Below are 57,671 nucleotides of genomic sequence, written 5' to 3' on the forward strand. Positions count from 1 at the left end.
GTTTGTGAGCCGTTGGTACAGGCTCTGGCGTCCGTTCGGATTGCCCGACGGCGCGTCGTCTTCGAGCGTCGCTACGGAACCGCGTGCTTCCTCAGGTTGCGTCGCCAACGACGGCCACGTGGGGATGCTGCCGGCGGCCGGTGCACCCGAAGCGGCCGCGCTGGACGCCTGAGTTCCCGGCCAGTTCGACGCCGGTGCGACGTCCCAGCTGGAGCTTGGGTTCTCGTCGGCGTTGGTTGGGTGACCGTACGATGCGGCGGGGGTCGGCTCCGGGACCTGTGCCGCGGCCGGCTCATAGTCCGGGGTGTCCGTTGCTGGAACGACGGCTTCTGCAGCTGCCTGCGGTTGCTTGCCGACGTTGGATTCCGTGCCAACCACCCATGTGCCCGGAGCTTGTTCCACAGCGCGGGACCACGGGTCATCCGAGGGGGCGTGTGCCGTGGTGGCAAGAGGCGCGGCGCTGCGTCCGGGCGCGGATACTGGTGCCGGTGCCGGTGTTGCAGGGGTCGCCGGGGCTGCCTGTGGGTTGCTCCGGGGTCCTTCCTGGCGGCTGTAGGGGGGCTCCCAATCAGCCGGCGGCTCTTCGTCCAGGGGAGGGGCATCTTCGTCCAGGGGCGGGCCCCAGTCGTCGTCAGGGTAGGAGTACTCGCCTGCGGAGGAGGCGACGGTCTCGACGACCGCGGGCACTGCCGGGGCAGGAGCGGGGGCCGGGCTCGGAGCGGGGCCCTGGGGCGGGGTGGCTGCCTGGGCGGGCACCGCAGGGGCAGAAACTGATGCTGCTGCCGGGATGGGGGTCGCCGGTGGCTGGGGCTTCTCTGCCGGAGCCACGTCAGCTCCACGGGATGGCGCCGAGGACGCAGTTGTGCCCGCCTGAGGGCTTGCCGATGGAACGGTCGCCGAGGCAGGGCCGGCTGGTGCGAGGCCCCATGCCGAGTCGACCGAAGACGCCGGTGTCGGTGCCGTCGTCGACGCGGCCGGTGACTGCATGGCCGCAGCGGGTCCGCCCGCCGGTGTAGTCGTGCCTGCCGGTGCCGGGGCGCCCATTGGCGTTGAAGCAGCCGGACTCTCCCGGCTAGTAGGCGCTTTTGGGTTTGGCTCAGAGCTCGCTGAGCTGTTGCCGCCTGCCACTGCGACGATCTGGCAGTCGATGCCGATGGTCTTGTGGATTGCCTGGCGAAGGTTCTCGGAATGGTCAGCGCGTCCAAAGGCGCCAGCAAGGCCGCCGGTGGTGAATGCGAGGGTCAGTACCTGACCGTCGAACTGGGCAACTTGGGCGTTGGGCTCAACGAGGGCCCACGTGCTGCGCTTGATCTTGGTCAGCGTTTGGAGCACATCCGGCCATGCCCGGCGAAGGGCCTCGACATCCCCGCTGCCTCCGGCACTCGGAGCCGGTGCTGCCTGAGCCGGTGCTGCCTGAGACGGTGCTGCCGGGGGCGTTGCTTGGGATGGCTGTGCCTGCGGCGCTGCGGACGCAGGCGCTTGGACAGGCTCAGGCTGCGGGGTTTGTGCCGGGCTGGGAGCAGCCGCAGCACTCGGAGCAGCCCCAGCACTCGGAGCAGCCGGGGCCGGCGGAGCCTGGGCTGCGCGACCGGAGGCCGGACGTTCCTCCACGGGCCAATCGTTGGTGGACACCCTCGGTGCCGAGATGGCATCGCGCGGACCAGCTGCAGTGGATGGTTCCGGAACGGCAGGGACTGAAGCCGCAGGGACCGAAGCCGCAGGGACTGAAGCCGCAGGGGCCTGCTCCACTGCTGCGGGCTCAGTTGCAGGTGCGGGAGAAGTCGTGGGGGCCGGGGCCGACTGTGTAACGGGCGCGGCCGGAGGCGAAACAGCCGAAGCAGCCGCAGCTATAGGCGTGCCTGCAGCAACAGCCGGTGTTCCGCCGTCGCCGGTGTAATTCAGGCGGCGTTCCACGCGGTCGATGCGCGCCGCGATGCCGCGCTCGGTCTGTTCAGCGCTGGGCAGCAGGATGCGCGCGCACAGCAGCTCAAGGTGGAGCCGGGGCGAGGTGGCGCCCGTCATTTCCGTGAGCGCGGTGTTGGTGACATCCGCCGCCCGGGACAGCTCGGCTGCGCCCAGGTTGGTTGCCTGGTTCCGCATACGGGCTATCTGGTCTGCGGGCATGCCCCGGAGGATGGCTTGGGCGCTTTCCGGCATCGCCTGCACGATGATGAGGTCTCGGAAGCGTTCCAGCAGGTCCTCAACGAAGCGCCGGGGATCGTGGCCCGTCTGGATAACACGGTCCACGGCGCGGAAAACTGTGGCGGCGTCGGCGGCAGCAACGGCGTCGACGATGTCATCCAGCAATGAAGCGTGGGTGTAGCCGAGCAGCGCCACTGCGAGCTCGTAGTCCAGGCCATTGGGTCCGGCGCCTGCCATGAGCTGGTCCAGGACGGACAGGGTGTCGCGAACGGAACCACCACCGGCACGAATAACCAGTGACAGCACACCGGGTGCCACCGGAACGTTCTCCTGATGGCAGAGCAGCTCGAGGTACTGCATGAGCGGCTCGGGCGGCACCAACCGGAAGGGGTAGTGGTGCGTGCGTGAGCGGATGGTGCCGATGACCTTGTCAGGCTCCGTGGTGGCAAAGATGAACTTGATGTGTTCCGGCGGCTCTTCGACGATCTTCAGGAGCGCGTTAAAGCCGGCCGAGGTGACCATGTGGGCTTCGTCAATGATGAAGATCTTGTAGCGGTCCCGTACCGGGGCGAAGGTTGCGCGCTCGCGGAGATCGCGGGCGTCGTCCACGCCGCCGTGGCTGGCTGCGTCGATCTCAATGACATCCAGGGAGCCGGAGCCGCCGCGGGCGAGTTCGATGCAGCTGGGGCACTTGCCGCATGGTGTGTCAGTGGGGCCCTCGGCGCAGTTCAGGCACCGTGCAAGGATGCGCGCCGACGTGGTCTTGCCGCAGCCGCGGGGACCGGAGAAGAGGTAGGCGTGGTTCACGCGGTTCTTCCGGAGCGCCGTCATCAGGGGCTCTGTGACGTGTTCCTGCCCGATAACGTCCGCGAAAGAGTCCGGGCGATACCTTCGATACAGGGCAGTCGTAACAGTCACAAGTGAAACCTACCTATAGGGACTGACAGTTAAAGTAAGTGACCCCTCATGCACCCGCCAGAGCCCATCTACCCTTGCTACCTTCCGGTCCTGGGGGAGTTCAACAGGATGACGCCACATGAGGGGCCGTCGATAAGCTTACCCGAACTTGGTGCGGGGTTCGAATCGGTGCGGACGGCTGTGGATAACGCTCGACGGCGGGTGGTTGGGTCACCTTCCTGTCGGAGCCAGGTGGTAAACCCGTAGTCAACGACGACGGTTAGCGGGGAGGTTTGCGGCTGTGGGGTGCCATGGGTAACGGCGATTGGTTGGATGTGGCCGACGCCTCCAACGAGATTCACAAGGACGTGCTGGCGGCGGTTCGAGCATTGGTGGCGGTGGGTTGGAGGCTGCGCAGGCAAGGGCACAAGTTTTATTTGTATTGTCCCTGCGGGCCGGAGGGTGCGCAGTTGAGGGTGGATGGCACGCCCAGGAATGCTACACAGCGGGCGAAAATCCTGCTGCGTGATGCCCGGCGATGTCCTGGGCAGCACGATCTGCTGAGAGGGAGGAGTTAGTTGTTGTCACTTGTCAACAACCGGAGATATCCTGAGGTCATGAGCATCGAGCAAACATTCGAAGTGAGGCTAAGGCTCGAGGAACTTCCGGACGAGATCGAAGACCTGTTGGTGGCGGAACTTGGCGGCATTGTTTCCCGCTTTGCAGGCGTTCCGTATGTGACCTTGCTTCAAGCAGCGCCCAACGGCCGGAAGGCTGCCCTGCGCCTTGTTGCCCGTGTGGTGGAACTGGGTGGCAAAGTCCGATCCGTCGATTTCGACTATGTCACTCGAAGCGAGATCGCAGAGCGGTTGGGGGCGACGAGGCAGGCCGTGACCCATTGGACAGCAGGACTGCGCCAGGCCGGCTTCCCCTTTCCCCGCCCGGCGATCCAAGCGGGGGTCTTTTTGTGGTGTTGGTCCGATGTTGTGGACTGGGCTGTGGCCTCGAATCACCCCGTTGACGAGGATGTCAGCCTCTTGTCGGCTGATGAGATCGCAGTCGTCAATGGTGAGTTGGCCGCTGGGCGACTGCCCATCTTCGCCTAGTGGATTCCCCGAATCACCGCCAGCCGTTCACCGGCCACGTCATGAAGGCCGGTTCCTCGTAAGGGTGCGCCGCCCGCAGGGCCAGCACCACGCCGTCGAGCGCTGGTTCCTCAACCACGCACTCAACCCGGGTTTCGGGCACCTGTTCCTCGATGCCGACCGCTCCCACGAAGGGCTGCGCGCCGGGCTGGGGAGTGAACCGGCCTGTGCCGGGAGAAGTGTAGAAGCAGTGGGAGTAGTTGCCGATTCGTCCCGCGCCGGCGTTGCCGATTGCCAGGAGAACCTCTTCGATATGGGTCTCGGGGACGTAAACCACCAAGGCATGGAGCTGCGTCATGGGGACATCTTGTCAGTAACTTTGGCCATTAAGCAGCCCGCACCATTGCAAATCCGTGGGCCGCAGCGGACCATGGGTATGTACACCGATTGGGGCAATCTCAAGGTTGTGAGCTGCGGGGCCTGGGAGCGAGGGGCCGGACCCGGTAGCTCAACGGTGGTACCGCAAGAATGGGCGCGTTGGGGGCGTCCATTTTTCCGTTAAGCAGCTATTCCCCGCAGCCGCTGTGAGGGGGCAATTCTGCCCGATTACACGATGCCGAAATTCTCAGGTACAGTAGTATCTGCTTTCGAATCGGAAGCAAGGAGAATTCGCCTAGCGGCCTATGGCGCACGCCTGGAACGCGTGTTGGGTTAACGCCCTCGGGGGTTCAAATCCCCCATTCTCCGCGTTTGGCCCCAGTCCTCGGACTGGGGCCTTTTGCGTTCCTGGGATACGTCGGCTGAGCTTGGCTACTCGGCGTCGGCTTGCTGCTCCGCATCCAACTGCTGCGCCTCTGCCACGCGTTCCAGCACTTCGCGGCAAGCTGCCGTGGCTGGGTGGATGCGGCCGGCTGTCCTGGTGGACGTGAAAACGGTCCGCTTGGGCAGGCCCGGGAGATCCAGCAGCTGGACGGTGCGGGTCCGGCCGGTCCAGACGAGGTCCGGCATGAGGGCCACGGCGTTTCCGGATTCGATGAGCCGGATCTGTGCTTGGAGGTCGGCGGTCTCGTATCGCACGTCCGGTTCGAAGCCCGCGGACCGGCAGGCCTGCTCGGCCCAATGTCGGGATGCGGCGCCGCGCGGCTCCATGACCCACGGCATGGACGCCGTGTCCGCGAGGGTGGTCACTGACTCTCCGCCAAGTCCCACTGGGGGAGTCGCCAGCCGGATGGCGTCGCTGGTGAGGATGACCCGGTCCAGGCCGCTGTGGTGCGGGGCCGCGTGGCCCGGGTATTGCTCGGCCACCACCAGGTCGAAGTCCCGCGCCCAGGTTTCATAAAGGGCGGTCTCCGGCTCACGCTGGGTCATTTCCACCCGCACCTCGGGGTACTCCTGGCGCATGATGCTGAGGAAGTCCGGAAGGAGTGCCAACGCAGCGGATTGGAACACAGCCAAACGCACCGTTCCGGTGACCATGGAAAGCGAAGCCGCGAGCTCGGTTTCAGCCCGTTCCAAAGTCTCCAGCAGCGCAGCGGTGTGCGCCACGAGGATCTCGGCTTGGGGTGTGAGCTGGACCCGTCGGCCGGCTTTTCGCAGCAATTCAACGCCGGCTTCCTTTTCCAGCAAGGTCAATTGCTGGGATACCGATGAAGGGCTGTACTGCATGGCATCGGCCACTTCCGCGAGGGTCCCGCGGATCTTCAATTCGTGCAGCAAACGCAGCCTGCGGACATCCAGCAAGGCGGCCTCCAAAGGTTCGGGATGGGTAATCAATATTCGTCAGAAAAGATCGCTTTTCCTAATGAGATTGTAGATCCATACTGATGGAAACAAACAAACTTCTCCGTCTCAGAAGGAGCCCCCATGACCAGCACCCTCCCGGATGCCACCGCCCCGCGCACCCAGGATTCCGCGCAGTTCGATACTTTGGCTCAGGAAGCCATCGCCTTGGTCCGCCATTGGCTTACCGAAGCCGGCAAGATCCCCGTGGATGTCTCCGCACAGCGCCTCGCCGGCGTCCTGAAGGACCCGAACGGCCTGGACTTCACTGTCGGATTCGTCGACGGCGTCATCCGCCCTGAGGACCTGTCCGTCGCCGGCCGTAAACTCGCCGAGCTGGCTCCGAAGGTGCCCAAGTTCCTCCCGTGGTACATGCGCAGCGCTGTGCGCGTGGGTGGCGTCATGGCCCCGATCGTCCCGCAGATTGTCATCCCGATCGCCCGCCGCGTGCTCCGCGAGATGGTGGGCCACTTGATCGTTGACGCCACCGACGCCAAGCTCGGTCCGGCCATCGCCAAGATCCGCCAGGACGGCGTGCACCTGAACGTGAACCTCCTCGGCGAAGCAGTCCTGGGCGAGCACGAAGCGCAGCGCCGACTGGAAGGCACCCTCAAGCTCCTGGCCCGTGAGGATGTGGACTACGTCTCCATCAAGGAATCCTCCACCGTGGCTCCGCACTCCCCGTGGGCCTTCGACGAAGCCGTCGACCACGTCGTTGAGAAGCTCACCCCGCTCTACCGCCTCGCAGCGTCCTTCCCCAAGCCCAAGTTCATCAACCTGGACATGGAGGAGTACAAGGACCTCAGCATGACCATCGCGGTGTTCAAGCGCATCCTGGACATGCCCGAGTTCAAGAACCTGGAAGCCGGCATCGTCCTCCAGGCCTACCTCCCGGACGCCCTCGGCGCCATGCAGGAACTGCAGGAATGGGCCACAGCCCGCCGCGCAAACGGTGGCGCTCCCATCAAGGTACGTGTGGTCAAGGGCGCCAACCTGCCCATGGAGCAGGTTGAAGCCTCGCTGCACGACTGGCCGCTGGCCACCTGGGGCACCAAGCAGGACTCGGACACCAGCTACAAAAACGTCATCAACTACGCCCTGACACCGGAGCACGTTGACGCCGTCCGCATCGGCGTCGCCGGCCACAACCTCTTCGACGTCGCTTTCGCCTGGCTCCTCGCCAAGCAGCGCGGGATTGCCGGGCCGGAACAGAAAGCAATCGAGTTCGAAATGCTCCTGGGCATGGCAACCGGCCAGGCCACTGCGGTCCGCAAGGATGTCGGCAGCCTCCTGCTCTACACACCGGTAGTCCACCCGGGTGAGTTCGACGTCGCCATCGCCTACCTGATCCGCCGCCTCGAAGAAGGCGCTAGCCAGGAAAACTTCATGTCCGCGGTCTTTGAGCTGAGCGAAAACGAAGCCCTGTTCCAGCGTGAACAGCAGCGCTTCCTGGACTCCCTGGCCGGCATGACGGCCGAAGTTCCCGGCCCCAACCGCAAGCAGGACCGTCGCCTCCCCGCCGAGCCCGCACCGCTCGAAGGCTTCAGCAACACCCCTGACACGGACCCGGCGCTCCCGGCCAACCGTGCCTGGGGCCGCGACATCCTCAGCCGCATCCCCGGTTCCACCGCCGGCAACAAGATCGTCGAGTCCACCAAGGTCTCCGACGCCGCCGAGTTGGACCGCATCATCGCCACCGCGGTGGACCACGGCAAGGCCTGGGGTGCCCGCCCCGCTGCCGAGCGTGCCGCCATCCTGCACCGCGCCGGTGAGGTCCTCGAAGCCCGCCGCGCTGAGCTTCTTGAGGTCATGGCGTCCGAAACCGGCAAGACCATCGACCAGGGCGACCCCGAAGTCAGCGAAGCAATCGACTTCGCGCACTACTACGCCGAGCGCGCCAAGGACCTTGAAACGGTCGACGGCGCCACGTTCGTCCCAGCCAACCTCACCGTGGTGACCCCGCCGTGGAACTTCCCGGTGGCGATCCCCGCAGGCTCGACGCTCGCAGCGCTCGCCTCAGGTTCCGCCGTCGTGATCAAGCCTGCAAAGCAGGCCCGCCGTTCCGGTTCGGTCATGGTGGATGCGCTGTGGGAAGCCGGTGTGCCGCGTGAAGTGCTGGCACTGGTGCAGCTCGAAGAGCGTGAACTGGGCACCCAGCTGGTTTCGCACCCGAGCGTTGACCGTGTGATCCTCACGGGTGGCTACGAAACGGCTGAGCTGTTCCGTTCCTTCCGCCAGGACCTGCCGCTGCTCGCGGAGACCTCCGGCAAGAACGCCATCATCGTGACCCCGAGTGCTGACCTGGACCTCGCTGCCAAGGACGTCGTGTACTCGGCCTTCGGTCATGCCGGCCAGAAGTGCTCGGCTGCCTCGCTGGTGATCCTGGTGGGTTCGGTCGCCAAGAGCGCACGCTTCCACAACCAGCTGATCGACGCCGCCCGCTCGCTGACCGTCGGCTACCCGGAGGACGCCACCACCCAGATGGGGCCGATCATCGAGGCCGCCAACGGCAAGCTCCTGAACGCTCTCACCACCCTGGGCGACGGCGAAACCTGGGCCATCAAGCCCGAACGCCTCGATGAGACCGGCCGTTTGTGGTCCCCGGGCATCCGTTCGGGCGTCAAGCGTGGCTCCTACTTCCACCTGACCGAGTTCTTCGGCCCAGTGCTGGGTGTCATGACCGCAGAAACCCTCGAAGAAGCCATCGCCATCCAGAACGAGATCGAGTACGGCCTCACGGCAGGCCTGCACTCCCTGGACTCCGCTGAAATGGGCGTCTGGCTGGACACCATTCAGGCCGGAAACCTTTACGTCAACCGCGGTATCACCGGCGCGATCGTCCAGCGCCAGCCGTTCGGTGGCTGGAAGAAGTCGGCAGTTGGCGCCGGAACCAAGGCCGGTGGACCCAACTACCTGATCGGCCTGGGCAGCTGGCTCCCGGCTGAAGCCAAGGCCAAGCGCGGCACCGTACTTCAAGGCGCTGCCGCCCGGATTTTGGCCGCCGCACAGTCCGCTGACGTGACCGCCGAGGAACTCCAGACCCTCCAGCAGGCACTCTTCAGCGACGCCGCAGCATGGGAATCCGAGTTCGGCACGCGCAAGGACGTCTCCGCCCTCTCGGCAGAGCGCAACGTTTTCCGCTACCGCTCCCTCCCCGTCACCATCCGCCTCTCCGAAGGCGAGCGGCTCGCTGAGCTGCTGCGCGTCGTAGCAGCCGGTGCAGTGGCTGGCTCGGCGCTCACGGTGAGCTCCGCCGTCGTACTTCCTGATGCAGTGGTGACCGTGTTCGCGAACCTGGGCGTCAGCGTCCGGATCGAGGACGACGCCGCGTGGCTGGCCCGGGCGGCCAACTTCGACGCCGGTCGGATCCGCCTGATCGGTGGCGACTTCGCCGCGCTGAGCGCAGCGATGGGTGGCCGTCCGGATGTTGCGGTGTACCACGGCGCCGTCACCCAGGCAGGCCGCATCGAGATGCTGCCGTTCCTCCGCGAGCAGGCCGTGTCCATCACGGCCCACCGCTTCGGCACTCCGAACCACCTGTCGGACCACCTGATCTAGTTTCGTGCGCCGGAAGAGCCGGGCAGGACGGTTTCCCACCGTCCTGCCCGGCTCTTCGCTTTTGGCCAGCCCGTACCTTCACCACCCCCTTTGACCAGTACTCAACGCGACACATGGCGGATTGCGGCGTGTCCACGGTGCCGGGACAGGCAGATTCCAACCTTCCCGCAGGGGTCACACGGCGTAGCCGAGCCTCTGCAACCTTCGCCGGGCTGCTTGTTCGCTCGGTCCATGGGAGCCCAAGGCGAGTCGGACCATCCACAGCACCGCCCTGGCCGCGGTAATGGCGGGCAACGGAAGCGGGCCAAGTCGGGCGGCGCGGATCCCCAGCATGGTGCGGTACCTGGGTTCAAGGCTCGCGACGGCGGCCGCAAAGAGGATGCGGTAACCGGGCTTGAGCAGCGGGCTCAGTGGTGGATGCCGGATGAAGGACACGGTTTCAGCCAGGCGCTCGTCGGCCCGCAGCACGCCCGAGGAATACCAGGCTTCCAATTCGTCGCGGACCTGGGCCTCGGTAAGCGGGGGATTCTCTACGCCCATGAGCCTGCCGGCCGCCGCCCACTCCCGGACGTAGGCATCGGGGCCTCCGGGGATGGTTCGCCCCCAAATGCGGTTGGCGGTGATGAATGAATCCGCGTAGGTTACGTGGACCCAGCGGAGGAGTTCGGGGTCGTTGGCGGCATACTCCCTCACGGCGCCGTTTCCGTCCACGTAGGTTCCCTGGACGCGCTCGTGGATCTTCCGGACGCGGTACGTAGCGGTTTCGGCTGCCTCCTTGGATCCGTACGTGACCGTGAAGATCCACCGAACAGTGTTGGCGAGGCGGCCCAACGGGTCTTTCTGGAAGTCCGAATGCTCGTACACTCCCGCCAACGCGCCGGGGTGCAGGGCCTGCATCAACAGGACCCTGATCCCCGCCACGATGGTGGCAACGTGTCCGTGAACCGCCCAGACGGCCGACCCCGGAAGGTGGTATCCGGCGTCGTTCCCTTCCGCGAGGCGCGGCACCCACTCAGGCGGAGTGCCCGACGTCCCCGTGAACGTGCGCTGGAGTTCGTGTCTGTACTCGGTGAGGTAATTCCTCATGCCTTCAATTCGACCGCTCTTTGGCCGAGGTGTACAGGGTTAGGTGCGGACGCGACGACGCGAGGGTGCCGCTGCCACCAGCAAAGCAGCAATGGCGACGGCGGCACTCAGGATGAGTCCCGGCCGATACTGTTCCAGCATGGCTTGGGCGCTGACGGTCCCGGCAGCCTGTCCATGCCCGCTGACCAGGGCCGTGGTGACCGCCAGGACAAGCGCGGCGCCCACCTGGGTGCTGGTTTGGATCAGGCCGGCGGCCAGGCCCTGCTCGGAATCGCGGATGCCGGTGGTGGCCTGAACGTTAATGGACGGGAAGGCAAGGGCGAAGCCGATGCCTAGGAGGATGACCGAGGGCAGGATATCCAGGACGTAGTTGGGTGATGTGCCCACCCGGAGGAACAGGACGTAACCCAACCCCAGGGCTGTGAGGCCAGTGATAATGAGCTGCGTAGCGCCGAACTTCTCAATCAGCCGATCGGCGAAAGGTGCGCTGCTGGCCACCAGCAATCCAGTGGGGAGCAGGGCCAGTGCCATCCCCAGCGGCGACCAGCCCAGGACGGACTGAAGGTACATGGTCAGGATGAACTGGAAGCTCAGGTAGGACCCGAAGAGCCCCACCGCGCTCAGGTTGGCCCGGGCAACCCAGCCTTCCTTGAGGATGCTGAAGCGGATCAGCGGGTGCTTGACCTTGTTTTCGATCACCGCGAATGCTGCCAGCACGGCAACAGAAACTGCGAATCCGGCGATTGTTGCCACAGATCCCCAGCCCTGTTCCGGTGCTGAAACCAAGGTGTACACCAAGCCGAGCATGCCCAAGGCCAGTGTCACGGCGCCCCAGATGTCGTGCCCGCTGTCCTCAACGGACGGCTTGTCCTTGGGAATGAACCTCATGCCCAGGAGAACCACGAGGACGGCGATCGGCACCGAGACCAGGAACGTCCAGCGCCAACTGAGGCTGGTCATCAGGCCGCCCACCACCAGGCCCAGCGAGAAACCGCTGGCGCCGAAGGTGGTGAAGATGGACAACGCCCTGTTGCGCTCGCGGCCTTCCGCGAAGTTCGTGGTGATGATGGAGAACCCGGCCGGCGCGGTGAAGGCTGCCGCCAGTCCCTTGATGAATCTCGTTGCAATGAGGATGGCGGGATCGTCAACCAGTCCGCCAAGGAGCGACGCTGCGGCGAACACCGTCAGCGCAATGAGGAAGATTCGACGGCGGCCCAGCAGGTCCGCGAGCCGGCCACCAAGGAGCAGCAGGCTCCCGTAACCCAGGACGTAGGCGGAGACGATCCACTGCAGGGAATCGGTTCCGAGGTTGAGCTCTTGCCCGATGGATGGCAAGGCGACGCCAACCATGGAGACGTCCAGGGCGTCGAGGGCCAGGACGGTGCACACGACCATGAGCAGCAGCCACTGCGCCCGCGTCCAGCGGACGGCTGAGACCAAGGGCGGCTCGGCGGAGGATTTGAGGGTGGTGGGTGATGTCATGCGTTCAATGTATATGACGCGTCATTCAATGACAAGGAATATGACACGGATTCTTATGACGTGGATTCTAATGGCGGAATGAACTAGAATCAGGACATGGCAACGACGCGTGACCGTCAGCTGGTTGAGCAGTGGCGCAGCATCCAGAACTCCTACTTCCGTACCGCAGGAGCAATCGACCGCGCCCTGGAAGCCAAATTTGATATCGGCCTGAACGAGTTCGAAATCCTTGACCTCGTGGCCGACAGCGAAGAGTCTGCCTGCCGCATGAAGGCACTGGGGGAGCGCACTCCCATGACGCAGAGCGCCGTCTCCAAGGTGGTGGACCGGCTGGAAAAGGCCGGCTTGGTATCCCGCCAAACCTGCGTGGATGACCGCCGCTCACTGTTCCTGGAGCTGACCGAGGCGGGCCGGGCGCTGCACTCCTCGGCGGCGGTGGAACACCGTGCGCTGCTCGCGGAAAACCTCGGCTGAAGCAACCTTCCGGTGCGGCTATGCTCCGGTGCGCTTGTTCCTGCGTCTCTGTGCGATGAAGAATACCGCGGCGGCGACAGCAAGTATGCCGGTTGCGATGCCGACGGCCAGGGGTGCATTGCTGTCGTTGGGCTTGACCTGTTCCGGTGCCGTTTCGGCAGCCGGCGCGACACCGGTGGAGGCGGTACTGGCCGCCGGAGTCGGTATCACCGATGGCGAGGCCGGGACTGCCTGGGCCGGACCTTGGACGGTGAAGGAGTAGGTACCTTCGATGGGGTGCCCATCCGAGGAAACAGTCCTCCAGAGGACCTTGTAAATTCCGTTGGCCCCTCCGGCTATGGCGGTGGAGATGGTTGCGCCGTCCACGGTGACGTTGCCGTCGCTGAGGGTCTTGCCCGCCTCGTCGGTAACGGTGATGACACTGATGTTGAGCTGGCTGGTGTCCAGGGGCGGTTCCGACAACGTCAGGGAAACGGTACCGGGGGCTGCCGTGACGGTGGTGTTCCCAGCCGGCACGGTCGATTCCAGGGTGTCGTGCGCCGTGGCCGGCGCTGCCGCGAAGGCCGGGATGAGGATGGCTGCGGAAAAGACCAGTCCGAAGCGGTTGTGTTGCTTGTTACGGGGATTCATAGGGATTCTGCGATTCTGCTCGATATAAAGAAATGAAGTAGCTGGGTGCGCGCCAGTGACACCTGACAACATGTTCAGTGCGCCATGTTCAGTGCGCCGCCGGAAGAATCAGAGGCGCTGATGGCTCTGGCTATTTGCCGGCGTCTGCCAACAGCTGCCGGAACTGCTCCTTGGTCTCAAGGTTGAGCATCTTCCCGTTCAGGAAAAACGTCGGGGTGCCCTTCACTCCTAAAGCGGTGCCATCCGCAATGTCCTTTTTGATCCGTTCCTTGGTTTTGTCGTCGGCGACGGCGGCATCATATGCGGCCAGGTCCAGGCCGAGTTCCTGGGCAAAGGTGCGGAACAGGGGTGCTTGGGATTGCGTCTTTTCGCCCCATTGCGGTTGCGTTTCGAACATCTTGGCATACATCTGTTCGTACTTGCCTTGCTGGGCCGCGGCTTCGACGGCAAGCGCGGCCGTGGCTGAATTGCGGTGTGCCGGCAGCGGGAAGTAGCGGTTGACGAAGGTGATCCGGTCGCCGAATTCCTTCTTCAGATCCTCAACCACGGGTTGGGCGGCAAGGCAGGCTTCGCATTCGAAGTCCAGGAACTCGACCAGTACGGCTTTTTCCGTAGACGGTGATGTGACACGGTGGCTGTCCTCGCGGACCAGTTGCGCTTCCGCGGCGGGAGCCGGAGCCGTCGGGGCTGGCTTGTTCAGCGAGAACGCGGTGTACCAGATCACGCCGACGGCAACGAGGGCGGCCAGCAGGACCCAGATAAAGACCCGGGCCTTCTTGGCTGTGTCCATGGGCGGGGGTGGGGTTTTGGTTTGAGTCATTAGTGGTGGATGCTTTCCTGGTCGCGATGGGCGGCGGGTTCGATCTGGAAGGTGGAGTGTTCGACGCTGATGTCGAAGTGCTGGGCCACGCAGTCCTGCATGTCAGCCAGGATGCTGGCTGCATGGCCGTCGGTCATGCAGTTGTCCTCCACGGTGACGTGGGCGGAGAGTATCGGTGTTCCGGAGGCTACGAGGGAAGCGTGAAGGTCATGGACATCGATCACGTGCGGCAGGACCAGAATGTGTTCACGCACTTTGGCCAGGTCCAGCCCTTTGGGTGTGGATTCCATGAGCACGCTCACCGTGTCACGGAGCAGCTTGATCGTGCGGGGGATGATCAGGACACCGATCAGCAGGGAGACGAGGGCGTCGGCCTGCAGCCAGCCGGTGAGGGCGATGATGATGGCTGCCGTGATGACGGCCACGGACCCGAGCGCGTCATTGAGGACCTCCAGGAAGGCGGCCTTCATATTGAAATTGTGGTTCCTGCCCGAGGCGAGGATGACAAGACCAACAGCGTTCCCGGCCAGGCCGATGATGCCGAACCAGAGCATCGTGGATTCCCCGATCTCCGGGGGTTCAAAGAGCCGGCGGATACCTTCGACGATGACAAAGCCGCCGACGGCGAGCAGCAGCGCGGCCTGCCCGGCAGCGGCAATGATTTCGGCGCGTTTGTAACCCCAGGTGCGCTCCAACGTGGCTGGCTTCAGGGCCAGCGACGCAGCGAAAAGAGCTATCAACAGCCCTGCTGAATCGGTGAACATGTGGCCGGCGTCGGCCAGTAGTGCGAGGCTGCCGGTCAGAACGGAGCCAATGATCTCGGCGATCATCACCGCGAAGGTGATGGCAAAGACGGTGATGAGTTTGCCTCGCCGAGCCGTTGCCTCGGCTGCGTGGTCGTGCTCGTGACCGCTCATGGGCGGACCTCCAGGGTGTAGGGAGAGGATGGATGGATGGCGGTAATGTCCGGCCAGAAGGTTGGAGGGAAACACCGGGTCATCAGCTGTGGCAGGATCGCGGCCCGTTCAGCGTTGGGATCCATGGCCCCGGCTCTCCGTGTCCCGTTCGCCAAGCCGGGCGAGCATGGCATTGCAGGCCGCCAGGTCAGCGTCGTTGGTCCGGGCTGCTGCCCGGTCGTTGCGCCGCATTTCGCGGGCATCGGAACGTGACCACATGATGGCGACGCCGACGGCGATGAGCAACGTCGGGACCTCGCCGATACCCCAGGTGATGGCGCCGGCCATTTGCTGGTCCTCCAGTGCTGTGGCACCCCAGTCGCGTCCAAGCTCGGTGAACCATTCCGCTTGGATCAGGGCCGTTGACCCCATCAGGGTGACGCCGAAGAAGGCATGGAGGGCCATGGTGGCAAGGAGCAGCAGCAGCCGCAGCGGGTACGGCGCCCGACGCGGAACGGGGTCGGTGCCGATCATCGACAGGACGAACAGGTAGCCGGTGATGACGAAATGGACTGTCATGAGTTCATGCCCGACATGTTCCCTCAGGGCGAAGCCGAACGCATCGGAGTAGTAGAACAGGACGATCGAGCCGGCAAAATTCGCCGCCACAAACAATGGATGCGTCACGACGGCTGCCACCCGGGAATGAACCAGGACCATGATCCATTCGCGCGGCCCGCGGGAGCCGTCAGGTCGCGGTTTCAGTGCCCGAAGCGCCAGCGTCACCGGGGAGCCGAGCACAAGAAATACGGGCACGATCATAGTCAGGGCCATGTGGTCCACCATGTGGGCGCTAAAGAGGATCCGCCCGTACACTGACGGTCCGCCCGAGGTGAAGAACACCAGCGCCACCAACCCTGTGATCCAGAGCAGGCTGCGTATCCATGGCCACCCGTCCCCGCGGCGCCGCAGGTGCTGCGCCGCGCGAAGATACAGGTACGCGGCGAAAACGGCGAACGCAATCCAGAGCCAGTCCGGCCGCCAGATGGTGAACCACCGTTCGGGGGTCAGTTCGGGTGGCAGGAGATACCCGGTGAGGATCTCGCCCGGTGTCAGGGCTGGTCGGATGTCTTCCCCTGCCGGTGGTGGCGTGCGGCTCAATGCGGCGGCAAGGCCGCTGACGGCACCCATGATCAACAGCTCAACGACGATGAAACGCCAGAGCAGCCGGGTGGGCCGACCGGTCGCGGATTTCACGCTCAGGACCGGAATGAGCCTTTTCCGGTGCAGGAACCCGATCGCACCCAATGTGATCGAGGCCGCCGCCTTGGCCATCAGCATGACGCCGTACGGAGAGGCCAGTCCTGCCGGGAACTCGATGCGGATGGTGGCGTTGATGATGCCCGAGGCCATAACAAGGACGAAGGCGAAACCGGCCAGGGTGGAGAACCGCTTAAGGACCTCGGCGGTGTCTTTGCCAAAAGAGGTGCCGCCTACGGCGAGGGCTACGAGCCCGCCAAACCAGAGGCACACTCCGAATAAATGCAGCCCCAGGGAGTTGATGGCCTGTTCGTGGTCGTCTCCGCCGGCGGCATGGCCAATCAGGATCACCGGCAGCAGGCCTCCCAGGGCCAGCAGGGTTGTGGTGGCCAGCCCTGTTGCAGACCTGACACCGAAGGTCAGGGTGGCGACGACCGCGGAGATGATAACGACCCACAGCCACGCCGCGCCGTTGGGAAGTTCGGTGACGTAGGAGGTCAGCTGCGCGGCGAATTCGCGGCTTCCCGACAGCGGGACGCCTGCGATGTCGGCGAAGCTGAACACTAGAACCACCAAGGCGGAAAGCGTCCACGTCAGGCTCGCCACCGACGCCAGGACCATGATCCGGCTGAAGGCGGGGTGCTCATGGCCGGCCGCGATGGTCGACGCCGATGAAGCTGTCGCGCTGGACCGGACCCGGCCGGTGCCTCTGCGGCCACGCAGAACCGGCGGAACGATGAACGCCGCGAAGACCAACGCGCCGATCGTGGCCGCGGATGCAATGTTCTGCACGGTCTGAGCCACGCCATACCCCCACCGCACCAGGGCCCCCGGATCGCGGGTCTCGGCCGCCAGGGTTCCTCGGCCGTACGCCGTGGCCACGAGGACCACGATCACCGCAATCACACCGGCGGCCGCCAGCCACCACAGCTTGGGCGATACGGCCGGACGGTCGCCGGCAGCGGGGGCTCTCAAAGCCACAATGGTTCCCTAACGCTGGTCCCGGACCTGGCTCCGCATTCGTTGGAGCAGGAAGCGCCGCTGCATTGCGGCGCGATATAAGAATATATGTAGAGTTGTTCAGACGTTAATCGGTTGCCCGCTGCTCGCGACGGGGACCCGTACCCGTGGCCGTTGCCGGCGACCGGGTCGCCACAAGGCAAATGCGACGCATTAGCAGGTAGAGGTAGTCTTGATGAATGACCGGAACAGTACAGGGAATGCCGACAGCGCCCACCCGGCCGGGCAGCGAATGCGCCACCCGTCTGGTCGACGCCGAGAAGGTCCAGGCTGTCAGATCCCGGATGCCTGCGGAGGCAGATGTCGCGGAGCTCGCCGTGATCTTTGGCCTTCTTTCGGACCCCGGCCGGGTGAGGATCCTGATCGCCCTGCTCGAAGGGGAGATGTGTGTGTGCGATCTGGCAGCCACCACCGGGCTGAGCGAATCAGGCGTGTCCCATGCACTCCGCCTCCTGCGGGGCCCGCGCGTGGTGCAGGTTCGTCGCGCCGGGCGGAGGGCCTACTACTCCCTGGCCGACTCGCACGTACGGATGCTGCTGGATCTTGGCCTGACCCACGTTGGGCATGCCGGTCAGGACCGGCTGAAAATGGTCACCAACAGCTAGCCTCATCCTCTTTACCTGCCGTTGCCTCCGGACGGCGGTACTGACATGGGAGAGCCCGGAATTGAAGGCCCGGTCTGGCTTCCCTCACTGCCTCCGTCGTTGGCCGAGTATCTGTCCCCGAACCTTCAACCTGTCCCGCTGATACCGGCCTTGACGCTGCTGGCGGCGGTGTTCTACCTCGCCGGGGCAGTCCGGCTCTGGCGGCAGGGGCGGCACTGGTCCCCGGTACGCACCGCGTCCTTCCTGTTCGGCTGCCTGGCCATCATCGTGGTCATGGGGGCCGGTATCGAAGGCTACGGCCTGCGGATGTTTTCCATCTTCATGTTCCAGCAGTTGACCCTGATGATGGCCGTGCCACCCTTGCTGGTCATCGGGTCCCCGGGCACGTTGCTGCTGCGGGCAACCCCGCACGGGATGTTCGGCCGACCGGTCCTGCGCGCGGCTCTGTGGGGACTGCGCTCCCGCTGGGGCCGGCTGGCCATCCACCCGGCCTTCATGGTGCCCCTGTTCCTGCTCGGTTTCTATGGCGTGTACTTCTCCGGCCTTGCGGACCTGCTGCTGCCCACCTGGTACGGGCACGTGGGACTGGAACTGTTGTTCCTGGCCGCCGGGATCCTGTTCACCGTGCCGCTGATCTCTGCGGACCCGCTGCCGACCAGGCAAACCCATTTCGGCCGGATGCTGGATATTTTCGCGGAGATGCCCTTGCACGCCTTCTTCGGCGTCGTCATCATGATGGCCACAGCCCCAATGGTCAAGTTTTTCTCCGCACCGCCGGAGAGTTGGAACGTTGACCCGATGGCCGATCAAGGCCTGGCCGGCGGACTGGCCTGGTCCTATGGGGAACTGCCCGGGGTGCTGTTGCTGATGTTCATCCTCGTGCGCTGGCAACGGGACGAGGCCCGAGGGTGGGCGAAGGCAGACAGGAGAACGGCGGTGGCCGGCGACCCGGATCTGGATGCCTACAACGAATACCTACGCCAACTGGCCAACCGTCCTGTGCGCCGCCGATGACCCCTTGCCCCCGCATCTCCCACCCGCACTCAAGAGAAGCATGGCCGGACGCTGCTTTGGCGGACCCGAAACTGCAAGCACTCCGCGTCTTGTGTTTGTTCCTGTGCAAGGCACCACAGCGCCGTTGTTCGAGCACTGGGATTGCCGCGCCGGGGAGGGCGCTTTGCGGGCAGTGGTTTGGGCTCACCACAAAGCTCAAGACGTCTTGAGCCAAAACTGAGCCAACCTTTCTGTTGCCAGGGCCTGGGAAGCCTTTATTTCTGATGTGATTCCCGCAACAATGGTGCTTGCACGCCAGGCTGGGGTTTGGTGCCGCTGGCTTTTGGGGAGTGTTTTGTGGGCAAGCATCATGATTCAGACCGGGCAATAAACCTGATCCGCGCAGCGGGTTTCCATCGCGTCCTTATCGCGGGAAGCCTCGCCATCCTGGCCTTCTTCGCGTTTGGCTTCCAACCCCTGAGCTCCGTTCCGGCGGGCTCAGTGAACGGCGCTTTGGCGCAGGGTGTTGTTGGGCCCACAGCATTAGGCACGTTGGTGCCGCCAGAGGCAGAAACCCTGGTAATCGACGCCATGCCGGAACCTCCTGAACAGCTGCCCGGCACGCCCATGGTCTACTTCGACCGCGCCATGATCCGCACTGTCAGCAAGGATGGGTCTACTGGCCTGACCGTCGCCTCGGCCGGCCTTTCCCGTCCGCCGACCGGCGCCCTGTACGCACCTCTTGAGGTGCTCAACCCGAGTTCATCCTACGGATACCGGTACAGCCCACTGACAGGTTTGGCTGGCGAATTCCACTGGGGCCAGGACTACGCAGCACCCTGTGGCACGCGCGTCTATGCCGCTGACGCCGGTGTTGTCCGAGCCGTCGGTTGGCACATTTGGGGCGGCGGAAACCGTGTGGAGATTGAACACGGCAACGGCCTGGTCACTACGTACAACCACCTGCAGGCCATTGGCGTGACGAAGGGCCAATCAGTCCGCGTCGGCGAGGTTATCGCCCAGGTCGGCACCACTGGCTGGTCCACGGGCTGCCACCTGCATTTCGAGACCATCGTGAACGGCTTGCACACCAACCCCAACGGTTGGACGTACCTGCCCATGCGGCAGATAGATCCGCTGCAGAACATTGCCATGGTGAACTACCAGCCAGGCGCCGGTTCAAGCACGTCGTCCGCACCGCAGTGGGCCGTCCCGGTAGCCGACGGCACCAACCGTGCAGTTATCGGTGGCGAACACGAAGAGCCCGTGGCCCCACCGGTAGTTGTTCCGCCCGCCACTACGCCGCCGGCAACACAGACGCCGAATACGCCGCCAGCCACCACTACGCCGCCGGCAACCCAGACGCCGACGCCGTCCCAAACTCCGACGGCGACGCCCTCGCCTTCCGCGACAGCCACGCCGACCCCGACTCCGACGGCAACCGCCACACCAACTCCGACGGCAACCGCCACACCAACGCCCACCGTGACACCAACACCGACGGCTACTGCGACTACCCCAGCGTCGAGCACCTCGGCGCCCGCCACGACTTCAGTGGCACCCGCGGCGACCACGACGACGGCACCCGCACCCGCCGCCGTCGTGCCTCCCGCAGCGCCAGCGGCGCCCGCACCGGCTGCACCCGCACCGGCTGCACCCGCCGTAGTGGCTCCAGCGCCTGCGGCAGTCCCAGCGGCCCCCGCTCCTGCTCCGGCCGTAACGAAGGCCGTGGCACCTGCGCCGGCTCCTGCCACTCCGGTGGCTCCTGCGCCGGCACCTACTCCCGTCGCGGTCCTGCCGCAGACGATCCCAGCCGTGGTTCTGCCGCCCGGATACACCCTGGTGGGAACGGACAAGGTCAAGCTTCCGAACGGCACCATTGTGCCGCTCTCCACGCTCATCCTTCCGACGCCCTAGGCGTCCACTCGCTGAGGGCACGTGAAACGCGGGTACCCCTGCGTTTCGCAGCCCACGCCAGCTCCCGTAAGCTCGATGGCGGCGATCCCGCCAGCCGACGTCGTCAGGAAGCGAATCCCATGACCAGCCTCTACAGCATTCCCCTCACCTTCAACGATGGCTCCGAAGCGGACTTCGGCCGGTTCGAGGGGAAAGCAGTCCTGGTGGTGAACGTCGCTTCCAAGTGTGGCTACACGCGCCAGTACGCTGGCCTTGAAGAGTTGTATGGCAAGTACCGCGAGCAGGGCTTCGAGGTGCTCGGTGTGCCCTGCAACCAATTCGGCGGGCAGGAGCCGGGCGCTGACGAGGAAATCGCCGAATTCTGCGAGCGTAACTTTGGTGTCTCCTTCCCCCTGACCAGCAAGGCCAACGTCCTGGGCAAGCAGCAGCACCCGCTCTTCGCCGAACTGACTCAGGACGAGGACGGCCAGCCGGTGAAAGTGAAGTGGAACTTCGAGAAGTTCGTCATCAACCGGGAGGGCGAATTGGTGGGAAGGTTCCCATCCGCAGTGGAGCCTGACTCCGAAGACCTGTTGAAAGCCGTAGAAGAGGCGTTGGCCTAAAGCCAGCAATCTTGAAGGGAGGAAAGTAATTTTCCAACATTCCGCCGGAAATTAGCCAGTTGTTGGCTTGTTGTCTGGTTGGATTGGCCCTACTGGATTGAACACGGGAGACGCCGTCTCCCACCAAACGCTAAGGCAAGCTATGGAGCTCATCGAGGCCGAGTACCCCAAACCAGGTCATGTGCTTTTGCATTTGAGCGATCTTCACCTGGTGGGTGGTCCGGGCACGCTCTACGGTTCTGTCGACAGCTCAACCAGGCTTCAGGAAATCTGCGACCAGATCATCGCCTCCAAGATCAGGCCCGAAGCCATCATTTTCACCGGAGACCTCGCAGACAAGGGCGAGCTTCAGGCATACCAGCGGCTCCGCGAGATGATCGAGCCGGTCTGTGACTTACTGGGAGCCAAGGCCATCTGGGCCATGGGCAACCACGACAACCGCGCCAACTTCCGCTCGGCGTTCGAGGATGCCTCTGAAGCCAGCAAGCCCCAGGACCCGGTGGACCGCAGCTACTTCGTCAACGGACTGCGCATCATCACTTTGGACACCACAGTTCCGGGCCACCACTACGGCGAACTGTCAGAGGCCCAGCTCGAATGGCTGGCCTCGGAACTGGCCACCCCGGCGCCCGACGGCACCATCCTCGCTTTGCACCACCCGCCCGTCCCGTGCGTCCAGGACCTCGCGGTGTTGGTGGAACTGCGCGGCCAAGCCGCACTGGCCGCCGTCGTCCGTAATACTGACGTCCGCACCATCCTGGGTGGCCACCTGCATTACTCCACGACGGCGGGCTTCGCCGGCATCCCGGTGTCGGTCGCCTCGGCCACGTGTTATACCCAGGACCTGGGGGTTCGCGCTGGCGGACAACGCGGACGCGACGGAGCACAGTCGTACAACATGATCCACGTCTACGAGCACACGATTGTGCACTCCGTAGTGCCGATGTCCGGCGGGGTCACCGTGGGGGAGCCCGTGGACGCAGCCGAGGTTCAGCGTCGGCTGGCCGAAGCCGGCATCCGGATCCCGCACGAGTCCCGGGTGGGCGCCCACACTTCTCCGGGAACCCTGACGTCGTCCCTGCCGCTTGTTTCTCCCGGCGGCTTTACTCCCAAGGCGCCGTAGCTACTTCTCCCGCCGTAGCTACTTCTCCCAAGGAGCCTTGACCGGGAAGTACTTCTCCAGGAAGTCGGTCACCAGGTCGGCGCGTTCGTCTGCCTCGACCTCCGGGAAGCTGCCGTCGTTCAGGCAGAAGAAGTCCATGTGGCGCTTGGCCAAGAGCTTGGGCAAATAGTGCAGCCCTGCCCACATGGTGGAGTCCACGTACCTGACCTTGGCGTTGGTCTGCGTGACGGCGCGGCCCGTGAGCAGCGCGTAGTAGTGGTAGAACGAATTGGTCACCGAGATGTTGTCGGCGGCACGGAACCGGCTGCCGGCGGTCTTGGCGAACTCGGCAGGGAACTCCTTCTCCATCCGGGCCACAACGCTTCGCCGCAGGGGAGCGGCAGTGTGCTCAAGATGCCGGGTGGTGATCCGTCCAAAACGCTCCCACAGCAGCTTGCGATTGACGCGGGCTGCGTTCTCGAAGCCGCTGCGTTCGGCATCGTTGTCGCCCAGCCCAATGCGGGTGTCGGCTTCAATGAACTTGGTAATGCCACCGGGTGTAAAGAACATGTCCGGACCCACGGGCCGGCCAAAGAACATGTCGTCGTTGGAGTACAGGAAGTGCTCCGACAGGCCCTCGATGTGGTGTAGCTGGCATTCCACGGCCTGCGAGTTGTGGGTGGGCAGCACCGACGGATCGGCGAAGAACTCCTCGCTGCGAACAATGGTCACGGACGGGTGGTCCGCAAGCCATTCCGGAGCGGGGGAATCAGTGGCAATGAAGATCCGTCGGACCCACGGCGCGAACATGTGCACCGAGCGCAGCGCGTACTTCAGTTCATTGATCTGGCGGAAGCGGGCCTCATGGTCGTCGCCTTCACCCAGGACGGTCCCGGCCTGTTGGGCGCGCCGCCTGGCGATGTACTCGGGGTCGCTGCCGTCCACCCATGAGAAAACCATGTCGATATCGAAGTCGATGTCGCTGGCATGGTCGGCGAACATGTTCTCGATGGTGGGCCAGGAAAGGCCATGCCGCTGGACCGTGCCCCGCACGGCGTCCTGCCGCAACATGGTGCGTCGGGTCAGGGAGTTCTCAACAGGGAGTTCCAGGTGGTCGCCTTCGAACCTCCACAGCTCAAGTTGCACGCCCAAAGCCGGTCCGTACCAGAGGCCGCCACCGGGTTCCACCCTGGGGCGGTAGAGGCGGAAGATGCGCGACTTCCGGTTGGCAGTCAGCTCGCCGTCCGCCACCAATACGGAAGTTTTCTTCTTGGCGTCCACAGTCATGGAGTAGAACGGCTCATTCCGGAACGCCGAAACCAGCGCCTCCCGAACGTCCTTGCGCGACTCCCAATCGACGGCGATGACCGGCCTCTCGTCATTACCTCGCACCAGGATGAAATCGACACCTGCGGCGTCCAGCGCAGCCCTGACAGCCAAGAGGTCGGACACCATGGCCTGTTGCGGCGTCAGATCACTGTTAATGAGGGCGTACCGCCCGCGGTGACGCACGACGTCGGACCTGTGCTTGAGATGCGCAACGACGGCGGGCGAGACTGCCTCGGCAATCGTGTCCTCTTCGATGGACGGGCTGCCGTGGTAAATCGGATCGACCTGTGCTTGAGTGATGGCTGTTTCTCCGGGATCGTCTGGGGCGGGTTGCTCGATAACGTGAATGCGCTGTTGCTAGATGGAAAGGGCGTCGCGCCAGCTGCGGAGGAAAGCGCCGCCGGCGTCGTCGTGGATAACATCGTCCGCCAGTTCAAGGTCGGCGGCCGTCAGAATGGTGTAAGGCTTTACCGGTACGCCGTCTGCGGGCCGGACATCCACGTGCTTCACGTCGTGGTCGTTGTGGTGTAGCCAGTCTGCCATGGCATAGTCCGTGCGGGAATCGCCTACTGTCCGCCATGAGAGTGGGGTGATTCCCTGCGCAGCCAGCAGCTCGACGGCCCGGCTGGCGCCGAGGTCCTTGCCAAGGCGGACCGACTCGATGTCCGTGGAGATGATGGTGGGGTCCAGGCGGTAGTCCGCGGCGTCGTCGGATTCCGGTGCGTGGTGGTCCAGGATGGCAGCATTCAGTCCGTGGCGCCCCATGATGTCCAGGGCGTCGGCGTCGAAGAGTTTCTGTTCGGCCAGGTAGTCCGCGCTGGCAACGTCCAGGTGCTGCTCCACGGAAACCATGGCGCGCTTGGTCTCGTCAAAGAACATGTGCGCGGAATAGTCCTCGGCAACCAATCGGCGGATATCGTCACCGTAGGCCTTGGGCACGGCGAGTTCGTGGTCCACATGGATGGGCCCCGGGCCGCTCGCGGTGTAGCTGAACCACACGGCACCCTTCTCACAGATGGCGTGGATGACAGTGGTTGCGGGCATCCCGGCGGCAATCATGGGTTCCATGACCTGTTCGCTGATGAACGCGTCCGAGCGTCCCGTGTTGAAGATGACCGGGATGCCGGCGGATGCCAGGGCCACCAGGTCCGCAACGATGTCCGGCTTGACGTCACGCGTCACAGGGCTGGCGATGGGGCCGTCGACATCCAGCAGCAACGCCAGGGCGGGCGTAGCGTGGGCAGCGGTCCGGTCAGTACCTTGGAACGGTTGAGTCATACCCCTATTCTGTCAGTCCGCGCCGTGACCCTCACAGCTGTGACGTCTGTGACGCCCCACGAGGATTTAGACGGCACTCGTGGAATGTACGCGCCAGTACCGGCGGACCTTGCAGGTCACTGCTTCCTACCGGAATTTGTGAATCTGTCTGTGAACCAGAGCAGGGCGTTGCTCAGGGCTGGCGATCTGCGGGCATCCGGGTCAGGGGCCGCAGGAGCATCATCCGGAAGTCACCTTTTGGCCACAACCTGCCTGTGCCGGGGGTCACAAGTTCCGTTAGCGCGGCATCTTCCATAGGCTTGCAGGGTGATCTTCAAAGCTGTGGGCGAGGGACGCCCGTACCCTGACCATGGATACTCTGCGCCGCGGGACTGGGCTTCCCTGCCCCCGCGCCCTGTCCGACTCGACGAATTGGTGACCACCAAACGGACCCTGGACTTGGAGGCCCTGTTGGCTGAGGATTCAACCTTCTTTGGCGACCTGTTTCCGCACGTTGTCCAGTATCAGGGCGTTATGTACCTGGAGGACGGACTCCATCGGGCGGTCCGCACGGCGCTCCACCAAAGGACAGCCATCCACGCTCGCGTATTGGTGATCAATGGCTAGGCTGCCGGGTCTGGAACAGGACACGGCCCGCGCAAAAAAACGTAAGCGTCCCAAGGATGTGACGCAGCTTCACGGCCACCATGTAGTGACAGGGCCGGAGCTTCGGGCAACGTTTGCCGAGGACGCCCGGCCCCCCAAAGGCCGTTTCGGGCGACGACTGTTCCACGGTATTGTCCTGGTCCTGCTGGTGGGCGTGATCGCGGCCGGCGCCGTGGGCGCCTGGGCCATCATGAACGGCGTCATTAAGGTACCCACCGCCATCGCCAGCAAGGCCCCCAGCAGCCTGTGTCCAGCCACCACATTCGACTACGTGCCGAATGAAACGGTGAACCTCAACGTCTTCAACGCGACGTCCCGTGGCGGCCTGGCCGGCACCGTCGCTGAGCAATTCACTGCACGCGGCTTCAAGGTGGCCTCGGTGGACAACAGCGACACCGCTTACTCGGGCGTGGGCGTGGTGGTCTCGGGTGTCAAGGGCCAAGCCGCAGCGTTCAACGTCCAACGCAACCTGCTGGGAACCGACTACTTCCAGGACAACCGCGAGGATGAATCAGTGGACGTCATCCTCACGCCGGGCTATGAGGGCTTGGTGGAGCCGCAGTTGGTGGATCAGACCCCTGGCAAACTGCTGTGCCCCCGCGAAGACCTGCGGATCGCGGATAACGCCAAGTGGCCCATTGTTCCCACGCTTCCAGCGGGACAGTAATCCTAGCCAGCCAGGGCGTCGTGGGCCGGTGAATCCAGTCTGAGGGGCCTGCCCGCTTCGTCGAAGCGGGCACCCGCACCCAGTTGGATGAACCGCACGGTTTGAGCCGTGTGGGCCTCGACGTCGGCGGCGGGGGCAGGCGGGGGAGTCTCGCCGTCGGGCGTCCGGTTGCGTCGCGCGGCGCTGGCCGACAGTGTTCCGTGAATTAGCCGCGCCAGTTGCGCGACGTCGATATCCGGAAGGTAACCCTGCTGCACGCCGTCCTGGAGGATGTCCTGGAGCAGGATGTTGAGGTCGCCCACATGGTCGGCGAGCTTCGCGAATGATCCCGGGGAGAGCACGGCTGCCATGGCAGGCCCAGGTGGCAGGTGGCGGCGGCTGAGGTCTTCCACTTGGGCGCGGACGTACAGGGCCAGCCGGTCAACCGGGTTCTCGAGCGCAGCCAGTGAATCACGGAGGTCCACGATGAAGCGTTCGGTCTCGTCCAGGGCGTACGCGATGAGCAGTTGCTCCATGTCCGCGTAGTAGTTGTAGACGGCGGTGCGGCCCACGCCGGCGTGGCGCGCCACGTCGGTCATGGTGAGGCCGGGGAGGCCGTGGGTGAAGAGGAGCTCACCAAAGGCGGTCAGAATCCGACGTTGGGTCTCGGCGCGTTGGGCAGCATTCGTGGCGGCCGTGATCCTGGGCATATAGACACTTTACAGTGATCTGTCAGCAAACAGGTGCTCGGCGCGATGGCAGCCGGGCTGGGCGGTAACATCGTCAGCACAACCACATCAAGCAAGCTAGGGGGCGTTGTGCGCGCAACGGTCAAGGACGTAGCGCGCCGTGCAGGGGTTTCGCCAAAGACGGTCTCCAACGTCATGAACGGAATCGTGCCGGTCAGTGGTCCCACGCGGCTCAGGGTTGAGCAAGCCATGGCCGAGCTCGACTACGTTCCCAATCTGTCCGCCCGCGGCCTGCGCAATGGCCGCTCCGGAGTCATTGGATTGGCGTTGCCTGACCTTGCGACCCCGTTCTCTGCGGAGATCGCCCACCACATTGTTGAAGTGGCGCACGAGCAGGGTTGGAGCGTCCAAATCGAGGAAACCGGCTCCGACCCGCAGCGTGAACATGAACTCATGACCCGCGCCCGGTCCAATCTCATTGACGGCCTGATCCTAAATCCCGTGGTGCTCAAGGAAAGTGCCGTCCAGGTGGGCGTCGCGCTGCCTCCTGTGGTCCTGCTGGGTGAAGTGACGCAGCAACTGGCGGACCGGGTTTTTGTGGACAGCTTTGCCGCCGCGCGCGACATGACGCTTGCTTTGGCCAAGCCCGGACGTCGGCGGATCGCAGCCTTGGGGGTGAACCGCGGAAGGCAGTCCGCCACTGCCATCCAAAGAACCGGGGGTTACGAGGCTGCACTCCAGCAGCTCGGGATCCCGCTCGACGGGTCGTTGCTGATTTCGTGTGACAGCTGGACCCCGGCTTCGGCTGCTGAATCCTTGAGGGAATACCTGGAGGGGCATCCGCTGCCGGAGGCCCTGTTCTGCTTCACGGACTCCATGGCAATGGGTGCCTTGAATACCCTCTGGAAGAGGGGAGTGCGGGTGCCCGATGACATCGCGGTGGCTGGTTTCGACGACGTCGTTGACGGTCGCTACGCGGTTCCGTCCTTGACCACGGTCTCCTTCGACAAGCGTGCCATCGCCACTGAAGCGCTGCGTCTTCTCACCGAGCGGATGGCGGACCGGTCCCATGGGCAGCGGATAGTGGAGATCGACTACAGCATCGAGGAGCGGGACAGCAGTCGGAGCTGAGCCTTTTCCGGGACTGAGGCGAGAGTCATCCATCAAATTGTGCGCGCTAACAATTTTCTCTTGCCCTCGCTATTACATCGATGTAATGTGAGACCTGCGTCACCCGGGGGCCACCTTTTACCCATGCGTGGAGACGCGGCGAAGCCGGACTTTCGTGCAGCATTGTGTCCTTTCAGCGGACCCTTCCAAAGGAGTGACGGGTGAAGCAGTTTGAATCTTTGACCGGGAGAAGTTTGTCCCGGAGACATTTATTGATGGGCTCCGCGCTGCTGGGCGGCGGGTTTTTGGCCACGGGCCTCACAGGATGCGGCGGATCGGCGGGAGCCGCGTCCGTACCGACCATCGACTTCTGGCATCTCCTGTCCGGAGGAGACGGCACCAAGATGCAGGCCATGATCGCCAGTGCCAACAGCGCCAATCCGGGCTTCAAGGTCCACCCCACGGTTCTGGCCTGGGGACCGCCCTATTACACCAAGCTGGCCATGGCATCGGCCGGCGGACGGCCGCCGGAGGTAGCCATCATGCATGCCAGCCGGGTCCCCGGCTACGCCCCCGGCGGACTGATCGAACCCTGGGACCTGGGCCTGCTGGCGGAGAACGGCATCACGCCGGAGAACTTTGCCCCGCGTATCTGGGAAAAGAGCCAGCAGGACGGAAAGGTGTTCTCGCTTGCACTGGACTCCCACCCGTTCATCATGTTCTACAACACGGACATCGCCGGTAAAGCGGGGCTCCTGGAAAGCAACGGCCTCTTGCAGGAAGTGGACTCGCCGGACGGATTCAAAGCCATGGCACTGGAGATGCAAAAGGTCACCAAAGCCCACGGCCTCTCTTTCGGATACCTGAACCTCGGCTCACAGATGTGGCGCCTGTTCTACACGCTTTACAAGCAGCATGGCGCCGAAATTGTCCTGACGCCAGGCCAGCCCATGAAAGTGGACCGGGACGCTGCCGTTGAGTCACTGGAATTCATGGCGTCGCTCTTTGATGACACCATCGCGGCCAAGGGTAACGACATCAACACCGGCATCGCCGAGTTTGTCCGGGGCGACTCGGGAATGCTCTTCAGCGGCGGCTGGGAACTGCCCACCATGAAGAAGGCCAAGCTCCCCGTTGACGCAGCCACCATCCCGACCCTCTACGGGACGCCCGCGTCGTACGCCGATTCGCATTCCTTCGTGCTTCCGCGGCAGCTCGTGGCCAACGAGGAAAAACGCAAGGACGCCTACAAGTTCGTCAGCGACATCCTCAAAGGTTCGTTGTCGTGGGCCGAGGCAGGCCACATCCCGGCATACCAGCCCGTGGTGCAGTCAACGGCCTATAAAGAACTCACTCCGCAGGTCCACTACGCCAACGCGGCGGACATCATTGCCTACGATCCCGAGGCCTGGTTCAGCGGATCGGGCTCGGACTGGCAGAACTATTTTGCCGAGTACATCCAGAACGTACTTCTGGGACGCAGCAAAGCAGCTGAGGGGTGGGACGGTTTCGTGGCCCGCACCAACGACCTTCTATCCCGGCCCAACCCGGTCTGACCGGCACAGCACACCGAGCGACAAAGGAGTCCTTCATGAGTTCCTCTACAGTGTCCCGGCAGACCAGCCTAGTACGGACAAAACCCACACCCGGCATCAAGACCGGGCCGTCCCTGCGCAGAAGCAGGGACAACGTGAGCGGCTGGACCTTCGCAGCGCCGTTCCTCGTCTTCTTCCTGGTGTTCCTTATATGGCCCATCCTCTACGGCTTCTACATGAGCCTGACAGGCAAATCCCTCACGGGAGCCAACGACGTCCTCATTGGTTTTTCCAACTACTCCGAGGCGTTTGCCGACGCCGGTATGTGGCGTTCCCTGGGCAACACGCTCTATTTCACCGTGATCAGCACTGTGCCGTTGGTGCTGGTGGCGCTGGTGATGGCTGCATTGTTAAACATCGGCCTTCCCGCCCAGTGGCTGTGGCGGCTTTCCTACTTCGCGCCGTTCCTGCTGGCATCCACGGTTGTCTCCCTGTTCTTCGTCTGGATGTACAACCCGCAGCTCGGACTGATCAACGATTTCCTGTCCAAGTTCGGTATCCCGAAGATCGGTTGGCTCAACGATCCCAATGTGGCCATGTGGTCGATCGTGATCGCCACGCTCTGGTGGACCGTGGGTTTCAATTTCCTTCTGTACTTGGCGGCAATGCAAAACATCCCCGCTCAGCACTATGAAGCCGCATCGCTGGATGGCGCCGGCGCCTGGCGGCAGTTCTTCTCCATCACGCTGCCACAGATCACCCCCACCACGGTGATGATCGTGCTGCTCCAGATCCTCGCTTCCCTGAAGGTCTTCGACCAGATCTACCAGATGACATCCGGCGGTCCGGGCGGATCAACGAGGCCCGTGGTCCAGTACATCTTCGAAACCGGGTTTACCGGATACCGGCTGGGATACTCCGCAGCCATCTCCTACATCTTCTTCGGACTGATCGTGCTGGTCTCTGCCTTGCAGTTCGTCATCACCCGCCGCAGGAGTGCATAGCCATGGCAAATACAACCCTCACCCGCTCCGTCCCGCGAACCGAACCCGGCCAGGTCATCCGCCAACCCCGCAAGAAGCTGACAGTGGGCAAGGCCGCAGCCATCGTTGTCGCCGCCGTCCTCGCCGTCCTCTGGTTGGTTCCCTTCGCCTGGGCAACGGTCACTGCCTTCAAATCCGAAGCGGACGCCTCGGCGTCGAAGGTCAGCTGGATCCCGCCGTCGGGCTTTACGTTCGATGCTTTTGCCAGCGTATTCCAGGCCGGCAACATCCCGCTCTGGACGTGGAATTCGCTCTACACCTCCGCTGCGATCACCCTCATCACGCTGGTGATTTCCGCCCTCATCGCTTATGCGTTGTCGCGGATCGACTTCAAGGGCAAGAAGCTGCTGATGACGGCGATTATCGCCAGCATCATCGTGCCGCCGCCGGTCCTCATGATTCCGCTTTTCTACCAAATGCTTGCGTTCAAGATGATCGATACCCCGTGGGCCATCATCCTTCCGCAGGTGATCCACCCTGCCATGGTGTTCGTCCTCAAGAGGTTCTTCGACCAGATTCCGCGTGAACTCGAAGAAGCGGCCGTGATGGACGGGGCCAGCCGGATCCGGATCTTCATGCAGATCATCCTGCCGTTGTCCCGGCCGATCCTGGCCGCCGTCGCGATCTTCGTGTTCATCGGCGCGTGGAACAACTTCCTGTGGCCGTTCATCTCAACCAACGACGATTCCCTGCTGACCCTTCCGGTAGGCCTGCAGACCATCAAGAGCGCCTACGGCGTGCAGTACGCCCAGAACATGGCGTCGGCATTGCTGGCCGCGCTGCCGCTGATTGTCGTCTTCCTGTTCTTCCAGCGCCAGATCATCAAGGGCATTTCCACCACCGGACTTGCCGGGACCTGACCGCCCCGTTCCTGCACCACCAGACCTGAAACACACAACCAAGGAGATACATGTCCCGCGCACGCATCACCCTCGATCGCGACTTCACCATCGGGGAGGTACCCCGGCGCCTCTTCGGCTCCTTCGTGGAGCACATGGGCCGCTGCGTCTACACCGGCATCTACGAGCCCGGGCATCCGGAGGCCGATGAGCACGGCTTCCGCCAGGACGTCCTCAAGCTCGTCAAGGAACTCGGCGCCACCGTTGTCCGGTACCCCGGCGGCAACTTCGTCTCCGGCTACAACTGGGAAGACGGAATCGGCCCGCGTGAAAACAGGCCCCGCCGCCTTGATGGCGCCTGGCACACCGTGGAGACCAACGCCTTCGGCCTGCACGAATTCGTGGACTGGTCGAGGCAGGCCGGGACCGAAATCATGGAAGCCATCAACCTGGGCACGAAGGGAGTGGAGGAAGCCCGCGCCATTGTGGAGTATTCCAACCACACCGGAGGCACGTACTGGTCAGACCTCCGGGCGAAGAACGGCCACAAGGACCCGTTCGACATCAAACTCTGGTGCCTCGGCAATGAGATGGACGGCCCGTGGCAGATCGGGCACAAGACAGCCGATGAATACGGCCGCTTGGCACAGGAAGCTGCCAAGGCCATGCGATACGTGGATCCGTCCATTGAACTAGTGGCCTGCGGCAGCTCAAATTCCAGGATGCCCACCTTCGGCGACTGGGAGCAGACAGTCCTCACCCACACCTACGAGGAAGTGGACTATGTGTCCCTCCACGCGTACTACTTCGAGGAAGAAGGTGACGTGGGCAGCTTCCTGGCCTCCGCCGTCGACACCGACTACTTCATTGAGTCAGTGATCGCTACGGCCGATGCCGTCAGGGCCAAGGGGAAGCACAAGAAGCACATCAACCTGTCCTTCGACGAATGGAACGTTTGGTACCAGCGCGGCCTGGACACCGAGGACCAGCCGCACAACGTGATCAAGGCCGGTTGGCGGGAGCACCCGCGTGTCATCGAGGACAAGTACAACGTCACCGACGCCGTGGTAGTGGGTACCCTTCTGAACTCGCTGCTCCGCCACGGCGACCGCGTCCATATCGCCAACCAAGCGCAGCTGGTCAACGTCATTGCGCCAATCCTGAGCGAGGAAAACGGCCCGGCCTGGAAGCAGACCATTTTCCACCCGTTCGCGCGGATGGCCGAGCTCGCCAAGGGCCAGATCCTGCGTCTCTCGGTGGACTCGGACAAGTACGAGAATGCCCGGTTTGGCGGCACGGACCTGGTGGACGTAAGCGCCACATGGAATGAGGAAACGGGCCGCTTGGCGTTGTTCTTCGCCAACCGAGGCCTTGAGGAAGCAGCCGATGTGGAGGTGGCCCTGCGCGGTTTCGACGCCCGGCAGGTGCTCCGGGCCGAAGTCCTCGAAATCCCCGAGGGCGGGGACCGGTTCACCATCAACACCCAGGAGCAGCCGGGCCGTGTCGGCCTGACGCCACTGGAAGGCGTCAAGGCGAATGGTTCGGAGCTGCGCCTGACGCTGCCCGCACTGTCTTGGGCCGTCGTTGAGCTTGAGGTGGCGAAGGCCTAGCCCTCGCCAATAAAGCAACGCGGGGTCACTTATGGGCCTACCCCAAGGGGGATTTTGGGCCGTAAGTGACCCCGCGTTGGGTTAAACGCTGCAGCCGTCCGGGCCGCAGGCCTCGGCGTCGGAAGCGCCGACCGGGATCAACGGGTTGGCTTCCTGCCATGCCTGGTTCAGGGCCTGGCTGAACAGGTCCGCGGGTTGGGCGCCGGAGATGCCGTACTTGCGGTCGATGACGAAGAACGGGACGCCCGTGACGCCGATGGCGCGGGCCTCGTTGATGTCCTCGTTGACTGCGTCGGTGTACTTGTCCGAGGTGAAGAGCTCAGCGACCTCGTCGGCCGGCAACTCGAGCGCAGCACCGAGTTCCGTCAGGTACTCCTGGTTTCCGATGTCCTTGCCGTGCTCGAAGTGGTCGCTCAGCAGCTGCTCCTTGGCGGCGTCCTGGCGGCCGTGGGTGGCGGCGAGGTGGATGAGGCGGTGGGCTGTGAAGCTGTTGGCCACCACCACCTTGTCGAAGTGATAATCCAGGCCCTCGCCCTTGGCTGTCTCAGTGACGTGGGCGAACATCTGCGTGACTTGCTCGGGGGCCATGCCCTTGCGCTTGCTCAGGTAGTCCAATTCCGTGCCGTCATAATGCTCAGGAACGGAGGGGTCCAGCTGGTAGCTCTTCCATTCGATGTCCACGGAATCGCGGTGCGGGAACTGTGCCAGGGCGGTCTCGAAACGGCGCTTGCCGATGTAGCACCACGGACACGCGACGTCTGACCAGATCTCAATCTTCATGCTCTGGACAACCTGTTCCGCTGGCGCGGCATTCCTTACACGGCTGTTATTTTCGTCACCCGTTGTTGTTCGAGCCGAAGCCCAATACTCTTGTAAAGGGTTATGAAGTCAGCCCTCGGACTGGGGGTTATGCGCGGAGGCCACACGTGCGCATCGGACTCATCGTTGGACCCTGGTTCACCGTACCGCCGGAAAAATACGGTGGAACTGAGCGCGTAGTTGATGCCTTGGCGCGGGCATTGGTAGATGCGGGCCACGATGTACTGCTGGCTACGGCATCGGACAGCACCTGCCCTGTCCCGCAGCTTCCGGGCTTCGCATCCAGTCAACCCGACGAGGTAGGCCTCACGCTGAGCGAGCTGGCCCATGTGATCAAGGCCTACCGCGACATGGGCGATGTGGACATCATCCACGATCACACCTTGGCGGGCCCCCTTTACTCCCACCGCCCGCAGGATGTGCCTGTTGTGACCACCATCCACGGGCAGCTCTCAGCGCCGGCGGCAACCCTGTACCGGGACATGGCGAAAGATACCGCCATCATCGCTATCTCCCACGACCAGTGCAGCCGGGTTTCTGGTTTGCCTGTGGCAGCTGTCATCCACCATGGGATCGACCTCTCCGCCGTGAGCGTCGGCCAAGGAGCCGGCGGTTATGCGTGCTTTGTGGGACGCATGTGCCCGGACAAGGGGCTGATGGAAGCCGTGGACATCGCCAGGGAAGCAGGCGTCCCGTTGCGGATCGCGGCAAAGATGCACGCTTCGGAGGAACAAAGCTACTTCCGTGAGGTGGTGCAGCCTGCGTTGGGGTCGGGTGAGGAGTTCCTTGGAGAGCTTTCCGATCCCGAAAAATTCGAGTTGATGGGCGATGCCATAGCGCTCCTGAACCCCATCCAATGGCATGAACCCTTTGGGCTGGTGATGATCGAAGCACTCGCCACGGGAACACCAGTCCTGGCAACGCCGATGGGGGCCGCACCGGAAATTGTGAGGCACGGAATCACGGGTTTCGTGGGTTCTACCGGTGAGCTGGCAGCCTGCCTCGAGCGGGTCCCTTCCCTCAGCCGCGAGGCATGCAGGCGATCAGTGGAAGAGTCCTTCAGCTCAGGACGCATGGCCGCGGAGCACGTGGATTTGTACGGCCGGCTGATCGGGAAATTCAAGGACAAAAGCCTTCCCGTCAAGCACCACTTGCAAGACAATCAGAGGCAAGCCCCCATCAACCTGTGATCGACAACCAGGACGTTTGCGGAAGAAGGATTCCTGGGCCATGACAGCTTGGAACGAAGACACCGAAGCCGGAGCGTCAGAGCTCGGTGCCGTCACCGTCGTCGAAGGTTCATCCTTCTGTATCTCCTCGCATTCCGGTGACATCCACGGGGGTGGTTCCCAAGGCGCCTACTATCAGGACACCAGGATCGTGTCGCGGTGGATCCTGCGGGTCAACGGGGCGCTCAGGGAACCGCTGGTAGCCCGAAACCCTACCGCCTTCCAAGCCGAATACGTGGGCCGGGCGTGCTCCGCCGATGGCAGGTTCGACAGTCCGCTGGTGGTCCAGCATCAACGGCACGTCGGTGCCGGTGTCCGGGATGACATCACCATCAGGAACTACTCGGGACAGGAAGCATCCTGCGAGATTGAACTGCTGATCGACGCCGATTTGGCCGACCTCTTCGACGTCAAAGGGGGCCGCACCAACAAAGCCGGGACACCCACCAGGAAGGCCCATAAGAAAGACCTGCACATCGATTCCCTCCACTCCAGCGGTCAACGCAGGGGAGTATCCTTCCGGGCCTCCGGCGCCAAGGTGTCCGAGGACGGGTTGCGGTTCCACATCACCATCCCTGCCCGCAGTCAATGGTCCACCAGCATCATCGCCCTCCCACTGGTCAACGGAAAGGGCCCCAACGATCCCTTCACCGAAACCACCCCGCTGCACCACACCCCGGGCGTCCGCCGACACGTCGCCTGGGAAGAGCACGTACCCCGGATTGCCGTCACCGATGCCAACGTGGAGGAGGTCCTGGAGCGAAGCCAACGTGACCTGGGCTCGCTGCGGATCTTCGACCCCGCGCACCCGGGACGCGCCGCTGTGGCCGCCGGTGCTCCCTGGTTCATGGCCTTGTTCGGACGCGACTCGCTCCTGGCCTCCTACATGTCGCTCATGGTGGATCCCAACCTGGCAGCCGGAACTTTGCAAACATTGGCAGGGCTGCAAGGTACCAAAGTGGACTTAGACTCCGAGGAAGAGCCTGGACGCATGCCCCACGAGGTACGGCTCGGCGTCACGGCCGGACTGGCCCTCGGCGGGACCGCCTACTACGGAACCGCCGATGCAACCCCGTTGTTTGTGTCCACGCTGGGCGAGCTCAGCAGGTGGGGGCTGGGAGCGGACATCATCGACTCGCTCCTGCCGCATGCCGACCTGGCCATCGAATGGATGGAACAGTACGGAGACCGCGACGGCGACGGCTTCATCGAATACCAGCGGCCCAACCAGCACGGACTGGTGAACCAGGGCTGGAAGGACTCCTGGGACGGCATCAACTTCGCCGACGGCCGGATGGCCGAGACGCCTATTGCCCTCTGCGAAGTGCAGGCCTACGCGTACGCGGCTTACGTGGGCCGTTCGCTGTTGGCCAGGGCGGCGGGTGATACCGCCGTCGAACGCCGTTGTGCAGACCGCGCCGAAGCCCTGAAAGTTGCCTTCAACAAGGCCTTTTGGCTTCCGGACCAGGGCTACTTCGCGCTGGCGCTGGACAAGGACAAGAAACCCGTGGACTCGTGCACGTCCAACATGGGGCACTGCCTGTGGGTGGGCATCGTGGACGAGGACAAAGCGCCACTCGTGGCGGAGCGGCTCATGTCCCCGGAAATGTTCACCGGGTGGGGCATCCGGACCCTCGGCTCCAACATGGGTGCCTACAACCCCGTCAGCTACCACAACGGTTCGGTGTGGCCCCACGACACCGCGCTGGTTGCCACCGGACTCATGCGGTACGGCTTCGTAAAGGAGGCCAGCCGGGTTGCGAGCGGACTGTTCGACGCCGCCGAGTACTTCGGCGGTCAGCTTCCGGAGTTGTTTTGCGGCTTTGACCGTTCAGACTTCTCGGAGCCGGTTCCGTATCCGACGGCGTGTTCCCCACAAGCGTGGGCGGCTGCCGCGCCGGTACAACTCGCCCGGATCCTGCTCCGTTTCGATCCCGACTTCACCCGGAAGGTGCTGCACCTGGCACCGATCTTGCCGGACGCCTACGGGTCGTTCCGCGCGGACAACGTGTTGCTGGGGCGCTCGCGGATCACGGTGGAAGCTTCCGGTTCGTCCGGTACAGTGACCGGGCTGCCGGCAGGGCTTGAACTGCGCTCCGATCCACGGCCCCCGCTGACCGGGGACCTGTTCGGGTAGTTCCCTAGAGCTCGTTTTCCATGACGAAGTCGTGTTCCACCGTGTCGCCCAGTGTGAACGTCTTGGTGCCCACCCGCTGGAATCCACTCTTCTCGTAGAAGCGGATGGCTTTCGCATTCTCGCTGTTGACGCCGAGCCAAACGCCGGCAGCCCCTTTGTCTGCTGCATGGGCCAGCGAAGCCTGCATGAGCCGGGATGCTGCCCCTTGGCCGTGGTGCTCGGGGTGGACGTAGCACTTGCTGAGCTCGGTGGAGGGCAGTGCCGAGAGCACGGACGCCACGTCAGGGTCGCTGGCCGGCTTGGCAACCAGGAGGGTGTACCCGTTGAGCCGCCCATCGTCGTCGATAACCAGGACGGTGATGTTCGCATCGGCGAGATACTCCTCGAAGTTGGCTTCGCTGAGGGTCTTCTCGATATGGGCCTGAATGTCCGCCGGTGAGGCGCCCGGCGGGCAGGCCAGCGGGAAGGTGACGGCCGCAAGCTCAGCAAGCTTCCCGGCGTCGTGCGTTGTTGCTGTGCGGATGGTCTCGGCCATGGTGTCCCCTCGGAGGTTTGGTTCAGCTATTGCCCCTTGGAACGAATCTTAAGGGCATTAGCTGGACGTGAACTCCCAGGTTAAGACAGGGCTGTGACGCTCAGTCTCCGCACCATCGCCGTGCCGCCTTCCACAGTGAGACCGATGGCCACGTTTCCGGGTGTGGGGAAGACCAGATCGGTAATTGTCACCTTGCCGCCTTGGGCAAACACCTCCACGGAGCCGTGGTCAACGACCACCTGCAGCTTGAGCACGCCGTCCTCAAGAGTCACTGGTGTCGACTCTGCGGACGCGAACTTCGCATGGAAAGAGGTGTTGCCAGACCTTCGGCGATCCAGCGTGAGCTGGTTCGTGACGGTGTCGAAGCTGAGAACCGTTGCGGCGCCCCCGTCCGGAGCGCCCAGGAGCGTCAAGGCAACTGTCCGGGCCGTGCCGGGCAGGATGTCAGCCTCGATCAGCTGCACTGAGCCGTGCTCCGCGTCCGGCAGGGCCACGGTGGAATCGTGGACCTCCAGGTCCGCAACGGTAAGCAGCGACCGCCCTGAATCCGTTGGGAGGACCGGCCGCTGGATCAAGCGGGGACGTCCGTTGACGGTGGCCAGTCCAACCTCGCGGGCAAGCGACATGCTGGAGCGCCACGGGGAGGTCGGCAGCGAATTGGCGTAATCCCAGTTGCTCATCCAGGCGATCATGACGCGGCGGCTGCCCGGTACGTTGCTGAAGGAAACCGCTGCATAGTAATCGCGGCCCCAATCCAGCCAAAGGCAATCCCGGAGATTCGCATTCCCGTCCTCAACCATCGAATCAGCGTCCGCAGTGAACCGCACGCCATCGAAATGGCCTACGAAGTACTGCCCGCCCGAACCACCCGCCACGGCACCGGGGTTGATGTTGACCACCATCACCCACCTGACGTCGTCGGGGTTACCGTCGACGGGAAGCGGGAACAGGTCAGGACATTCCCATTCGCCGCCCGTGGCATTGGCCGGGCCGAAAGTGCTCAAGTACTCCCAGTCCTTGAGATCGGCAGAGCGGTACAGGACAACCTCCTGGTGCTGGGCCTCGACCGCCACCATCACCCAGTAGGAACCTGCCGGACCCTCGAAGCGAAACACCTTGGGATCCCTGAAGTGGGCCGAGCCCCGGCCCAGGACCGGATTCCCCGCATACTTATGCCAGGTCATGCCGGCGTCAGTTGAGAACGCCAAAGACTGCGCCTGGGTTCCTTGGTGCTCCGTGCCTTCCTTGAAAGCACTCGTGTAGATGGCCACCAACGCCGGATTCCCCGGAGTGCCGAAACCAGCGGTGTTCCCGGCGTCCACCACAACGCTGCCGGAGAAGATGTCCTCTTGGTCATCGCAGGCAATGGCCACCGGGTGTTCGGTCCAGTGGAGCAGGTCCTCCGAGGTGGCGTGACCCCAGGACATGTTGCCCCAGACGTTGTCGAACGGGTTGTTTTGGTAGAAGAGATGGTAGAGGCCTTGGTAGAAAACCAGGCCGTTGGGGTCGTTCAGCCAGGTGCTGTGGGCCGTGTAGTGCAACAGCGGGCGGATGGTGGGGGCGGTGTCCTCGCCGGGACCGGCCGGGCGGATTGTTGTATCAGTCATTCGGGTTCTCCCGGGAAGCGTGTGCCAATTCCAGCGATTCGGCCAGTTCGGCACGGGTGGGCGGGTTTGCTCCATGCCGTCCCACCGTGATGGCAGCCGCGAGCGATGCGACGGTGCCCAGGCGGGTGAGTTTGGCGGCGTCGAACTCACCGTCACCTTCCTCCAGCAGGCCAGCGATCAGGGCTGCCATGTAGGAATCGCCCGCGCCGACCGTATCTTTGACGTCCACCGCGCGCGCCGGCACGTGGACTTCGGCGCTCTTGGACCACAGCAAGGAACCTGCGCCGCCGTCGGTGATGATTGCGGCTTCCGCGCCAAGGTCAAGCAGGCGGCGTCCGACGGCGGGCAGCGACCAGCCGGGGTAAAGCCACAAGGCGTCTTCCGAGCTGAGTTTCACCACCGTGGCCAGGGCTGCTGTTTCTTCGAACGTTTGCAGAGCTTCGTCGTGGCGGGGGAGCAGCGTCGGACGGATGTTGGGGTCGTATGTGATCTGGCAGCGGCCGGAGAACAGTTCCAGCAAAGCGCGCACCTGCGTTGCCCCGGGGTCGAGGAAGGTCGCCAGCGAGCCTGTGTGCAAAACCTTCGGCAGGAAGGTCGGACTGATCTGTGGGAGGTCCCAGTGGAAATCGAATTCATATTCCGCGGAACCGTTGCTGTCCAGGACAGCCGTGGCAGTGGAGGTCTTGGGGAGGGATTCGGCGCCCGGGAGCAACCGCACTCCGGCTTTAGCCAGGTGTGACTGGATGCTTCGGCTGCGTTCGTCCTTGCCCAATGCCGTGAGGAAGGCGGTGCCTACCTCCAGCTGGCCGAGACCGAAAGCGACGTTCAGTCCTGATCCGCCGGGAAATTCGACGGCCCCGGCTGCGGTGTCGATGATATCGATGAGGGCCTCGCCCACGACGACGACGTCCGTTTCCGGGCAGGAGGGGACTGGGCGGCTGTGCATTATTGTCCTTTTGGTCTGGTGGCGAACGGTGTCGGACGCCAGTGAAGTCAGGTGGTGGTGCGTGCGGAAAGATCTGTGCCACGGCTGTGGCTGTTGGAGGGTGGTGCGGCAACGGATTCCCGAAGCACCATGGGGCAGGGGAGGATGGTGGGCTGCGCAGTGAACTGCTGCAGGTCCGTCTTGCCCTCGATGGCGTCGATCAGGTTCTTTGTTGCCCAGGCACCCATTTCATAGTGCGGAAGAGCCACTGTTGTGAGGGCAGGGTAGAGGTTTTCGGCGATGAGCTGTTGGTTGTCGAAACCTACGATGGAGATGTCCTCGGGTATCCGCAGCCCAAGTTTCGCCGCCGCCCTGTAGGCACCCATGGCCATGCGGTCGTTGTAGCAGAAGATGGCCGTGGGACGGTTGGGGGATTTCAGTACCCGCAGTGCAGCTTGGTAGCCGCCGGGTACCTCGGAAATTTCCGAGTGGACCAACTCTTCATGGAACGTCAGCCCGGCGTCGGCCAGCGTGTCCTGGAATGCCTTGAGCCGTGAGTGTGTTGCGGGTACGTCGTCGGTGTTGTTGATCATTCCAATGCGCGTGTGGCCGGCGTCGATCAGCGTTTGCACCGCGAGCCGTGCGCCCCCGGCTTCGTCGGGGATGACCGAGGAGACCGAGTTGCTGATGTCCTCGGAGTCCACAAGGACTGCCGGAACACCCGACAGGTTCCTGGGGACGGACAGCTTCCGGTGGTACATGGTGGCGTACAGGATGCCGTCCACCTGGCGGTCCAACAGATCTGCAACGTCGCTTTCGCGCGAGTCCTGGGAACCGGTGCTGGTGGAGTTGATGATCATGATGTTGTACCCCCGGGCCCTTGCTGTTTCCTCGGCTCCAAGGATGATCCGGCCTGCATGCGGGGTGGTGGCGATTTCCTCGCTGATGAACCCGATCATGCCGGAACGTTGGGTGCGCAAGGCCTGGGCCAGGCGGTTTGGTCCGTAGCCCAGACGCTGGGCCACCTCGTGGACCCGTTCCCTGGTTTCGGTGCCTACGCGGGCATAAGCAACGTCATTGAGGACATGGGAGACGGTGGTGACAGAGACACCGGCAGCGGCGGCCACGTCTTTGATACCTACAGGTCTTTTGGTCATTGCTTGTCCCACGTCCTCATGGTTTTGATGTTGTGTTGCTGATCCTACGTTCGCGTACCCGTCCCAGTAGGCTATCGAGGAATTTCCACGGTCTGGCCTGATCGGACGGCTCCTTCCGGCTCGAAGCTGATGGTCGGGGTTGCCCTCACCGCGTTGGCCCTCCTGTCTGCGATTACTTGGGCGTCATTTCCGGAGTCCAGGATCGTGTTCCGGGCAGAGCCGGACTCAACAAGGACCGTTGTCACGGCCAGGCCGTCCGAAGCCCCGGTGGTCAACAACGCATCCACTTGGGCAGCGAAGCACGAGTCGCTTGATTCTGCGCGAACGTCGAGGGCCACCACGTGGTTGTTGGACACGAAGTTGCCTGCTCCCTCCACCAAGCGCACGATGACAGGGGCCGCCCCTGTCGGCCGGACGCCCCTGGCGTCCAGGACCTCGGAGAAGTGGTTGCCGATCACGGAGTTGTTGTTGCCGCTGACACGGAGGAGCCCGAAGAGGTCGTTGCGCCCGTTGTCGACTCCCAGGAAGGGGGTCCACGGTTCGTGGTCCCGCAGGAAATGGTTGGTGGCCACAAGGTTCTCCGAACTGTTCCCGGCAAGGATCACCATCCCCGGGTAGAACGAGTGCAAGCGGTTGTTGGAAACGCTTGAACGCGTTACCCCGTCGAAATGGATGCTGCTTGCCCCGCGGGGAAAGATGTTGTTGGCAGTAATCAGAAGGCCGCCGTGGTTCTCGGCATAGATCGAATGCCCCTTGAAGCCGGCCCCGATCAGGTTGTCGGTGATCTTTGACGCCTGCCCCCAGCCACGGAGTTCGATGCAGCTCCCGCATTCGGCAATGAAGTTGTCGTGAATGGAGAGAGCGTCCGCTTTGTGGATGGTGAGCGCGTTCTCGAGGTAGATGAATCCCATCCCATTGATGCGGAAGGAATCATTGGCGCTCGCCACGTAGATTCCGGTCTTGCCGTTGACATAGCTGTTCTCCGCGGGCAGCTCTGAACCGTCCGGGATGAAGTGCAGTCCGTCGATGCAGAAGTTGGAGAACTCCACCGAGCTGATCCGCGGGCTCCCTTCCCGCTCGATGAGGAAAGCGGCGCCCGTGGAGTCGCCGGCTGCGCCGGGGGGAAGATCGACAATCACCCGGCTCCCGCCGGGCCACAATTCGTGCAGGCCGGCCCATTCGTCCTTGGGCACGTTGAAACGGATGCTTGAGGACGTGAAGCCGTGGCCCGAGCCTTGGATCCTGAGGAAGCTGATGTCGATCAGCACCTGGGTGCGAAGGTGATAGTCCCCGGGCGGAAGGTAGATCACCGCCCCCGGCTTGCCGCCGTCGTTCTCATCCGTGGCCGTCTGGCGGTCCTTGATGTCCGCGATGATGCTGTTGATGACTTCACCGATGTCCTCGGACGGGTTGCCGACCGGCCAGGTGGTGACGTCGTAGTAGTTGCTGTGTGACATGGATTCCTCTCTTAGCCTTTGACCGCACCGAGCGTCATGCCGGCCACGATCTTGCGCTGCAGCAACAGTGTCAGCAGGATGACCGGGATCGAGTACACGGCGGCAAGGGCCGTCATGGATCCCCAATCCAGGCCGAACTGGGTCTGGAAGTTCGCAATCACCACGGGGGTGGTCTGCGAACGGATGGCCGTCATGAGAAGCGCGAACAGGAACTCGTTCCAGGAAGCCAGGAAGGCAAAGATCGCTGTGACCGCGATGCCGCCTGATACCACCGGGATCACCACCCGCCACAGGGCGCCCAGCCTGCTGCAGCCGTCCACGGTTGCGGCCTCTTCAAGGTCCCGGGGGACGGATTCGAAGAAGCTGCACATCAGCCAAATGGAGAGCGGCAGCGAGATGGTGGTGTGGGCAATGGAGAGGGCGATCGGGGTATCGGACAAGCCCACGGAGGCCATCATCGACGCCAGCGGAATGCCGATGGCCACCGGTGGAACCATGCGGGTCACCAGTGCAGCCATGATGAATACCTGGCCGCTGGGGGTCTTGTAGCGGGTAATGCCGTAGGCGGCCGGAACGGCCAGAACCAGCGATAGCAGGGTGCTGATGACGGCGGTCTGGATGCTGTTGATGAAGGATGCCAACACCCCGCTCCGGCCCAAGGCGTTGGTGTAGTTCTCCAGCGTCCATTCCCTGGGAAGGATGGTCGGTGGGACGGCGATGGTGTCGATCGGCGTCTTGAAGGACGTGAACAGCAGGTACAGGAACGGGAAACCGTAGAGGACCATGGCCACTGCCAGCAGGATCCACAGGATGGTCCGGGTGCTGCGCCGGCCGGCTTCGAGGCCTTCACGGTTGGCCCCGCGCCGCTGGCGCAGCGGCTGCGCTTCAGGGAAGTCCGACGACGGCAGGCTGGCTGTGGTGGTGACGCTTGTGGTGCTCATCAGTTGTCCTTTCCTGGCCGCCAGATGGTGGTTACTGCAACAAAGGCAATGGCGAGCATTGCCAGAAGGTAGATCGTGCCCATGGCACTGGCCAGGCCGGGGTCGCCGAAGCGGATCATGGTGCGGTAGATCAACAGGCTCATGGTTTCGGAGGCTGACTGCGGTCCGCCGTTGGTCTGGATGAGGATGGTGTCAAAGGCCCTGGCTGCATCGATTCCGCGGACCACCAGTGCAACGGCGATCACTGGGCGAAGCAGGGGAAGGATGATCCGGAACAGGAGTGCCGGAGCCCGTGCACCATCCAGGCGGGCGGCCTCAATCAGATCGCCGGGGATGTTCTGGAGGCCTGCGAAGAGCACCAAGCACATGAAGGACGTGGTGAGCCAGATGTCCGGGATGGCTACCGAGAACAGCACGATGTTGGGGTCGGACAACCAGCCGATCTGGTTGGGGTCCGAAAGGATCCCTGCCTGGTGGAGGAGCGTTCCGATCAGGCCGAAGTTGTCGATCATCAGGAACTTCCACAGCAGGCCCGCCACGATCGGGGCGATCATCAACGGGTAGAGGAAGACGGTCCGCCAAATCTGGGATTTCTTGCCCAATGTGGTGAACAGCAGTGCCATGCCCAGGCCGAGCGCGAATTCGAGGGTCACCACCACCAAGGTGTAGGCGAACGTACGCCATCCGGCGCTGGTGAAGGCCTCGGAGGTGAAGGCGGTGACGTAGTTTTGGAACCCCACAAAATCGCGGGGCCCGCCGGCGATGGGGGAGATCTTGAAGAAGCTGTCTGCCACCAGGCGGAAGAGGGGGTAGGCCACGAATACGGCCAGGAACAGTGCCGCGGGCGTCATCAGATAGAGAGCGAAGCGGCGATCGGAGATACGCACGGTATTTCTTTTCTGCTGGTTGGGACCGTGGCCGGCACTGTCATTCAGTTACTAACGGTGCCGGCCACGGAGTTCTACTTCAGGAGGTCCTGGATCTGCTTCTTGGCATCGGCCAAGAGGGCGGAGGTGTCGCCACCGGCCACGGCCTTCTGCAGCAACGGGATCAGGACGGTATCAACGATCTGCTGCCACTTGGCGGTGGCGGGCCGGGTGGCCGTGGCCTGGCCGTTGAGGGTCTCGATCAGCGGCTTGAAGCTCTCGTAACCGGGCTGGTCCTGGTACTTCTGGAAGGCGCTGATCCGGGAGGCCAAACCGAGCTTGGATTCGATTCCCTTGTCGTTGTAGTCATAGGCGCACTTGACGAACTTCTTGGCAGCGTCCGTGTTCTTGGTTGCCTTGGGAACGGACAGGTACCACGGGCCCGGAACGCCTGCGACGCCGGCGCTGCCGCCAATCATTGCTGCGGCTCCCACCTTTCCTGCCACCGGAGCATCGGCGGGAATCTGGCGGTAGGCGTGGGCCCAGAAGCGGGTCATGGCGGTCTTGCCCTGGTTGAACAGGTTCTGTGCTGCTGCCCAGTCAACCTGTGCTGCACCACTTGGGGCGTCTTTGGCCAGGCTTACGTAGAAGTCCAGGGCTTCCTTGTGGGCGGCGTTGTCGATGACCACGTTGTTGTCCTTGTCCAGGACCATCGGAGAGCCGGCCTGGAGGACGTGGGCCAGCCATTCGGTTTCCACGGCGCCCTTGACGTCCGTGCCGTACATTCCATCCTTGGTGAAGAACTCGGAAACGTCCTGGTACTGCTTCCACGTCTTGGGGGCGGCGAGCTCGTAACCGTACTTGGCTTGGAAGTCAGCCTTGTTCTTGGCGTCCTCAAACAGGTCCTTGCGGTACAGGATGATCTCGGCATTGGTCCAGGCCGGCATGCCGATGAAGTGGCCATCCACGTTGGCTTCCTTGACGAGGGCCGGGAAGATGTCCTTCTTGACGTCGTCCGTGAAGAGTTCGTCCATGGGCTGCACGGCGTCCTTGAAGCTGGGAAGCCATACGGAGTCGAGTGCGGCGACATCGAAGGAGACGTTGCCGGAGGAGAACTCGCTGGAGAGGCGGTTGAACATGCCGTCGTAGGGGAGTTCGACGAAGTTCACGTCGATGCCGGCGTCCTTCTTGCACTGCTCGGCTACGCCTGTCAGTTCGGCGTGGCCGCCGGCTTCAACCAGGACGTTGATGGAGCTGGAGCCGCCCGAACCGCCTGAGGATGGTGCGGGACCGCCGGCGCCACAACCGGTGGCAACGAGTGCGACGGCGGTGCACAGCCCGCCGAGGGTGACGAGCTTGGAGATGGTGTTTCGAGTGGACATCGCTGTCGACTCACTTTCTCTTGAACGGAAATTGCAGAGAGATGGGGATGACACGTCTTTGGCTTGAAAAATCGTTTTGCCAAAACGACTTGGCAACACTCTAGGTCTGGAAGTTGGAGAGTGTCAAGGGTCACTTGCGGTGCGCGGTCTTGCCAAAATTACTCCCCGGATTTTGTCGTTGACAGTGTTGTTCGGCGCCACTTACTGTTTGTTCCAGCTCCCGATAAAACGATTTGGCATTTTGGCATGGAAGCCACGCTCACTAAGCCATTGCCCGGACGCGGGAGTCCGGGCCAATGGGGCGGGGCCAATCAAGCAAGACCCAATGAACAAGGACTGGCAGGAGACCCCTATGGAAATTGACGAGACGCTTGACGTGAAAAACACCAGTCGTCGGATGCTCGTCGGCGCTGGAGCCGTGGGCACGCTGGCGGCCGCGCTAAGTCTGGGAATGTCCCCGAAAGCTGAAGCTGCGCAGGATGCGAAAGCCGGCAACTTCAACTCGCCGAACACCTATGACGTCACAGCTTGGCGGATCAAGGGCCAGCCCCAGGTCACAGCTGAGTCGGATATCGGCGCCGTCATCAACGACATCATTGCCGATATCAAAAAGCGCCAAACGACGCCGGACACCAGGCCGGGAGCCGTGGTGATCATTCCCCCAGGGGACTACGACCTTCGCACCCAGGTGGTGGTGGACGTGGATTACCTCACCATCGCGGGCTTCGGCCATGGCTTCTTCTCCCGCAGCATTAAGGACAACGTGGACCCTGCGGGATGGTTGAACCTCCAGCCGGGCGGCAGCCACATCCGGGTCCTGACGCCGACTTCCGCACAACAGGCATTCCTCGTGCGTCGGGGCGGCAGTCCGCGCCTGTCCGGAATCGTGTTTAGAGACTTCTGCCTGGACGGGGTCAATTTCATCCCGGACGGGAACAGCTACAGGAACGGGAAAACGGGCATTGAGGTCGCATCCGACAATGACTCCATCCATATCACCGGGATGGGGTTTGTCTACCTTGAGCATGCCCTGATAGTTCGCGGCGCAGATGCCCTCCGGATCCACGACAACATGATCGCCGAGTGCGGAAACTGCGTCGAACTAACTGGTGCCGGGCAGGCAACGATCGTCAGCGACAACCTGATGGGTGCAGGCCCCGAGGGTGTGACGCTTCTGGCCGAAAACCACGAGGGCCTGCTTGTCACGGGGAACAACTTCTTCCCGCGAGGACGAAGCCTCATCGAGTTCAATGGCTGTAACCGCTGCTCCGTATCGTCGAACCGGTTTCAGGGCTTCTATCCTGGCATGATGCGCCTGCTGAATGGATGCAAGGAAAACCTCATCACGTCCAATCACTTCCGCAGGGGCACCGAGGGGTTCCCCCCGTTTATCAATCGCACAAACGGTCTGGACGACCTCTACGGCGTCCTCCATACGCTGGGAGACAACAACCTCATTTCAAACAACCTCTTCGCCTATGACGTCCCACCGAACAAGGTTGTCCCCGCAGGCGCCCAGCCAACCATCATCCTGATCGCGGGAGGGGATGGCAATGTCATAGCCACCAACCACGTGGTCAGCAACGTTGCCACCCAGCACGTGGTTCTTGACGGATCCACCACCCATTCAAAGGTGCTCGACAGCGGATCCGCAACCACCATTACGTCCTACAGCCCGGACACGGCAATCCGGCCCACACCCTAAGGCCCGGAAAGGAAGGCGCGGCTTTAAGTACGACGGCGGCTGGTCACCAAGGGCGACCAGCCGCCGTCGTGCGTTTTTGTACAGCTAATGCCCCTAAGAACGCACCTTGAGGGCATTGGCTGTACGAAAACTCCTAGTCCGCCTTGACCGCAAGGACCGGGCAGTCCGCTTCCAGGAGGATGCGCTGGGAAACGCTGCCCATGATGAGCTTGCCTACCGGGCTGCGGCGGCGGAGGCCGATGACGATGAGCTGGGCATCGTTCTCGTCGGCGGCGTCCAGGACTTCCGCGGCCGCGTCATGGCCGCGGACCGGCTGCTTGATGATGTGCTGGATGCCCTGATCGGCAAGGCGTTCCTCGATGCTTTGGATGTCCGGTTCCTGGGCGTAGCGGTTGTCCACCAGGGCGTCGCCCTTGGAGGAATTGATGACCAGGAGGGTGTCGTTGCTCTTCTTGGCCTCGGCGATGGCCTGCGTCAGCGCCGCTTCGCCTTCTGGTGTGGGGACGTATCCCACCACGATGGTCATGGTTTCTCCTTGTTGTGCTGAAAATGCCTGGGTGGGAGTGGTCAGTCGCTGTAGTCGGCAGCTCCTGAATTGGCCGGGAGCAGCGGCTTCTTCGCTGGACGATTGCGCCGGATGAGCTTGAAGATCAGCGGCCAGGCCAGAATGAGCGCCACGATGATGTAGACCACGATCGCGATTGGCTCACTGAAGAGGCCCGCGGGGTCGCCGGCGCTCAGCTGCAGGGTCTTGCGGAGCTGGCCTTCAATGCGCGGTCCCAGAATGACTCCGAGGATCAACGGCAGGACGGGCAGCCCGAAGCGCCGCATCATGAAGCCGAGTGCGCCCAGCACCAGCAGGATCACCAGATCAAAAGCCTGCAGGTTGACGGAGTACGCGCCCAGGGTGGCGAAGAACAGGATGCCCGCGTACAGGTACGGGCGGGGGAGCTGCAGCAGCTTGGCCCAGACCGGTGCCAGTGGAAGATTGATCAGCAGGAGCAGGAAGTTGCCGATGAAGAGGCTGGCGATCAATGCCCACACCAGGGGACCCTGGCTTGAGAACAACTGGGGGCCCGGCTGGATGCCGTAGGACGTGAAGGCAGCGAGCATGACGGCGGCGGTGGCGTTGGTGGGCAGGCCCAGGGCAAGCATCGGGGTCAGCGTCCCCGCAGCCGCAGCGTTGTTGGCCGCTTCGGGTCCGGCGACACCCTCGATGGCTCCCTTGCCGAATTCCTCAGGGTGCTTGGTCAGGCGCTTCTCGGTGACGTAGGAAAGGAACGTTGGGATCTCGGCACCGCCGGCGGGCAGGGCTCCGAACGGGAAGCCGAATGCCGTACCACGGAGCCACGGCTTCCAGGAACGGGACCAGTCCTTCTTGCCCATCCACGGACGGCCTACCGGAATGACATGGAGCGGTGTGCGGCGCAGGTGGGCAGCAACCCAGAGGGCTTCACCGACGGCGAAGATCGCGACGGCGACCACCACGATGTCCAGGCCGTCCACCAGCAAAGGCTGGCCGAACGTCAGGCGGCGTTGGCCGGTAACGGAGTCGATACCCACCAGCCCGATCGCCAGGCCCAAAGCCAGAGAGGCAAAGCCGCGGAGCCTGGACGAACCAAGCACCGCAGTGACGGCCAGCAAAGCGAGGATCATGATCGCAAAGTAGCTCGGAGCGCCAAGGCTGACGGCGAACTGCACCACGATGGGTGCGAAGACGGCGAGCAACGCGGTGCCGATGGTGCCGGCGATGAAGGAACCAATGGCGGCGGTGGCCAGGGCTTGTGCCGCCCTGCCCGCTTTGGCCATCTTGTTGCCTTCGATGGCCGTCACCACCGACGACGATTCACCCGGAGTGTTCAGGAGGATCGAGGTAGTGGAACCGCCGAACATGCCGCCGTAGTAGATACCGGCGAACATGATGAACGCACTGGTGGGTTCCAACGCGGCGGTGACTGGGAGCAGCAACGCTACGGTCATGGCCGGGCCAAGCCCGGGAAGGACGCCGACGGCGGTGCCCAGGAGCACGCCGATGACGGCGAACAGGAGGTTCATGGGGGTCAGGGCGGTGGCGAAACCGTCCATCAAAGAGGACCAGACGTCCATTAGAGGATTCCTTCCAGGAGCCCGGCCGGCAGTGCGATGCCCAGGCCGAGGTAGAAGCCGTAGAAGGTCAGCAGGGACAGGGCTATGGAGATCAGGCCGTCCCGGATGTAGCGGCGGCTGCCAAGAGCCAACACGCTGCCCCAGAACAGGATGGTTCCGGAGATGACCCAGCCGGCCCAGTCGATGAGCAGGACGTTCAGGATGAAAGCTCCGGCCAGTGGGAGGACTGTTTTCCAGTCGGCCGGGTGGGCCAGGTCAACGTCTTCGCCACCTTCGGCTTCGCCCTTGCCGCCGCGGAGGACGTTGATGGCGAGGAGGACGGCGCAGACAATCAGTAGTCCGGAAACAATGAACGGGACGGTCTTGGGACCCACCGGGTCCGACTGCGAGTACGGGGTGACCAGGCCGTTCGCGTCCAGGAAAACCAGGATGCCGACCACGCCGAGCAGGAGGGAGACCCCCAGCTCGGCGCGGCCTTTCAGGCCTGTGGCTAAGGAGCTCACGCCAACCCGAGCTTGCTCAGGACGTCCGCCACCCGCTTGTCCTGGTCAGTCAGGAACGTCTGGAATTCATCGCCGGTAACAAAGGCATCGGACCAGCTGTGGGTCTTGAGCGCTTCCTTCCAGCCAGCGGAGGCGTGCATCTTCTCAAGGGCGGCAATGAGGGACTTCTTGTCCTCGTCGCTGATGCCCGGAGGAGCCACGATGCCGCGCCAGTTGGTGAAGATCAGGTCAATGTTGGATTCCTTCAGCGTGGGTGCGTCCACGCCTTCAAGACGGTTCTCGCCACTGGTCGCCAGGACACGGATCTCGCCGGACTTGATCTGCTGCAAGTACTCACCGGCACCTGAAGCTGCGAAACCGAGCTTGTTGCCGAGGATGGCTGGGAGGAGGTCGCCACCGCCGTCGTAAGACACGAAGTTGACCTTGGTGGCGTCGATGCCGACAGCACCGGCCAACTGCATGGGCAGGAGGTGGTCCGGGCCGCCCGGCGAGGAGCCACCGCCAACCGAGATGGAACCCGGGTTGGCCTTCCACGCGGTCACCAGGTCGTCGATGGTTTTGTACGGGGAGTCCTTGCCGACCATGATGGCGCCCGGTTCCTCGATGAGCTTGGCCAACGGTGTGGTCTCAGTCAGCTTGGACTCGGACTTGTTGGTGTAGCTGGCTCCAACAACACCCAGGCCCATGAGCATGGTGAGGTCGCCGTTCCCCTTTTCATTGACGATGCGGGCCAGGCCAACAGTGCCACCGGCGCCCGCCAGGTTGAACACCTCGGTGTTGGTGGAGATCTTCTCGTCATCCAGGACCTTCGCGGCGGCACGTGCCGTGGTGTCGTAGCCACCACCGGGAGTGTTCGGCACCATGATCTGGAGTCCCGTGATGGGTCCTGCTGCGCCGGTGCTTTCAGAACCGGTGGACTTACCTGTGGCACCGCAGCCGGTGGCCATCAGGGCGATGCCAGCGGCGACGGCGGCGACTCGCAATGCGCGGATCTGGCGCATGGTGTTCCTCTTCTCATCATTGAAAATTCGGTGCAGGGCCCTCAGCGTTGTGCCCCGCTCACTTGATGCTAGGTGCGTACGTGACGGCTATCACTCTTGTGTTCGCAGTGATCTTTAAGTTCATTGCGTTCACGGGATTGGACCTCTGAGCTGGTCTTCCGTGCCGCTGGGGTATAGTTCCGATACGCCACGGGGGAAGCTGTTGCCCGCCCCCTCACTGGCACCATCAAAGGAACCCAGCAGTGACTCGACTGACTCGACTGCCTCAACGAAGAGGCATGTCCCTTGCAGGGCAGTACCTTGTGCTGCAGTTGCTGATCGTGTTGGCCGTTCTTGTAGCAGTCGTTGCCATCTCCCTGGCCCAATCAGCTGCCGCATTCGAGCGGACTGAGGGCCGCCGGGCGTTGTCCGCCGCAGAGGCACTGGGCAACAACCCGGCAGTACGGGCCTTGCTGCCGGAGGCGGAACCGCGGGTTGGCTCAGCGCTCCCGGCTGTTGCGGAATCTGTCCGTACCGTTTCAGGCTCATCCCATGTTGCCCTGGCAAAGCTCGACGGCACGGTGGTGGCTTCTTCCGATCCCAGCCTCCTGGGCCAGCCGCTGCCCTTGGGTGAAAGCAGGGTCATGGAAGGGCGTGCCTGGACCGGTGTCCTGTCCGGTAGCAGCGGTGCGGTGTTGTCCGCCCACGTCCCCGTTCTGGATGACAGCGGAACCATGATCGGCATAGCCTCCATCGGCCGCAATTATCCATCCACCATCGAGCGTCTTGGGGACGCCGTTCCCAACCTGCTCACCTACTTGGGCGTGGCCAGCGTCTTGGGTGTTGCAGGTTCATTCCTGCTGTCCCGGCGCGTCAAGCGGCAGACCCTCGGTATGGAGCCTCGGGAAATCACGGGCCTCGTGGAGAACCGCGAAGCAATGCTGCAGGGACTGAAGGAGGGCGTGGTGGCCCTGGATCCCCACGAGCGCATCACGGTGGCCAACCAGAGCGCCCGGCAACTCCTCGGGCTTCCACCGGATTGCGTAGGGAAGAAGCTGCGATCCCTGCACGTCGATCCGGCATTGAAGGTGGTCCTCACCCGCGAACAGTCAGACCCGGATCAACTGGTACTGGTGGGGGAGCGGCTGGTGGTCATGAACCGTGTTGCTCTCCGCTCGCACGGCCGCGACATCGGCTCCGTCACCACGCTGAGGGACCGGACAGAGCTCTCGTCCCTGGAGCGCGAACTCGGCGCTACCCGTACTGTCACCGATACCTTGAGGGCACAGGCACACGAGTTCGCCAACCAGCTCCACGTGATCTCCGGTCTCATCCAGATTGGCGAATACGACTCCGTAGTCCAGTTCGTCAACGGCGCCACCGTGGACAGGACGCGGCTCAACGACGACGTCACCAGCCGGATCGAGGACCCTGCGCTCGCAGCACTGCTGATTGCCAAAGCCAGCCTGGCTACCGAGCGTGGTGCGGAACTCAAACTGGACCCACAGTCCGCGCTGTCGCGCGTCAAGGATGAACTCTCCCGGGACGTCACCACCGTGGTGGGAAACCTGGTGGATAACGCGTTCGACGCCGTCACCGGACTTCCGGGGGCGTCGGTGCGGGTGCTGGTGGTCGACTCAAAGGACGGGGTCGCGGTCACCGTCCGGGACAACGGCCCGGGGGTGCCCTCCGGCTCCACGGAGGACATCTTCCGCCAGGGTTTCTCGACGAAGGAACCGGGTCAGGGCGATGCCAGGGGCTTCGGATTGGCGCTCTCGAGGGTGATTTGCCGACGATCCGGTGGAGACTTGACGGTGGCCAATGACAACGGTGCAGTCTTTACGGCACGATTCACCAAGCACGATGCAGATTCCACAAAGGGGGCAGCGAAGACATGATCAAGGTCCTGATTGTCGACGACGACTTCATGGTGGCCAAGGTCCACGCAGGTTTCATCCGGCGGACTCCCGGCTTCGAGGTGGTGGGTGTCGCCCACACCGGGGCGCAGGCATTGACGGAAGCACGGCGGCTGCAGCCGGATCTGGTGCTGCTGGATATACACCTCCCAGACATCAACGGCTTGGACCTCATGCACCAGCTGCGGGACGTCGCCCCGGACCTGGACGTGCTGGTGATCAGCGCCGCCCGGGAAGTGGAAACGGTCCGGAAAGCCCTGCGCGGCGGGATTGTGCACTACCTGATCAAGCCGTTCTCCCAGTCCGATTTACAGGAACGGCTGGAGCACTACCTCAGCGCCTACCAAGGGCTGGATGCTTCGAAACATGAGGCCGAACAGTCCGACGTCAACCGAGTTTTCGGGCTGAGTGGTTCCGAGCGGACCCTGCCCAAAGGCTGCAGCGTGGAGACCCTGGAACTGGTGGAGTCCGCATTGAAATCAGCGTCGGGTGATTTGTCAGCCGCTGAGCTTGCCGAACAACTCGGGACCTCCCGTGTCAGTGCCCGCCGCTACCTTGAGTACCTCCACGACGAAGGCGCCTTGGACGTTCGACTCAAGTACGGCGTCGGACGTCCTGAACGGCGATATGTGCTGAAGGGGCGGTGAGGTACCAGCGGCCCGGTTGCCAACGCAGGCCCATAACGCCTCACGGCGGGACCGACACTGTGATTGCTGGGCCTGGCTGGAGAGCAGAGAGCCCTTGACCAGATGTGCGCCGTTTGGCTCCAGTCGAGTGGCTCCACACCGAAACAGGGCCTGCCTCCAGCGAGTGGGCCCCAGTGCGCCCACGGATCGGATGATTCAACAACTCCCGCGCCGAACAGGGGTGTTGACAGATTCCAAGTAACGCGGGTAACCTGAGTCACATGTCCGGGAAGTAACGCGCGTTACCAACGTAGGGTTTCCACCCGGCCTTCCAAACAAGAAGGTTTGGCGCAGACCCAAATCAGTGAAGAACACCGGAGCATTCGATGGCGAAAAGCACCAACCCAGACACCCCCATGGCTGTAAAGCAGCGGGGAGTCACCATGAAGGATGTCGCCAAGCACGCCGGTGTTTCCCGCACAGCTGTTTCGTTTGTGCTCAGCAACCGGGAGAACGCGAGTATTTCCGAGGAAACCCGGACCCGGATCAACGACGCCGTGCAGGAATTGGGCTACCGCCCCAATGCCGGCGCCCGTGCGCTGGCATCCCGACGCAGTGATTGGTACGGGATCGTGACGGAGATCGTCACGGCTCCGTTCGCCGTCGACATCATCAAAGGAGCCCAGGACCAAGCCTGGCTTGACCGCCGGTTCCTGCTCATCGCGCCCTCCGACCAGGCCGATGCCGTGGGACCCAACGAGGGCCTGGAAGATGCTGCTACGGAGAAGCTGTTGGAACAACGGGTGGAAGGACTCCTCTACGCAGCCACCTTTCACCGGGGCGTTCACGTCCCCGAAAGTGCCAACGAAGTCCCCACTGTCCTGATCAACTGCTTCGACGCAGACGGGAAGCTGCCCTCGATCGTCCCTGATGAGCGTGGGGGAGGCCGGGTCGCCGTTGAACGTTTGCTCCAAGCCGGCCACACCCGGATCGGAGTCATCAACCTTGACCCAGTGATTCCCGCTGCGGTAGGGCGATTGGAGGGTGCCCGCGAAGCACTCGCCGCTGCCGGACTGGAGCTGGATCCGGAATTGGTGGTGTCCGGATATGCAACGGCTGACGGCGGCTACGACGCCGCGTGCCAGATACTGGATCGCTACCCACAAAAGGAGAGGCCAACGGCGCTGTTCTGCCTCAACGACCGTATGGCGATGGGCGCTTATGACGCCATTAAGGAACGGGGCCTGACCATCCCCGGAGACATCGCCGTGATCGGCTTCGACAACCAGGAACTCATTGCGGCCTATTTGCGGCCAAAATTGACCACGGTTGCGTTGCCCTTCGAAAAAATGGGCGCCCTGGGCGTCCAGACACTCGCAGCTCTTACAGCAGGACAGCCGATCCTTGCCGACCAGCAATTGGTCGACTGTCCGCTGCTAGAACGCTCTTCGGTCTGACCGCGAAATCAACCTCGAAGAGCAAACCCTTACCCACCCCTTCACCTTGCTGATGAAGACAGGAAAGAGATAACCATCATGACACAACCCCGATACTTCCGGGCTGCCCGGATGACGGCGGCAAGCCTTGCAGTGGGCGCAATGCTGCTCACCGGCTGCACGGCCAATGTCACCAAAACAAGCACCTCCGACGCCGGAGCGAACGCCAGCGCGTTCCTCACTATCCCGCGTGAGGACATGGGCACGTTCGTGCAGAACTTCAACCCGTTCGCTCCCACGGTGAACCCGATGGTTCAGCAGTCCATCTACGAATCCCTCCTGATCTTCAACCCGGCCAAGGGAGAAACGGTGCCGTGGCTGGCCACCGAGTGGAAAGCAGCCGAGGACGGCAAGTCGGTCACCTTCACCCTCCGTGATGGTGTGAAGTGGTCCGACGGGCAGCCTTTCGTGGCTGACGATGTTGCCTACACGTTCGAACTTCAGAAGAAGATCAAGGGTGGCTTCGAGTACCTGGACACCGTCACCGCCGAGGGAAATAAGGTCACGTTCAACTTCAACAAGCCATGGTCACCGGCACTATACGACGTCGGCCAACTCACCATCCTGCCTAAGCACATCTGGTCGGCTATGCCGGACCCGGAAAAAGATGCCAACGCCAAGCCGGTCGGTACCGGACCGTACACCGAAGTTGATACTTTCCAGGCCCAGTCCTTCGTGCTGAAGAAGAACCCCAACTACTGGCAGCCTGAGAAGCAGAAGATCGCCGGCATCAAGATGCTCGCTTTCGCAGGCAACGACGGTGCCAACCTCGCCGCAGCGAACGGGGACGTGGACTGGGCCCCGCAGTACATTCCGAACATCGAAAAGACCTTTGTCTCCAAAGACAAGGAACACCGGCAGTACTGGTTCCCGGCTACGGGTGCCATGATCAACTGGCAGCTCAACACCACCAAAGCGCCGTTCAACGATGTCGACGTCCGCAAAGCACTGAGCATGGCCGTGGACCGCGAGCAGGTCACAAAGATCGGCATGAGCGGTTACGCCAAGCCGGCCGACTGCACCGGGTTGTCCGGCAACTACGAGACCTGGAAAAACACCCAGGTCAAGGACAACTGCACGTGGACCAACCACGATGTCCAAAAGGCCAACGAGCTCCTGGACAAGGCGGGCTACCCCAAGGGAGCTGACGGCAAGCGCACGTTCAAGGACGGGAAGCCTTTCGAGTTCAAGATCTCCGTGGGCGCGACGTCCTCTGATTGGCTGTCCGTGGCAAACGTGATCGCACAGAATTTGGCCGAGGTGGGCGTTACTGCCAAGGTGGAGTCCCCTGACTGGGCTGCAGTGGTTGCCGGCTACGAGACCGGCGACTTCGACTCCGGGATCGTCTGGAGCGCCAACGATCCCAGCCCTTACAAGTACTTCAACACCTCCATGGGCACCTCCACGGTCAAGCCGGTAGGCACGAAGACATTCGATAACTACCACCGCTTCGGCGATGCGAAGGTCGATGCCCTGCTGGCTGACTTCGTTGCGGAGGCCAACGAGTCCAAGCAGAAGGACATCGCTAACAAGCTGCAGGAAGAGTACAACGACGTAGCACCGTTGGTGCCGCTGTTCTCCGGCCCTGAATGGGGCGCCTTCAATGACACCCGCTTCACCGGTTGGCCCACCGAGGGCAACCCTTACGCCACGCTCTCCGTCCGTTCACCTACGACGGTGCTGGTCCTGACCACGCTGGAACCGCGCAAGTAGTCCCACCCGCCACGAAGGTGTGCCTGGCTGGCCTCACAATGCACGCCCGGCGGCCCTCTGCCGCTGATCAGGCCACTCGCGTCTGACCCGGCAATACCGCCGGGCGTGCCCCCACATTTCCGCAATTCCCGAATGGAGGGAAACCGTGCGCTTCATCCTGCGCCGCCTGGGTTTCTACCTGATCGCCTTCTGGGCATCCATCACCCTGAATTTCCTGCTCCCGCGATTCATGCCGGGCGACCCCGTGTCCCGCATGTTTGCCCGCTCCCAGGACCGAATGCAACCTGAACAGATCGAGGCCCTGCGCAAGCTGCTGGGTGTTGATGATCGGCCCATTTGGGAGCAATACATCGACTACATGCACAACATCTTCACCGGGCAGATGGGCGTGTCCATCTCCCGGTTCCCCACCCCGGTCACCGAAGTCATCTCGTCCCAAATCGGCTGGACACTCCTGCTGGGCGGAACCGCACTGGTGATCGCCGCCGTCGTGGGTAAC

General features: G+C 63.2%; 48 protein-coding genes, 1 tRNA gene and 1 other RNA gene (2 of these 50 running past the window's edge). 24 read left to right on the top strand and 26 right to left on the bottom strand.

All coding sequences use genetic code 11. The annotated features are described in order from the left end of the window. Positions 1-3,060: the 5' portion of a DNA polymerase III subunit gamma and tau gene (locus tag FQP90_RS11100; protein ID WP_144650150.1), read on the bottom strand. The gene continues 204 nt to the left of window position 1, outside the view; the window shows 3,060 of its 3,264 coding nt (coding positions 1-3,060); the start codon lies at positions 3,058-3,060; the stop codon falls past the left edge of the window. Positions 3,061-3,094: 34 nt separating this feature from the next. Continuing rightward, positions 3,095-3,191, bottom strand: an RNA gene (ffs, locus tag FQP90_RS11105) — signal recognition particle sRNA small type. 465 nt (positions 3,192-3,656) lie between these two features. Here ffs and FQP90_RS11110 point away from each other — a divergent pair. Then, the gene (locus FQP90_RS11110; protein ID WP_144650152.1) at positions 3,657-4,145 is read left to right on the top strand and encodes a hypothetical protein; all 489 of its coding nucleotides are present in this window, start codon (positions 3,657-3,659) and stop codon (positions 4,143-4,145) included. 13 nt (positions 4,146-4,158) lie between these two features. On the opposite strand, the gene FQP90_RS11115 is transcribed toward FQP90_RS11110, so the two are convergent. Beyond that, entirely contained in the window at positions 4,159-4,482 is a 324-nt protein-coding gene (locus FQP90_RS11115) for a hypothetical protein (protein ID WP_144650154.1), read from the bottom strand. Positions 4,483-4,786: 304 nt separating this feature from the next. Here FQP90_RS11115 and FQP90_RS11120 point away from each other — a divergent pair. Continuing rightward, positions 4,787-4,871, top strand: a tRNA-Ser gene (locus tag FQP90_RS11120). A gap of 63 nt (positions 4,872-4,934) precedes the next feature. Here FQP90_RS11120 and FQP90_RS11125 read toward each other — a convergent pair. Then, a complete protein-coding gene (locus tag FQP90_RS11125; RefSeq protein WP_144650395.1) occupies positions 4,935-5,864 on the bottom strand; it encodes a LysR substrate-binding domain-containing protein in 930 nt (309 codons plus the stop codon). A gap of 123 nt (positions 5,865-5,987) precedes the next feature. Between FQP90_RS11125 and FQP90_RS11130 the strand changes: the two genes are divergently transcribed. Next, complete coding sequence (locus FQP90_RS11130) at positions 5,988-9,461, top strand: bifunctional proline dehydrogenase/L-glutamate gamma-semialdehyde dehydrogenase (protein WP_144650156.1); 3,474 nt, start codon at positions 5,988-5,990, stop codon at positions 9,459-9,461. A 174-nt stretch (positions 9,462-9,635) separates the two neighbouring features. On the opposite strand, the gene FQP90_RS11135 is transcribed toward FQP90_RS11130, so the two are convergent. Together FQP90_RS11135 and FQP90_RS11140 are read right to left on the bottom strand one after the other, a co-directional pair. Continuing rightward, on the bottom strand, positions 9,636-10,547 hold the full coding sequence (locus tag FQP90_RS11135) for an oxygenase MpaB family protein (protein ID WP_208759990.1): 912 nt from the start codon (positions 10,545-10,547) through the stop codon (positions 9,636-9,638). A gap of 39 nt (positions 10,548-10,586) precedes the next feature. Beyond that, positions 10,587-12,029, bottom strand: a complete 1,443-nt coding sequence (locus FQP90_RS11140; protein WP_144650160.1) for an MFS transporter — start codon at positions 12,027-12,029, stop codon at positions 10,587-10,589. Between the two features lie 96 nt (positions 12,030-12,125). Between FQP90_RS11140 and FQP90_RS11145 the strand changes: the two genes are divergently transcribed. Beyond that, entirely contained in the window at positions 12,126-12,503 is a 378-nt protein-coding gene (locus FQP90_RS11145) for a MarR family winged helix-turn-helix transcriptional regulator (RefSeq protein ID WP_144650162.1), read from the top strand. 18 nt (positions 12,504-12,521) lie between these two features. Here the strand turns inward: FQP90_RS11145 and FQP90_RS11150 are convergent, their stop codons facing one another. The 4 genes from FQP90_RS11150 to FQP90_RS11165 form a co-directional block, all read right to left on the bottom strand. Beyond that, positions 12,522-13,133: a copper resistance CopC family protein gene (locus FQP90_RS11150; RefSeq protein WP_144650164.1), complete on the bottom strand. Its 612-nt coding sequence runs from the start codon at positions 13,131-13,133 to the stop codon at positions 12,522-12,524. 130 nt (positions 13,134-13,263) lie between these two features. Continuing rightward, positions 13,264-13,953 (bottom strand): DsbA family protein, encoded by a 690-nt coding sequence (locus FQP90_RS11155; protein WP_144650166.1) that lies wholly within the window; start codon positions 13,951-13,953, stop codon positions 13,264-13,266. After that, positions 13,953-14,870, bottom strand: coding sequence for a cation diffusion facilitator family transporter (locus FQP90_RS11160; RefSeq protein ID WP_144650168.1), 918 nt, complete (start codon positions 14,868-14,870; stop codon positions 13,953-13,955). Before FQP90_RS11160 ends, FQP90_RS11155 begins: the two co-directional genes overlap by 1 nt. Positions 14,871-14,978: 108 nt before the next feature. Next, the gene (locus tag FQP90_RS11165) at positions 14,979-17,090 is read right to left on the bottom strand and encodes a cytochrome c oxidase assembly protein (RefSeq protein WP_144650169.1); all 2,112 of its coding nucleotides are present in this window, start codon (positions 17,088-17,090) and stop codon (positions 14,979-14,981) included. A 218-nt stretch (positions 17,091-17,308) separates the two neighbouring features. Here FQP90_RS11165 and FQP90_RS11170 point away from each other — a divergent pair, with 218 nt between their 5' ends. The 5 genes from FQP90_RS11170 (at position 17,309) to FQP90_RS11190 (ending at position 22,369) form a co-directional block, all read left to right on the top strand. Next, positions 17,309-17,734 carry an ArsR/SmtB family transcription factor gene (locus FQP90_RS11170; protein ID WP_144650171.1) on the top strand — a complete coding sequence of 142 codons (426 nt, stop codon included), beginning with the start codon at positions 17,309-17,311 and terminating at the stop codon, positions 17,732-17,734. Between the two features lie 45 nt (positions 17,735-17,779). After that, on the top strand, positions 17,780-18,748 hold the full coding sequence (locus FQP90_RS11175) for a cytochrome c oxidase assembly protein (protein ID WP_144650173.1): 969 nt from the start codon (positions 17,780-17,782) through the stop codon (positions 18,746-18,748). 336 nt (positions 18,749-19,084) lie between these two features. Then, positions 19,085-20,644: a M23 family metallopeptidase gene (locus tag FQP90_RS11180; protein ID WP_144650175.1), complete on the top strand. Its 1,560-nt coding sequence runs from the start codon at positions 19,085-19,087 to the stop codon at positions 20,642-20,644. A gap of 119 nt (positions 20,645-20,763) precedes the next feature. Beyond that, positions 20,764-21,246, top strand: coding sequence for a glutathione peroxidase (locus FQP90_RS11185; protein WP_144650177.1), 483 nt, complete (start codon positions 20,764-20,766; stop codon positions 21,244-21,246). 142 nt (positions 21,247-21,388) lie between these two features. Then, positions 21,389-22,369, top strand: coding sequence for a phosphodiesterase (locus tag FQP90_RS11190; protein ID WP_144650180.1), 981 nt, complete (start codon positions 21,389-21,391; stop codon positions 22,367-22,369). Positions 22,370-22,387: 18 nt separating this feature from the next. Here FQP90_RS11190 and FQP90_RS11195 read toward each other — a convergent pair whose 3' ends face one another. Next, the gene (locus tag FQP90_RS11195; RefSeq protein WP_439898646.1) at positions 22,388-23,977 is read right to left on the bottom strand and encodes a stealth family protein; all 1,590 of its coding nucleotides are present in this window, start codon (positions 23,975-23,977) and stop codon (positions 22,388-22,390) included. A gap of 57 nt (positions 23,978-24,034) precedes the next feature. Continuing rightward, positions 24,035-24,955, bottom strand: coding sequence for a hypothetical protein (locus tag FQP90_RS11200; protein ID WP_144650182.1), 921 nt, complete (start codon positions 24,953-24,955; stop codon positions 24,035-24,037). 306 nt (positions 24,956-25,261) lie between these two features. Here FQP90_RS11200 and FQP90_RS11205 point away from each other — a divergent pair, with 306 nt between their 5' ends. Next, complete coding sequence (locus FQP90_RS11205) at positions 25,262-25,561, top strand: type II toxin-antitoxin system VapB family antitoxin (RefSeq protein WP_144650183.1); 300 nt, start codon at positions 25,262-25,264, stop codon at positions 25,559-25,561. A gap of 58 nt (positions 25,562-25,619) precedes the next feature. Next, positions 25,620-26,267 (top strand): LytR C-terminal domain-containing protein, encoded by a 648-nt coding sequence (locus FQP90_RS11210; RefSeq protein ID WP_144650185.1) that lies wholly within the window; start codon positions 25,620-25,622, stop codon positions 26,265-26,267. A 2-nt stretch (positions 26,268-26,269) separates the two neighbouring features. Here FQP90_RS11210 and FQP90_RS11215 read toward each other — a convergent pair whose 3' ends face one another. After that, positions 26,270-26,956: a TetR/AcrR family transcriptional regulator gene (locus FQP90_RS11215; RefSeq protein WP_144650187.1), complete on the bottom strand. Its 687-nt coding sequence runs from the start codon at positions 26,954-26,956 to the stop codon at positions 26,270-26,272. A gap of 108 nt (positions 26,957-27,064) precedes the next feature. On the opposite strand from FQP90_RS11215, the gene FQP90_RS11220 reads away from it, so the two are divergent. From FQP90_RS11220 to arfA, 5 genes are all read left to right on the top strand, one after another. Continuing rightward, positions 27,065-28,066, top strand: coding sequence for a LacI family DNA-binding transcriptional regulator (locus FQP90_RS11220; RefSeq protein ID WP_144650189.1), 1,002 nt, complete (start codon positions 27,065-27,067; stop codon positions 28,064-28,066). A gap of 200 nt (positions 28,067-28,266) precedes the next feature. Beyond that, entirely contained in the window at positions 28,267-29,601 is a 1,335-nt protein-coding gene (locus tag FQP90_RS11225; RefSeq protein WP_144650190.1) for an extracellular solute-binding protein, read from the top strand. Positions 29,602-29,636: 35 nt separating this feature from the next. Next, positions 29,637-30,584, top strand: a complete 948-nt coding sequence (locus FQP90_RS11230; protein ID WP_208759991.1) for a carbohydrate ABC transporter permease — start codon at positions 29,637-29,639, stop codon at positions 30,582-30,584. A gap of 2 nt (positions 30,585-30,586) precedes the next feature. Continuing rightward, a complete protein-coding gene (locus FQP90_RS11235) occupies positions 30,587-31,483 on the top strand; it encodes a carbohydrate ABC transporter permease (RefSeq protein WP_144650192.1) in 897 nt (298 codons plus the stop codon). A 50-nt stretch (positions 31,484-31,533) separates the two neighbouring features. Then, positions 31,534-33,072, top strand: a complete 1,539-nt coding sequence (gene arfA / locus FQP90_RS11240) for an arabinosylfuranosidase ArfA (RefSeq protein WP_144650195.1) — start codon at positions 31,534-31,536, stop codon at positions 33,070-33,072. An 81-nt stretch (positions 33,073-33,153) separates the two neighbouring features. On the opposite strand, the gene FQP90_RS11245 is transcribed toward arfA, so the two are convergent. After that, positions 33,154-33,852 carry a DsbA family oxidoreductase gene (locus FQP90_RS11245; RefSeq protein ID WP_144650197.1) on the bottom strand — a complete coding sequence of 233 codons (699 nt, stop codon included), beginning with the start codon at positions 33,850-33,852 and terminating at the stop codon, positions 33,154-33,156. A 146-nt stretch (positions 33,853-33,998) separates the two neighbouring features. Here FQP90_RS11245 and FQP90_RS11250 point away from each other — a divergent pair, with 146 nt between their 5' ends. Further along, a complete protein-coding gene (locus tag FQP90_RS11250; RefSeq protein WP_144650199.1) occupies positions 33,999-35,081 on the top strand; it encodes a glycosyltransferase family 4 protein in 1,083 nt (360 codons plus the stop codon). Positions 35,082-35,121: 40 nt separating this feature from the next. Then, complete coding sequence (locus tag FQP90_RS11255; protein WP_144650201.1) at positions 35,122-37,257, top strand: amylo-alpha-1,6-glucosidase; 2,136 nt, start codon at positions 35,122-35,124, stop codon at positions 37,255-37,257. Positions 37,258-37,261: 4 nt separating this feature from the next. On the opposite strand, the gene FQP90_RS11260 is transcribed toward FQP90_RS11255, so the two are convergent. From FQP90_RS11260 to FQP90_RS11295, 8 genes are all read right to left on the bottom strand, one after another. Next, positions 37,262-37,792 (bottom strand): GNAT family N-acetyltransferase, encoded by a 531-nt coding sequence (locus FQP90_RS11260; protein WP_144650203.1) that lies wholly within the window; start codon positions 37,790-37,792, stop codon positions 37,262-37,264. Between the two features lie 80 nt (positions 37,793-37,872). Further along, on the bottom strand, positions 37,873-39,399 hold the full coding sequence (locus FQP90_RS11265) for a glycoside hydrolase family 32 protein (protein ID WP_144650205.1): 1,527 nt from the start codon (positions 39,397-39,399) through the stop codon (positions 37,873-37,875). Then, a complete protein-coding gene (locus FQP90_RS11270; RefSeq protein WP_144650208.1) occupies positions 39,392-40,345 on the bottom strand; it encodes a carbohydrate kinase family protein in 954 nt (317 codons plus the stop codon). The genes FQP90_RS11265 and FQP90_RS11270 overlap by 8 nt, the downstream gene beginning before the upstream one ends. A gap of 47 nt (positions 40,346-40,392) precedes the next feature. Continuing rightward, positions 40,393-41,481: a LacI family DNA-binding transcriptional regulator gene (locus tag FQP90_RS11275; protein ID WP_144650210.1), complete on the bottom strand. Its 1,089-nt coding sequence runs from the start codon at positions 41,479-41,481 to the stop codon at positions 40,393-40,395. Positions 41,482-41,552: 71 nt separating this feature from the next. Then, positions 41,553-42,938 (bottom strand): NosD domain-containing protein, encoded by a 1,386-nt coding sequence (locus FQP90_RS11280; protein WP_144650212.1) that lies wholly within the window; start codon positions 42,936-42,938, stop codon positions 41,553-41,555. Positions 42,939-42,949: 11 nt separating this feature from the next. Continuing rightward, positions 42,950-43,879, bottom strand: a complete 930-nt coding sequence (locus FQP90_RS11285; RefSeq protein WP_244296707.1) for a carbohydrate ABC transporter permease — start codon at positions 43,877-43,879, stop codon at positions 42,950-42,952. Then, the gene (locus FQP90_RS11290) at positions 43,879-44,766 is read right to left on the bottom strand and encodes a carbohydrate ABC transporter permease (RefSeq protein ID WP_144650214.1); all 888 of its coding nucleotides are present in this window, start codon (positions 44,764-44,766) and stop codon (positions 43,879-43,881) included. The genes FQP90_RS11285 and FQP90_RS11290 overlap by 1 nt, the downstream gene beginning before the upstream one ends. A gap of 74 nt (positions 44,767-44,840) precedes the next feature. Continuing rightward, positions 44,841-46,127: an ABC transporter substrate-binding protein gene (locus FQP90_RS11295; RefSeq protein WP_144650216.1), complete on the bottom strand. Its 1,287-nt coding sequence runs from the start codon at positions 46,125-46,127 to the stop codon at positions 44,841-44,843. Positions 46,128-46,479: 352 nt separating this feature from the next. Between FQP90_RS11295 and FQP90_RS11300 the strand changes: the two genes are divergently transcribed. Further along, a complete protein-coding gene (locus tag FQP90_RS11300) occupies positions 46,480-47,832 on the top strand; it encodes a NosD domain-containing protein (protein ID WP_144650218.1) in 1,353 nt (450 codons plus the stop codon). A 133-nt stretch (positions 47,833-47,965) separates the two neighbouring features. On the opposite strand, the gene FQP90_RS11305 is transcribed toward FQP90_RS11300, so the two are convergent. The 4 genes from FQP90_RS11305 to FQP90_RS11320 are packed head-to-tail and all read right to left on the bottom strand — an operon-like array spanning position 47,966 to position 51,442. Further along, entirely contained in the window at positions 47,966-48,358 is a 393-nt protein-coding gene (locus tag FQP90_RS11305; protein ID WP_144650220.1) for a universal stress protein, read from the bottom strand. A gap of 41 nt (positions 48,359-48,399) precedes the next feature. Next, positions 48,400-49,938 (bottom strand): tripartite tricarboxylate transporter permease, encoded by a 1,539-nt coding sequence (locus FQP90_RS11310; protein WP_144650222.1) that lies wholly within the window; start codon positions 49,936-49,938, stop codon positions 48,400-48,402. Beyond that, positions 49,938-50,441 carry a tripartite tricarboxylate transporter TctB family protein gene (locus tag FQP90_RS11315; protein ID WP_144650224.1) on the bottom strand — a complete coding sequence of 168 codons (504 nt, stop codon included), beginning with the start codon at positions 50,439-50,441 and terminating at the stop codon, positions 49,938-49,940. The genes FQP90_RS11310 and FQP90_RS11315 overlap by 1 nt, the downstream gene beginning before the upstream one ends. After that, on the bottom strand, positions 50,438-51,442 hold the full coding sequence (locus FQP90_RS11320) for a Bug family tripartite tricarboxylate transporter substrate binding protein (RefSeq protein ID WP_144650226.1): 1,005 nt from the start codon (positions 51,440-51,442) through the stop codon (positions 50,438-50,440). The genes FQP90_RS11315 and FQP90_RS11320 overlap by 4 nt, the downstream gene beginning before the upstream one ends. A gap of 278 nt (positions 51,443-51,720) precedes the next feature. Between FQP90_RS11320 and FQP90_RS11325 the strand changes: the two genes are divergently transcribed. The 5 genes from FQP90_RS11325 to FQP90_RS11345 form a co-directional block, all read left to right on the top strand. Continuing rightward, entirely contained in the window at positions 51,721-53,319 is a 1,599-nt protein-coding gene (locus FQP90_RS11325; protein ID WP_144650404.1) for a sensor histidine kinase, read from the top strand. After that, complete coding sequence (locus FQP90_RS11330) at positions 53,316-53,984, top strand: response regulator (RefSeq protein ID WP_144650228.1); 669 nt, start codon at positions 53,316-53,318, stop codon at positions 53,982-53,984. The genes FQP90_RS11325 and FQP90_RS11330 overlap by 4 nt, the downstream gene beginning before the upstream one ends. A 365-nt stretch (positions 53,985-54,349) precedes the next feature. Next, positions 54,350-55,420, top strand: coding sequence for a LacI family DNA-binding transcriptional regulator (locus FQP90_RS11335; RefSeq protein WP_144650230.1), 1,071 nt, complete (start codon positions 54,350-54,352; stop codon positions 55,418-55,420). Between the two features lie 78 nt (positions 55,421-55,498). Next, positions 55,499-57,172: an ABC transporter substrate-binding protein gene (locus tag FQP90_RS11340; protein WP_144650232.1), complete on the top strand. Its 1,674-nt coding sequence runs from the start codon at positions 55,499-55,501 to the stop codon at positions 57,170-57,172. A 145-nt stretch (positions 57,173-57,317) separates the two neighbouring features. Next, positions 57,318-57,671: the start of an ABC transporter permease gene (locus tag FQP90_RS11345; protein ID WP_144650234.1), read on the top strand. It continues 624 nt past the right edge of the window; the window shows 354 of its 978 coding nt (coding positions 1-354); the start codon lies at positions 57,318-57,320; the stop codon falls past the right edge of the window.

It is taken from the genome of Paenarthrobacter nitroguajacolicus (assembly GCF_007786235.1).
Classification (GTDB): Bacteria; Actinomycetota; Actinomycetes; order Actinomycetales; family Micrococcaceae; genus Arthrobacter; species Arthrobacter nitroguajacolicus_A.

Bases quoted from the DNA above. Each gene is read 5' to 3' on its own strand.
- FQP90_RS11175 (WP_144650173.1), top strand. From the start codon at position 17,780: ATGGGAGAGCCCGGAATTGAAGGCCCGGTCTGGCTTCCCTCACTGCCT.
- FQP90_RS11130 (WP_144650156.1), top strand. From the start codon at position 5,988: ATGACCAGCACCCTCCCGGATGCCACCGCCCCGCGCACCCAGGATTCC.
- FQP90_RS11155 (WP_144650166.1), bottom strand. From the start codon at position 13,953: ATGACTCAAACCAAAACCCCACCCCCGCCCATGGACACAGCCAAGAAG.
- FQP90_RS11115 (WP_144650154.1), bottom strand. From the start codon at position 4,482: ATGACGCAGCTCCATGCCTTGGTGGTTTACGTCCCCGAGACCCATATC.
- FQP90_RS11320 (WP_144650226.1), bottom strand. From the start codon at position 51,442: ATGCGCCAGATCCGCGCATTGCGAGTCGCCGCCGTCGCCGCTGGCATC.
- FQP90_RS11200 (WP_144650182.1), bottom strand. From the start codon at position 24,955: ATGACTCAACCGTTCCAAGGTACTGACCGGACCGCTGCCCACGCTACG.
- FQP90_RS11270 (WP_144650208.1), bottom strand. From the start codon at position 40,345: ATGCACAGCCGCCCAGTCCCCTCCTGCCCGGAAACGGACGTCGTCGTC.
- FQP90_RS11230 (WP_208759991.1), top strand. From the start codon at position 29,637: ATGAGTTCCTCTACAGTGTCCCGGCAGACCAGCCTAGTACGGACAAAA.
- FQP90_RS11295 (WP_144650216.1), bottom strand. From the start codon at position 46,127: ATGTCCACTCGAAACACCATCTCCAAGCTCGTCACCCTCGGCGGGCTG.
- FQP90_RS11190 (WP_144650180.1), top strand. From the start codon at position 21,389: ATGGAGCTCATCGAGGCCGAGTACCCCAAACCAGGTCATGTGCTTTTG.
- arfA (WP_144650195.1), top strand. From the start codon at position 31,534: ATGTCCCGCGCACGCATCACCCTCGATCGCGACTTCACCATCGGGGAG.
- FQP90_RS11310 (WP_144650222.1), bottom strand. From the start codon at position 49,938: ATGGACGTCTGGTCCTCTTTGATGGACGGTTTCGCCACCGCCCTGACC.
- FQP90_RS11300 (WP_144650218.1), top strand. From the start codon at position 46,480: ATGGAAATTGACGAGACGCTTGACGTGAAAAACACCAGTCGTCGGATG.
- FQP90_RS11145 (WP_144650162.1), top strand. From the start codon at position 12,126: ATGGCAACGACGCGTGACCGTCAGCTGGTTGAGCAGTGGCGCAGCATC.
- FQP90_RS11215 (WP_144650187.1), bottom strand. From the start codon at position 26,956: ATGCCCAGGATCACGGCCGCCACGAATGCTGCCCAACGCGCCGAGACC.
- FQP90_RS11340 (WP_144650232.1), top strand. From the start codon at position 55,499: ATGACACAACCCCGATACTTCCGGGCTGCCCGGATGACGGCGGCAAGC.
- FQP90_RS11110 (WP_144650152.1), top strand. From the start codon at position 3,657: ATGAGCATCGAGCAAACATTCGAAGTGAGGCTAAGGCTCGAGGAACTT.
- FQP90_RS11135 (WP_208759990.1), bottom strand. From the start codon at position 10,547: ATGAGGAATTACCTCACCGAGTACAGACACGAACTCCAGCGCACGTTC.
- FQP90_RS11325 (WP_144650404.1), top strand. From the start codon at position 51,721: ATGTCCCTTGCAGGGCAGTACCTTGTGCTGCAGTTGCTGATCGTGTTG.
- FQP90_RS11245 (WP_144650197.1), bottom strand. From the start codon at position 33,852: ATGAAGATTGAGATCTGGTCAGACGTCGCGTGTCCGTGGTGCTACATC.
- FQP90_RS11285 (WP_244296707.1), bottom strand. From the start codon at position 43,879: ATGAGCACCACAAGCGTCACCACCACAGCCAGCCTGCCGTCGTCGGAC.
- FQP90_RS11235 (WP_144650192.1), top strand. From the start codon at position 30,587: ATGGCAAATACAACCCTCACCCGCTCCGTCCCGCGAACCGAACCCGGC.
- FQP90_RS11280 (WP_144650212.1), bottom strand. From the start codon at position 42,938: ATGTCACACAGCAACTACTACGACGTCACCACCTGGCCGGTCGGCAAC.
- FQP90_RS11255 (WP_144650201.1), top strand. From the start codon at position 35,122: ATGACAGCTTGGAACGAAGACACCGAAGCCGGAGCGTCAGAGCTCGGT.
- FQP90_RS11140 (WP_144650160.1), bottom strand. From the start codon at position 12,029: ATGACATCACCCACCACCCTCAAATCCTCCGCCGAGCCGCCCTTGGTC.
- FQP90_RS11335 (WP_144650230.1), top strand. From the start codon at position 54,350: ATGGCGAAAAGCACCAACCCAGACACCCCCATGGCTGTAAAGCAGCGG.
- FQP90_RS11330 (WP_144650228.1), top strand. From the start codon at position 53,316: ATGATCAAGGTCCTGATTGTCGACGACGACTTCATGGTGGCCAAGGTC.
- FQP90_RS11170 (WP_144650171.1), top strand. From the start codon at position 17,309: ATGACCGGAACAGTACAGGGAATGCCGACAGCGCCCACCCGGCCGGGC.
- FQP90_RS11185 (WP_144650177.1), top strand. From the start codon at position 20,764: ATGACCAGCCTCTACAGCATTCCCCTCACCTTCAACGATGGCTCCGAA.
- FQP90_RS11305 (WP_144650220.1), bottom strand. From the start codon at position 48,358: ATGACCATCGTGGTGGGATACGTCCCCACACCAGAAGGCGAAGCGGCG.
- FQP90_RS11265 (WP_144650205.1), bottom strand. From the start codon at position 39,399: ATGACTGATACAACAATCCGCCCGGCCGGTCCCGGCGAGGACACCGCC.
- FQP90_RS11150 (WP_144650164.1), bottom strand. From the start codon at position 13,133: ATGAATCCCCGTAACAAGCAACACAACCGCTTCGGACTGGTCTTTTCC.
- FQP90_RS11260 (WP_144650203.1), bottom strand. From the start codon at position 37,792: ATGGCCGAGACCATCCGCACAGCAACAACGCACGACGCCGGGAAGCTT.
- FQP90_RS11160 (WP_144650168.1), bottom strand. From the start codon at position 14,870: ATGAGCGGTCACGAGCACGACCACGCAGCCGAGGCAACGGCTCGGCGA.
- FQP90_RS11275 (WP_144650210.1), bottom strand. From the start codon at position 41,481: ATGACCAAAAGACCTGTAGGTATCAAAGACGTGGCCGCCGCTGCCGGT.